The following is a 57,671-nucleotide window of genomic DNA, read 5'->3' on the forward strand; positions in this document are numbered from 1 at the left end:
ATAACTCGACCTAAAATTCTATTCAAAACAACCCCATCAATATGAATAAATATCCCCATAAAAATCATCAAAGAAAAAACATTTTTAAAGATTCTCGTATAACAACTTCTAAGCTGATAGGATTATAAAGACACTCCATTTAAAATGGAGCCCCAGGTTAATTGATGGTATAAGTTCTTCCTGGTTCAACTTTCTGAACGGTTGAATTTGAAACAGTAAACCACATAAATTCACTAAAATATGACCCAGCTTCATTGCGTTCACTGTAAGAACATCCGACCAGCCAGCCGGCATCTGTATAATAACAATCTGTAGCACTCTCCATCTGCAAGGCCTCTGGGTGCATTGAATTCTCTTTTAAATACTTCTCTACTTCCACGTATGATTTACCATCTGAGGTTCGTTCCGGCTTAGCTCCGAACTTCTCTAACTCTTTCATAAAAGCATCATATTTAGCTTTGTATAGGTCATATTTGCTCTGATAAAGCTCTTCGGAAGGATTAAGTTGCTTCAACTCCTCATACACTTCCATATTCGCTTTATAATCTTTTACAGGAAGAGTCTGGACTTTAGCATATAGTTTTCTTTCCAGTCTTTTGCGTAGCTTTTTATCGTAGTCTTTAAGCTCTTTTGAATATTTTCTATTTTGCGGTTTAAGCGCAGCAAGTTCTGCATAATATTTAGCAAGCTCAGAATAATTCCATTTAGAAGTACGTTCAATCCTGCTTAGGAGATCTTTTTCCGTTGCAAGACGAATCATTTCTTTAAGCTCATCATTCATAAGCTCTCTATTTTTGTCAGCAACAGCAAGGGCTGTTTCAGCATTACCTGTTTCAATCAGTCTTTTCATACTTTGAATTACTTTTGTGCGATTTTCATCCTGCAGCGCTTTAAGTTCCTGTTCTTGCTTAATTCGGTTCTGTTCAACAATACGTGCCTTTTCTTCAGCGATCGAATTTTGAACACTTATCACCCCATAAGCGGCAAAACATAGAAAACAAGCTCCAGCAACTGAAGCCAACAAGACTTTTCTGCTTTTAATAAATTCTTTAATTGTCGTAATATTCATGGGGGAGAAGATACGGTCAGTAGATACACCAGTCAACAGCAAGAGCGGCTTTAGTACTCTTTTTATGCAAATTAGTATTTCATAATTCAGAGGAGTCCTCAACATTTCTGTATAACAGCTTTTTTCAAAAAAAATCTAAGACTTCACTCTCAAATTTACTATTCAACTTTATTTTTTTTTGTTACTGAAATTAATCCAGTTCAATAAGCACTAAACAGAGGAGTACTGATATGAGTTTTTTCTGGTTCTTTTTAGGTCTTGCAATGACTATGGCTGCTATCGCTTTCATCAAAGCCGCAAGCAATGAAGATTAGCCATTAATCCCACGGGGAAACCCGTAAATTTTTCTGTAAAAGCCCGCTCGCAAGCGGGCTTTTACTTTTGTTGTAATTAACACTTCTTATCCTTTCATCTTTCAGGTATTTATATATCAGATTAAAGTAACTCATAATCATTATTCTGAATTACAATGGATAAACTGTGAGCAGAAAAAAAGTACTAGAACATCTTAAAACGAATAAAGACCTCTGGATCAGAGTTCCAAGTGTCATCAAAAATGAGTCCGGAAATTCTGAGTTTGAGATGCTGCTGGCCACGTCTGAATTAAAAGATGCCGGCGTAAACTCTCTTCTACACCGTGAAACCCGCACAGGAGGCTTTGAATACGCCTCTCGAGCTTTCATTCATGCCCACTTAAAACCCGGCGATCTGTTTATCGATATAGGAGCGCACTTCGGACTATATTCCATGACTGCTGCAATGAAATTTCCCGGAGAAGTGAAAGTTCTTGCAGTTGAACCACACCCCGCAAATATTAAAAGACTACAACTCTGGGCTGAATTCAATGAATGCTCAAAACAAATAACCATAGCTGAATGTGCTGCTTCAGATCATAGTGGATTCAGTCTTTTAAATCAGAACTCATCAATGGGGCATAGTCTGGTCTCCCTGAACACTAATCAAGCATACGAGACATTGAACGTAGCGCTCCACCCCATAGATAAAATTGTTGCAGACGCAAAAGACCTTTGCACAGAACAAAGGATTATCCTTAAAATTGACACAGAAGGACATGAACTCCCCACGCTGAAAGGTGCACTCAGACTCCTCAAATCAGGCCGCGTAGCGGCTATCATTTGGGAAAAAGGGCATTTCCATACTACCCCCGAAGGAATTAAAGAATTTAAAGAAATTTTATCTCTGCTGCGGGACCTGTGTTATGACTCCTACCGTTTCCCTCATGAAGATATGGGAGGCCCTTTAGTGCCTTATGCATCAAGTCATGAGCAATGCAACATCATCAGCATTAACGAAACTATCACTCCACTTCCAGTCTATAAACAACCATGGACGGCTCATACAGTCCTCCCCTCTTCTATGCGGCCCAATGTTTCAGCTGATTTTATGCGCGGATATACAGAACTGCTCATAGACAAAAAAACAACTGATTGCGGACGCTGGTCCCGTTGGGAATCACTTTGCGGTGATATTGATCAGCGTGCAGGGCTTGCTGGAGCACTTATCGCAGAGAAATCATCAGTTCTTGATGTTGGTGCAGGCCTTATGATGCTACGTGACTATATACCGGAGAGTTGTTCATACACACCGCTGGACATTGTCGCCCGCAACCGCAAATGTATTGTGGCGGACCTCAACCAGAAACAATATCCGGATCAAAAATTTGATGTAATAGCAGCTCTTTTTGTTTTTGAATTTTTACACGATGTTACTTCTTTTTTGGAATGGGCAGCAAATAATGCTGAAAAGCTTATCTTTACTTATCACCAGATGAAGCCCAATTCCAAAAGGACACAACGCCGTGCCGCAGGTTTTTTTAATGACTACCATATCTCTGAAATAGAAAAAATCATTCAAAAAACAGGCTGGAAAATCAAGACTACTATTGCTATACATTCAAATCAGACCTGCTTTGAATGTATTAAATAAGGATTCAATATGAAAATATACTCATGGAATATAAATGGCTATCGCGCAGTTATCAAAAAGAACTTCAACGAATGGTTTGAAGAAAGCGATGCAGATGTCGTTATGCTGCAGGAAACCAAAGCTCATCCAGACCAGATTGCTGAAAAAGATAAGAATTACGACGGATATGAATCATTATGGAACTGGTCAAAAGTAAAAAAAGGATACTCCGGGACTGCATGTTTCACCCGCCAGCCTGTCATATCACACTCTTTTGGCCTGCCTGATGAAAAATATCAGGGTGAAGGCCGTGTTATACTTATGGAGTATGAACACTTCTACCTATTCAACATATACTATCCAAACGGACAGATGAATGATCAACGCCTTGAGTTCAAAATGGGATTTTATGATAAGTTCTTAGAATATGCACAGGAACTTCGAAAAAATAAACCAATCGTCGTAGGAGGAGATTTTAATACCGCACATACGGAGATTGACCTTAAAAATCCTAAAGCCAATTCTGAACGGTCAGGTTTTCTGCCTATAGAACGAGAGTGGATTAATAAATTTATTGAGCATGGTTACATTGATACATTCAGAATATTTGATGAAAGCCCTGGAAAATATTCATGGTGGAGCTACAGATTTAATGCCCGTAAAAACAATGCAGGGTGGCGTATTGATTACTTTTTCGTATCTGATGAACTAAAGGACAATGTAAAAAATGCATGGATTGAAGCAGACGTTTTAGGCTCTGATCACTGCCCTATCGGTATTGAGTTGGATTTTTCCTGACTTTTCTGATTGTTACAAAACTGCATAAACAAATTAAGGCTGGGTAAAACCAGCTTTTTTTATTCAAATATATTTTAAAAAAATTAATGAAATTTCCTCAATCTTAAGTAAACCATATTCCATATTTGATGCTCTTAATACATGGCAACAATAACATATTATCACACATCTCGCTCATTATTTTTTTTATAGCATCATTCTCCAATCTATTGTAGAAATCGACAGACCTACAAGAAAATCATAAAAAATAAACATAAAAGCATGCAAATAGCTAAACTGACATAGCTATTTCTATGAAATGCTTAAAAAACGTCACAATAGGGAGTTGGAGGGGACATGTTCAAAAACCTTAAAATCGGCACTAAAATAGCTTTAAGCATCAGTATAATGATGGTTTTTATTTTTGTTGCCTTTACAACTATTACCGTACAGAAAACAAGAGAATCCTCACGGATACAAGCCTCAGAACTTGCTGAAGAAATGGCTGGTAGATACGGTAATGAGGTTAAAGGAACCATTGAAAAAGCACTTGACGCTTCCTGGGCCGGAGCGGCAGCGATAATAACCTTCTCCAATTACAAAGAAAATCTTGATCGCAAAATGGTTAACCATTTTATTCAAAATCTTACAGAAACAGATCCAATGTTCTATGGCACACAAATCGTTATTGAGCCAAATGAACTTGACGGTCAAGACAGTAAATACACCGGCGATAAAAATTATGGACCAAATGGTGAGTACGGTCAGTATGGATGGCACGAAAACGGTGAATGGAAATTAACTGAAATGTACCAACATGATCCTAATAACACTCGTGACTGGTACAAAATTCCCCGTGACACTAAAAGAGCCATCCTTACTGAACCATATACGACTCCAATAGTTGACTATGTCATGGCAACCGTCAGTGTTCCGATAATCAAGAACAATAAATTTATAGGGATCGTAGGTATTGACTTTGTTCTCGACGCATTTGAAAAAATGATTGATCAGATCCACCCGATGGAAACAGGTTACGCATTCATCTCCTCCAATAAAGGATACTGTGTGGCCCATCCTCAAAAAGATCTTGTCGGGAAAAATATTACAGAAATATTCCCTGAAAATGAACAGAATGAAGTCGCGAGCACAGTTAAAAACGGTAAAAGATTTCATAAAGTATTGACCTCTCCTATCGACGGTAAGGAATATTTTTATGTTTTGGAACCAGTCAAAATTTCCGGAACGTCGACTCCCTGGACAATCGGTTTTGCAATACCGACAGAGAAAATTTTCGTAGAGGCAAACAACTTCCTGAAACTTAGCATAGGCCTATCAATTATAGCGATTATTCTTGTTCTGGGAGTCGTTTTATTTGTGGCCCGCAGTGTTTCAAAACCCATTGGAACTATGGTTAACTTCGCGCAGGATATTGCTGACGGCAGATTTGATTCTCATCCGGATAAAGAACAGTTTGGAGGTGAACTCCTTACTCTCTATGAGGCCCTAGCTAAAATGATTGAAAGCCTTGTAGATCTGATTAAAACGGCTGAAGAAAAATCAGGTGAAGCTGAACACCAGACTGAAGCAGCAAATATTGCTCTCGAAGAAGCGCAAAAAGCTAAAAGTGCCGCAGAAAGTGCAAAAGCAGAAGGGATGCTGCATGCTGCCAGAGAACTTGAAGGAATCGTTGAGCAGGTAACCTCTGCCTCTGAACGACTCTCTATGCAAATAGATGAATCCAGCCAAGGATCTGAAATTCAGCGCGAGCGTACTACTGAATCAGCAACAGCTATGGAGCAGATGAATGCATCAGTTCTTGAAGTAGCTCAGAATGCATCACAAGCAGCAGAAAGTGCCATGAATGCAAAATCTAATGCTGAAAACGGTGGAAAAATTGTAGCCAATGTTGTTTCTTCCATTAACTCAGTCAATGAAGCTTCAGGTAGAATGGTTGCAGGACTTGGTGAGCTGGGCTCTCAGGCTGCAGGTATTTCGCAGGTTATCACTGTAATTACGGACATTGCTGACCAGACAAATCTTTTAGCCCTTAATGCGGCAATTGAAGCAGCCAGAGCTGGTGAAGCAGGACGAGGATTTGCAGTTGTGGCAGATGAAGTGCGTAAACTTGCAGAAAAAACCATGCAGGCTACACAGGAAGTTGCAACTGCAGTTCATGCAATTCAGTCTGAAACAAAAAAGAATATTGACGAAATGAATAGTGCTGCCACTATTGCTGCTAAAAGCACTGAATACGCTAATCAGGCAGGAGAAAGCCTTGAAACTATTGTAGGAATAGTCGAAGACACTGCCGATCAGGTCAGGGCCATTGCCACAGCAAGTGAAGAACAATCTGCTGCAAGTGAACAGATCAACAGAGGCACTGATGAAGTTAACAGAATAGCTACTGAAACAGCAGATGCAATGGCGCAATCCAGAAGTGCTGTAGCTGATCTTGCCAGGCTGACTGAAGAGCTCCAGAACCTTATTATTGAACTAAAAAGCGTATAGCTCTACTAAGTTCTGATGACTAATGAATAGGCAAGGATAAATTCCTTGCCTATTTTTTTGACAAAAACTCTTTTTATCTTGAAAATGATTATCAAATTCATTATAGATCTTTTAAAGATCACAACAAAACAGGAGACTCAGCTATGACCCAGACAACCACTATCTCATCATTAAACAGAAAAAATTTCCTTAAAAGTGCCTTTAAAACCCTTACGAACACTTCTAAAAAATCAGGGGGATATAATCTAGCGCACCAAGCATCTGAAGCTAAAAAAAATAACGATAAGAACTATCACGAATAACAGTTTAAAAAACTAAATGTTCCTGAATACATTCAAGCAAACCATAAAATTTAAATTGTAATGGAGATTAAAATGGCAGATGTAATTAAAGAAGCGGTGCGAATGAAACGACAATATGGCTGGAAAACATATCTCATAAAATTCCGTGATTATTATTCCTACACATTTGATCCCAGCCTTTTTCCTGAATTTGAATTATTAGGTGAAGTTGACACAGATGGAGCAATAATTCCCTCTTCATCTGTAAAATAAACTAAAGTGAACTCTCCCCGAATGCCCTAAAGAAATAGCTTCACCCTCCCGACTCTTAAATCCTCCAGCCACAAGAGTCGGGAGAAAATATTCTAGAGACTTACTTATTATCCTCGCCGGTAATATTTATTGTTTGGTCAGAAATCTTTTTTAAAACGTCCATAAGTTCATCTGGAACCTGCCCTTCACCTGTAAGCAATTCCTGTATCTGCTCATTAGAAAGCCCACTATTCTCAGCTATCTCAAGCAATTTTTCTGATATTTTTATTTCATCCATCAAATTTCTATAGATTTTATCACCAAATATTGCAAAATATCAATTTACCTTTTCATTTCAGTATATAATACCATAACAGCATGTTGCAGCCCAAATATACACTGGATAGGACTGGACAACAGATTAAGTTCTTCTTATGACCCTACACCAACAGTACAATTATACTTTTTAAATTACTATATTTCGGGAGCAAGGATGCTTAGCAACCTCAGCGTAATTCTTTTCGGTACAAAGTACCCTGAAAATGTCGGGTCCTCAGCACGAGCAATGACCAATATGGGTTGCAGCAACCTCACACTGGTCAGTCCTGCCTCATGGGATATGGAGAAAGCTATGCCTCTGGCAACTGTTAAAGCCAGAGATATTGTTGAAAAAGCTGCTGTTGCAAATACTCTCTCAGAGGCATTGATAGGCCATGCTAAAGTGTATGGAACAACCGCCCGAACCGGTGGCTGGCGCAAAGGTGTGCTTACTCCGTCAGCAGCCGCCCCGCTTATTGTAAAGCAACTGCGTGCTGGAGAAAAAGTTGCCATCGTTTTCGGTCCGGAAGACCGAGGACTGACTAATGATGAAACACAGCTTTGCTCACGGCTCATTAATATTCCTACCAGCAATGAAAACAGCTCATTAAATCTTTCACAGGCTGTACTTATTATTTTATATGAGTGTTTCAGAAAAGCTTTAGATAAACCATATGCTCCTGCAGGACCACCGGAAGAACGCTCCACCTCTTTTGAAGAACAGGAGATACTAGCCGCGAACCTACAGGAAACCCTTTTAGCTATAGACTTTTTAAAAGCAGATAATCCAGATTACTGGATGATGCCTGTCCGACGCTTTATGTCCAGATTGGATATTAAACGAAATGAATTTAATCTTCTGATGGGGATTTGCCGCCAGATTAAATGGATTGCAAGTCAGGCCGACAAAAATTAAATTCTTACTCTTCTCAATAGGGAAAAAGATAGTTATAGTAGTATCTACCAAGACATGCGGAGCCTATAAATGACTGAAACTAATATGATTAAAGACCTAAGCGGAGTTTTTTCCCGTCAAAAAATTGCCAAAGTAGGAACAGGAACAACCACTCGCCGTGTTGCCCAGATAGGGTATTACTTTGTTGAGCAAACCGATGAAAACTTATTTCAGGTTCGGCCGCTCAATAATAACTTTGTCCCCACTGGAGATCCTGAAGGAATTGACCGCGAAGAATTGCTGAAAGATTATACTCCTGAACCTGAAATGTATCACAAGCAGGTTCTTCCCAATATGAAGGATCTTCAGAAAACTTTAGCCCGCGCTGACCGTCATCGTAAGCAAGGAAATACTTTCAGTGCTGAGATGGAGTACACAAGTGCCATCAAGGTTGATGAATATAATGTTCGAGGTAATTTTGGCGTAGGGTTATGCCTTATGGAGCGCAAAGAAACAGAACGCGCCAATGACATATTCGCCAGACTTATTTCCATGGATGCACCTTTTGCATCAGAGCACAAACACATGTTCAATGATTTCGGAATAAGTCTGCGTAAATCAAAAATGATTCCGCAGGCAGTGCAATACTATTCCAAAGCCATTGAATTGAGCCCTGACGATGAACATCTACGCTATAATCTTGCCCGTGCACATTTTGAAGATAAAGCATATGACAAGGCACGTGAAGACCTCAATGTCTGCCTTGAGCTTAATCCTGATTTTGAAGAAGCCAAAAAATTTGTCGCTTATCTGGACAAAAATAAACTAGGCTGATTTAATAAAAAATATTATAGAGCTCTAATGAACTCTATAAAAGGATTTATAATTGCTGGAACCCACAGCGGATGTGGTAAGACCTCTGTCACCCTCGGTCTTATGGCAGCACTTGCACGCCGTGGACTTAAAGTTCAGCCATTCAAAACCGGCCCGGACTTCATTGATCCGGGACATCATAGCCGCGCAGCCGGCAGAACATGCCACAACCTCGATGGCTGGATGCTTACCGGAGAAACGCTGCGAGACATTTTTTCACGCTACACTCAAGACGCTGATGCCAGTATTGTAGAAGGAGTTATGGGGCTCTTTGACGGCTATTCAGCCCTTGAAGAGACCGGATCAACAGCCCATCTTTCTAAAGAGCTTAACCTGCCTGTAATTCTTGTAGTTGATGCCCGCTCAATGGCCCGCTCTGCAGCTGCTCTGGTACAAGGCTTCTGTAACTTTGATCCGGAAACGGCCGTAGCCGGAATTATTTTCAACAATGTAGGAAGTAAAAATCACGAACAAACTCTGCGTGAAGCCATTTCATTAACTGAAATACCACTGGTAGGATGTTTACCCAGACGCGCAGAAATTGCCACCCCTTCCCGTCATCTTGGACTGGTCACTCCTGAACACTTGGAAGATCTTGATACTAAATACAGCAAACTTGCTGACTGGGTTGAAGAGAATCTTGATATTGAACAAATAATCGAAGTTTTACCGGACATACCAATACCTCCGCGCTTTGATGAAGTTCCCATGATCCCACGTACCAGAATCGGAATTGCGAAAGACAAAGCATTTTCATTCTATTATGAAGAGAACCTGCGTATTTTGAAAAAAGCAGGAGCTGAACTTATTCCTTTCTCCCCTATTGAAGACAAAGAACTTCCGGAAGGTATTTCAGGGCTATACATAGGAGGAGGCTATCCTGAGCTGTCAGCCTTTGATCTCGCCCAGAACACCAAAATACGCCGGGCGATTGCTGATTTTTCAACTTCTGGTAAGCCTGTATATGCCGAATGCGGTGGATTCATGTATCTTATGGAATCCATATGCAAAGATGACCGTGTATTCCCCATGTGTGGCATTTTCCCTTTTCGCAGTTCTATGCGGTCACGCTTTCAGGCGCTTGGATATCGGGAAATTGAGTTATCTCAAAACAGTCCACTTGGACCGGCTGGAACCATTGCCCGTGGGCATGAATTTCATTATTCATCTATTGAAGGTGCTATGGACGAGATATCAAATTCATACTCGGTTACAACTAAAAAAGAGACTAACATACCTGAAGGATTCACCATAAACGGCAATACCATAGGAAGTTATATCCACCTCCACTTCGCCAGCAACCCTCAAGTTGCAGTAAATTTTGTCGAAGCTTGTTTAAACATAGATCAGGAATCTCTTTCTCAGAAAAATTAATTTTATAAAGAACATCATAAAATATCAGCACTAATATTCAGTAAAAATGTAATATTTCACAGCGTCATCTTTGCTTCTTAAATAGACATTCAATACGTTGAAATTTTGCGTAACTCCCAAACAAATGGAGATATGTCTCGATATTTTCTGTGCTCAGCACGGTGGTTAACTTGATATTTTTGTGCAAAACATAAGATAAAATGCAAAAATTTATTATGCACATAGACATGGATGCTTTTTTTGCATCAGTTGAGCAGCTTGATAATCCAGAACTGCGTGGTAAACCTGTCGGAGTAGGTTCCATGCATAAACGTTCTGTTTTAAGTGCGGCATCATATGAAGCACGAAAATATGGAGTCCGATCTGCAATGCCCGTCCAGCAAGCATTAAAACTATGCCCTCAACTGCAAATAGTTTCCGGCACAAGAGCACGCTATAAAGAAATATCAAGAAAGGTCATGACGGTACTTGGTAATTTTTCTCCGGTTGTAGAACAGGCTTCAATTGACGAAGCATATCTGGATATCAGCGGCACAGAAAAATTATTCGGTCCGCCACGCAAACTTGCAGAAACAATCAAAGAAGATATTTTAAATGCAACCGGACTGACCGCTTCAGTGGGAATCGCACCCGTTAAATTTTTAGCCAAAATAGCATCCGACCTAGATAAACCAAATGGAATATCCATTATCGAAGCCCATGAAGTTCAAAGTTTTCTGCAAAAGCTGCCCGTAGAAAAAATACCCGGCGTGGGCAAAAAAGCATTACCGAAGCTACAGTTATACGGCATTAAATATGCTGCTGACTTTCGCCGTTACACACCTGAATTCTGGAAAGATAAATTCGGCGAACGAGGACTTGTACTATATGAAAAAGGTGCCGGTATCGACCCTACTCCGGTTGAAGTCAGCGGGCAGATGAAATCTTCCAGTGCAGAAAACACCTTTGGTGAAGATGTTTCTGATATCCACAAGCTTAAGACTTTACTGCTTAAACAATCAGAACGCATTGCCGCAGATATCAGGCGTAAAAGTCTTAAAGGACGCACCATCACCTTAAAAATAAAATTCCCCGATTTCAGGCAGATTACACGCAGTAAAACCATAGAGACACGAACCTCCCACGCAGGAACAATATACAAAACAGGATGTGCACTCCTTGATGCAGAAATACCAATCGGGCCTGTTCGGCTGATAGGTATCGGCATTTCAAATTTTGACGAGCGTAGTCAGCAGCTTTCGCTTCTTGAAGATCTTGAAAACCCAGTTGAAAATAAAAAGCTGGATCAACTTGATAAAGCTGTTGATCTGGTCCGCCTGAAATTTGGCAAGAACATTCTCACCCGCGGCAGGCTTCTTGAAGATGAGTAAGCAAAACCAATCTCTCAGAGAGGGGTACACAACAGGATCAACTGCTACAGCTGCGTCAATGGCTGCTCTGAGAGTTCTACTTGGTGGTAGTGTCCCTGATCAGATTGAAATCCCCTTGCCGGTTAAAGGTACGCTAAAGGTCCCTGTAGAAAGGGTTGAAAAATCAACTACCGATGCTTGCGGAGTGGTCATAAAAGACGGAGGTGATGACCCTGATGCGACTCACGGTGAAGAAATTCATGCACGGATAGAAATTTCAGAAAGTAAAAAGCTGCATGTGGAACTTCACGGAGGCATAGGAGTAGGAAAAGTCACTTTACCGGGACTGCCTGTGCCTGTAGGTGAAGCTGCAATTAATCCTGTACCGCGAAAACAGATTATTGCTGGGATACTGAAAGAAATATCTGACTCGTTTCCTGATTTTAAAGGACATATCAAAGTCGTTATTGAAGTTCCCAGAGGAAAAGAAATAGCTGAAAAAACAATGAATTCCCGTCTTGGAATTATTGGAGGAATTTCCATACTGGGAACCCAGGGTATCGTACGCCCTTTTAGTCACGCCTCATGGAAAGCGTCAATTGCACAGGCTCTAAATGTAGCAAAGGCTTCATGCTTAAGCGAAATAGTTTTCACAACAGGTCGTAGAAGTGAACAATTCTATCTAAAACACTTCGCAGATACAAAGCCGATCATCATGATACAAGCTGCTGATTTTTTTAAATTTTCAATGCAGCAGGCCAAGCTGAAAAAAATGGATAAAGTGTGCTGGTCAATTTTCATAGGTAAACTGGTGAAACATGCTCAAGGTTTTCCCTATACTCATGCAAAAGACTGGGCTATCGATTTTCCGATGCTGGCAAACTGGTGTTCAGAACTAGGCATAGAAAAATTCTTGATAGACAAAATTCAAGCAGCAAATACTGCCAGGCAGGTTTACGACATGATCCCGGAAAATTCCAAGCAAATATTCTGCGACATGTTAAGAAGTAAAGCTCAAATAAATGCTGTTAATTTTTCAGGAAACAAAAACATGCGTGTTGATTACTTCCTATTCGACTTTGATGGAAAATTAATTCAATAAATACAAATTCACAGAAATTCTTCATCATCATCTTCACGAAGTTCTGAGAGGATGAATATCCCTGCTCCTGCAGCAAGGACTGAAACAATGTAAAATGGAACACACCTGTTTGATGTGTCATAGCTGCCAGCTTGATAATGTTCCTCAATACAAGCGGTTCCCAGCATATCATTAATTCTGGACATGGATTTCTGTTCAAGCATCGGGCCTGTAATGGCAAATCCATAAAAAGCTGTTATTAATGAACCGACTAAAAGTGCAAATGCGATCATTTTTTTCATTTTTACTAGCTCCTTTAAAAGAATAAGGGGCATTTTTACTATAGCAAAAAATAATACTTTTGGTAATAGTTGTTCGATTCTTTTTGTTACTTACATAACAGACCAAAATGAGTGGCTTTCTAAAGAGCTGCCAAACAAAACTATATAAGATTTACAATGAAATATCCCTTACAAATTATCGGCTTGCACCCGGGAAGCCTTGAGCCACCATCTTCTGCCATAAAAATTATTGATAATGCTGACGTACTCAGCGGAGGGAAAAGGCTGTTAGATCATTTTTCTGATTTCGATGGCAAAAAAATGCCTTTCATATATCCAGTACGAGACTATGCACAGGAACTATTGAAACTCCTTAAAAAAGAAAAAAAGATTGTACTCTTAGCGGATGGAGACCCTCTTTTTTTTGGTATTGCAGAATCATTAATACCACTTATTGGCAGTGAAAATGTGTTGGTAACCCCTTCACCTTGCACACTCCAAATAGGAGCAGCGCGTTTAAATAAAGGCTGGAAAGATATAAAAGCTGTTTCACTGCATGGACGAAAAGATTTCTTCCCGCTCTATTCAGCTTTGCAACACCGCAAAGATTGCGCAGTATATACAGATAAAGGCAATACCCCTTCAGCTATAGCAAGAACCCTTCTGGAAAAGGGTGTTGATAATTACAACATGAGCGTTCTTTCGGAGCTTGGAACTGAATCAGAAATCATTGCTCAAGGAAATCTCGAAAGTTTTACAGATTTCAATTGTGCTGACCTAAATATTATTATTCTTACACTCAAAAAAGAAAATACCCAGCCACAACAGTTCGGGCGTGAAGACAATGGTTTTACACGTCAAAAAGGGCTTATCACCAAACTTCCGGTACGTGCCACAGGGCTTGCTCTACTTGATTTACGTCCTGAACAAACTGTCTGGGACCTCGGCGCAGGGTGCGGTTCGGTTGCAATTGAAGGATCTTTTATTACTGGTGACTCTAAATTTTTTGCCGTTGAAAAAAATACAGAGCGGGTCGAAATGATCAAAGAAAATATCCGTAAATTTCGGGCATGGACTGTTGAAGCGGTAGCTGGAACAATGCCTGATATTTTAAAAGAGCTGCCAGATCCTGACCGCATTTTCATTGGCGGGGGTATTGGCAGAGACGCAAGTGTAATTGAAGAAGCAGCGCAAAGACTGAAACCTGCAGGACGTATTGTAGTCCACACTATTCTTATGGGCAGTGTCCAGCGAACGAGAGAGACATTTGATTCTCTAGGCTGGCCTTGGCAGGCTATGCAGTTGCAGTCCTCGACCTCAGAAAAACTGGCTGGAGATATCCGCTTTAAAGCTCAAAATCCTATTACCATAATCTGGGCAGCTAAGCCCGCAGGACAATAGATGGGAAAAGTATACTTCATTGGCGCAGGACCGGGTGATCCTGAACTGATTACTGTCAAAGGACAACGCATTATACTGGAAGCAGGACTTGTTCTATATGCAGGATCATTGGTACCCAAAGCAGTCATAGCCTCAGCATCCGAGAATGCCCGAGTTGAAAATTCGGCCTCAATGTCGCTGGAGGAAACCAATAAACTAATGGTTGAACATGCCGGAAAAGGTGAAATTGTTGCCCGAGTTCATACAGGTGATCCGGCTCTTTACGGAGCAGTTCAGGAACAGGCCCGCCTACTTAAACAGGCTGAAATTGAATATGAAATTATTCCGGGGGTAACCTCTGCCTGTGCAGCAGCAGCCGCATCAAGCTCATCATTTACAGTGCCGGGAGGGACTCAAACCCTGATTATTACCCGTATGGAAGGCCGCACTCCAGTTCCTGAAGATGAAAGTCTACAAAAGCTTGCTGCCCACAACAGTGCCATGGCAATCTACCTGTCCGCAGGCAATCCATCAGGTATTCAGGAGCAGCTTCTTGCCGGTGGAATGGCAAAAGACACTCCGGTAGTTCTCGGCTATCGCATTGGCTGGCCGGAAGAGAAATCTGTAGAGACGACTCTTGAAAATCTGGCTGAAGCAGCGCAAGAAAATGATTTTAATAGACAAACAATTTTTATGATTCTCCCCGGAAAAGGGGCTGATAGTGAATCTCTGCTTTACGATGCAGGCTTCAGCCACATGTTCAGAGATGGTGGCAAGCAATAAATATCTGACGACCGGCACATAATATTAATTAACTGCAAAAATTATGAAAATGAGTATGAAAAGGTAAAATATGGATATTTTAGAGATCAATACCGGCGAACATGAGGAAATGATCGATATTACGGTACAGATAAGGGAACATGTACATAAAAACGGATGGGAATCCGGAGCTCTATTGCTCTATTGCCCTCATACAACAGGGGCTGTCACTGTTAATGAGGGAGCTGATCATGATGTTGTCAGAGACATTATTGTCAACATGCGCAAACTTATTCCTCATCGCGGTGATTACCGTCATATGGAAGGTAACTCTGACGCACACATCAAAACAAGCATGTTCGGCCCAGAACAAATGCTTATAGTTGAAGATGGAGATGTAATGCTCGGCACATGGCAGCGCATTTTCTTCTGCGAGTTTGACGGGCCAAGAAACCGTAAATTATGGGTCAAATGGCTGGAAACTTGTGTATAAAGCCAAACTTGCTTAAGATCTTGGAATTGATTGGAGGCGTCCGTATTAAAGATTTTTTGTTTCCCTTCTTTTAATATTTCAAACGGACTTTCTACCTAGAAGAGATTTGGGATCTCAATATATGACGGGATTATTTACCTTCCTTCTGGTCGAATGACTAAGCTATTTACAAAAGTATAATCTATATTATTCGAATAAGCTTTTCATTTGGTGAATCCTTAACGGTTAACGGCGCTTTTTGGCAGGCACTAGTTTTAACATAGTATATAATTCCGTTTGATCTATCAAAATAAACTTCAGATGCTGAACTACTATTAATCTGAATTGGTATATTGAATCTAGGAATAGGAGAATTTCCAGGCAAAGAGCCTACAAATTGTGGACTATATGCATCTAAAAAAGTAATCAAATTTGTTCCAAATTGTTTGTCACCACCAGGAATTATGTAAATATAATAGCCTCCATTCATTCCTGTAAAATCTTCAAACTCACTTAACAATCTTGAAATACGCTCCATCCCAGCTGATGTTGTACTAGCTGATGTGTATACAGTAGTACTTTGTGCTGAATATGTTTCCACTGCATCTTCGGCAGATGGAGCCTGCAAATGTCCTAAAAGAGTGTTTTTTGTATTCTCATCATAAAGAATTATAGTAGCGCAAGTTGTAACTCCCCACGTCCCTATTTTAGTTATAGATGATGTAGATTTAGTTATTAAGGCATAATTCATTCCAATCATCTCAAAACCTGCATCAGTTACTGGAAACCCACTTGCAACACCAGTTTGAATTGGATATGGCATGTTCCCTCCATATTAAAAACTCCACAGCTGCATCCATCATAATAAATTTACACCAGCTTCTCCACTACAGAGAGATATCTCGAATAACACAACAACACAATATATAAAATAATACAATCACCCTCCAACACTCAAAAAAAGCATACTCGCCAGTGGTAGCCGAGATGACAAATCATAAGCCCATAAATAGGAAATAAATCCTTGTAAAAAATTAGGTTATTAGTCCTAGACTGTGTTCCCGAAGCAGTGAGGTGGAGTATTCTAATTTTCGCAGCAACACATATTAAAGACGCACACATCAAAACAAGCATGTTCGGCCCTGAACAGATGCTTATAGTTGAAGATGGTGATATAATGCTCGGCACCTGGCAGCGCATTTTCTTCTGCGAGTTTGACGGTCCAAGAAACCGTAAACTATGGGTCAAATGGCTGGGAACTAGTGCATAAAGCCAAACTTGCCTAAGATCTTGGAATTGATTGGAAGCGTCCGTATTAACGGTCTTTTGTCTCCCTCCATCTCGGATGATTCGTTTAACCGATCTGGACTTATACGCTTTTTGGCACCCTGCAACCACATCCGCAGACAAAAACGAGCCCCGTGTCCTCCTGAATCTGCCATAAAGCGCATAAGTTCATCTCCGGCACGATCAATTGCCTCTGCAGCTGATATGCCCTCATTTGTAAAATGCTCTGCCCTTCTTATTACCAGTTCTTCCAGTAATGCAGTATTCATCTGACTCCTCCCACAAGCTTGAAGATCTACTTGAGTGCCGGATATCCGGCACTTCCAGCCGCATGTACATTCTGTTGCAATAATTAATCCTTCGTTGCCGTTCTGCTGTAAAGGAGATACACTCAAAAGCAAAACAAACGGTAATAATTGCGGAAGTCTCTCAAAGTATAACACTGTTAATTGACAGATGCGACTTTTTTTGTATTTTTGTTCTTAAACATGGTAAAAAGGAGACACTCATGGATTATCAAAAAAAAGGCTGTCCCCGCCGAACTGACATATTAAAAAGATTCATTAGAACCTTGATATGCATGTTTGCTTTTGAGCTGATAAGAATGCTGACCTATGCAATAGTATTTGTACAATTCGCTATAAGCATTATTACCGGTAAACACTCGGCTCCTCTGCGTAATTTCGGCAACAAACTCAGTAGATATACATATGAAATTCTGCGATATGCCACTCTTAACAACAATAGAAAGCCGTTTCCATTTTCCAACCTGCCTGCTGAACATCAATGTGAACATCAGGCTTCAGACATAGATTACTCATAGAAAGACATGCGAAAAAAATTATTTATCCTTCTTCTTGCATTCAGCCTCATTCCTTTGCTGGTAGTTTCATACATCAGTAGACAGGGCATCCTTGAACTTGGTCAAACCCAATCTCAAATGTTGCGGACAGGAATGATCAAGATTCTGACGGCTGAGATGCACCAGTCAGCAATGGATTCAGCCAAACTGGTAATGCAGCAGGCTGTTTCACTGGAATTTGCGCTCAAAGCCCTCGGCGCAGAAGCTGAAGATGTGCTTAATGATCCTGTAAATGGAATACCTAAAGTCTTCTTTGCTAAGGATTTTAATACAAATGGAGAGCAGCCTGGTGATTTCGGACCATCACCACAATATTACGTTGTAAGCGAGCAAGGGGCCAAAATTCCATCTTCAATAAGTCTTGAAGAACCTGTTTTCTATTATCCCCCAAAAAAATCTTTTTTAAAAAAAGATCCCGATCTTGCACGACTTTACCTTTTGAAGCCGGAACTTAAATCTTTTTTCTCCGAAGCCGGCACAGCTTTGCACAGAGTATATATCTGCCTTAATTCAGGTTTACATATGGCCTATCCCGGACATGGAAACTATCCGGAAAACTTTGAACCACGAAAGAGATCATGGTTCACCAAAGCGATTAAAGCCAATACAATTGTGTGGGATAAATTCATTGATGCCAGCACTGGACAGCAGGTATATACTCTTTCCAAACCCATTAAAGACCGTAACGGAAAAATTCTTGGAGTCGTTGCAATTGATATTCAACTTGTAGAATTACTTCGAAAGCAGGACTTAAAAACCCAGTGGTCCAGTGACATTCAGGCCTTTGTAGTCGGCCCAGTTGCTGTTGACGAAGAAACTAAACTACGTATCTGGGCAGAAGCCGGACATGAACAGACAAATATTTCATGGCAGACAAAACTCCCTAACGAAATCCGCTATATGCAGTCAGATGAACAAGTCAAACTGGAAAAAATGACTGAAGCCATCACTAAAGGCAGATCAGGCGTTATCCGCATGCCATACAATGGCATTAATTCTGTATGGGCCTATGCTCCATTCAGAGGGCAAAGCAGCTACGTTTTAATTGTACCTGAAAAGGTTATTACTGAAGTTCCGGATATGGCTGCCGGCCAAACTCTTGCCCTGAGTCAGAATCTATACGTGGCTGTTGGAGCTGCTGCTTTTTTCACGCTTATTACCGTATCTCTTGTCGCTTTTCTTGGAAGCAGGAAGGTTCTCAGTCCTTTGATCCAGATGACTCATGCTGCAGAAAAAATATCTGAGGGTGATCTTTCAGTTCATGTTGAAGTGCATACAGGAGATGAGCGGGAGAAGTTGGCAGAAGCCTTTAATTCTATGATTCCTAAACTTCAAGACCACATGCGCATAACCAAAGCAATGGAGCTTGCACAGGAAGTACATATTACTCTGCTACCAGAAGCTCCCCCCAGTATCAAAGGTCTGGATATATCCGGGGCCAGTATTTCATGTGACGAAACAGGCGGTGACTATTTTGATTACTACAACCCACCGCTGCACGAGGGAACAGGTATTATTCTTGGAGATGTGACCGGGCACGGTGTTTCTGCAGCGCTGCTTATGACTACCGGACGTGCGCACCTCAAGCATGCCTCAGGGCATAAGTCTTCGCTGGCAAGCAGAATAGGAGAAGTAAACCGCCTGCTCTGTTCCGATATAGGTGAAACAGGACGATTTATGACCCTGTTCTGCATGGAGATATCTCAAGACAATAAATCTGCCACATATGTCCGGGCAGGTCATGATCCCGCAACAATTTACAATCCGGCAACGGGACAAAAACGTGATCTGATGGGCAGCCCCATGCTGGCGCTTGGTATTTTTAATGAAAGCGAATACGAAGAGGAATCAGTTGATCTTAATGAAGGTGAAATCATTTTCATTGGTACTGACGGTATCTGGGAAGCACGTAATCACAATGATGAAATGTTCGGCCGGGACCGCCTTGATGAACTTATTTTTGCCAACGCTGATAAGGATGCAGCAGAAATACAGCAATTGATTATAGCCGCTGTATATAAATTTCAAGACGGCATGGAACAGGAAGATGATATCACCTTGGTTATAATTAAGATCAACAGCTTCAATAAAGGGTAACTACAATGAAAAACAGTCACCGTTACTTTAGAAACAGTGAATGCCGCTATTTCCCATGTCATAATGTAAGTGACGATTTGACCTTCAACTGTCTGTTCTGCTTTTGTCCGCTTTACCTGCTTGAAGAATGCGGGGGACGATATGAAATGAACAATGGAATAAAAGACTGCACTAAATGCAAATTGCCGCACCGTCCGGAAGCATATGACTACATTATTAAAAAGCTCAAAGAACAGAACTCCACAAACAACCCCAAAAGGTGATCTCATGTCGGAAAATTTCAGTTTCGCACTTTCTCAAGAGGAAAAAAAATATCTTAAGGAGCTGGTAAAATTAAGTATTCTAGATAAACTAAAAAACGATAAAAACCCCATTGAAATACCAGAACCGCCAACAATTAATCTTACCGAAAATTTCGGTGCATTTGTTACTCTGAATATTCATGGGAATTTGCGGGGATGTATTGGTAATGTTCAGGGAACAGGTCCGCTATACAAAACTATCTGGAATATGGCCCGCGCCGCAGCTTTTGAAGACCCGCGTTTTCCAGTTTTAACTCTTGCCGAGTTTGAAAAAATTGAAGTTGAAATTTCGATCCTAAGCCCCATAAGTATCTGCACAGATGTTGAACAAATTGAAATCGGACGCCACGGACTTATTATGCAGAGGGGAAGACAATCTGGACTGCTGCTTCCACAAGTCGCAATAAGCTGGAAATGGGATAAGGCACAGTTTCTGGCCCAGACATGCCAGAAAGCAGGTATGGAACCAACAGCATGGCAGGACCCTGCAACTAATATTCTATGGTTCGAAGCTGAAGTTTTTTAATCCTACCCGGGCTCTGTTTTTAAAAATTTCCGTAAAATTTAATATAAAAGATTTTACTGAGATTTTTTAAATAAGAATTCCAAAGGGGATAATCCTCATTGGTTACCATCTGATAATTACCTGCAAATTGATATGCATCCCCAATCAACGGGTCTGAATAGACTCCATAGAGAGACAAATCCTCAAAGGAAACAAAATGCAAGATGCACTCGAACCATGGGGTCTTGAGACCCTTAAGCGCCATAATGACAAAACAATTCCTGGCAGCCCTGCGCGAGCCATCTCCCGTTCTGTCATTGAAGATACGGAAAACAGACTCTGGCTTATGGAGCGTATTGCCGGGACACAAGTAAAGTCGAGAACAGCTATCAGCGAGAATCTACAACAACTGAATAACTCAGGCATGAAATGGCTGCTGCCTTACCAAAAGACAACTAGTGGTGAATACATTGCTGAAATTATGGGCTTCCCGTGGCAACTGTCAGCTTTTTATGAATATGATGAACTGCCTAGACCTGATTATATTTATGATGATAAGCGTGGTAAAGCCATGGCAAGCTTCATTGCATCCTTGCGAGTCTACGCAAAAAACAAAAATTTTTCTGATTCATCCTGTTCATTTACTCTTATTGAATATTCAAAAGAGCTGTCTTCCACCATTTCACAACGTCATCCTGAAGTATTTAAAAGACTTGAACCAATATGCGAACGACTCTTCCCTGCAATGGAACAATTCCCGAAACTTCCAAAAGCATTTTGTCACGGTGATTTTCATCCGTTGAATATTTTATGGAAAGGGCAAGGTTTTGGAGCAATTATTGACTGGGAATTTTCAGGTATCCGCCCGGAAATTTATGATGTTGCAAATATGATCGGCTGTGTGGCTTTTGAAAATCCAGAAGCACTCAGTACAGGAGTAATCCCGGCCTTTATAGATGGTCTTTACAAACAGACAAACATTGCAGATGAAAGCTACGAAGCACTTCCACAATTCATTCCTGCCCTGCGCTTTGCTTGGCTCTCAGAATGGCTGCGAAAAAAAGATTATGAAATGCTGGAAATGGAACTTGATTTCATGGAGTTGCTGCTATCAATTATGGGGTAAAAACTTAAATTTACTGAAAATATAAAAAATAAATAGGTAGATACTGATAAGTTAACAGTGTCTACCCATTTCAAATCTATCTGATAAAAATTTCAATGTAATCTTAAACTTTTTTCTGCATTCTAAAAACGTCCCTCAAGTGGAGGGTTTACCAGACTCTTATTATCTAGGGCAGCAGGTTCAATATCACTTTCTTCAAGCTCAACGAAACGTCCATTCATAGTCAGCCGTTTCTGAGCCAGCCACTGAGTGGCCTGCGGCAGAATACGATGTTCCTGTTCTAAAATGCGAGCTCTTAAATCATCAGGATCTTCACCTGGATAGGCAGGCACTGCGGCCTGTATGATCACTGCCCCGTGATCCATTTTTTCATCTACGAAATGTACTGTACATCCGGCAATCTGTACTCCGTACTCTGCAGCCTCGCCTTGACCGTCTACACCGGTAAAGCAAGGTAAGAGCGCTGGATGAATGTTAATTATCTTACCTGGAAATGCATTCAGAAATACAGGAGTGATGATGCGCATAAATCCAGCCATAACAACAGCTTCAACTTCAGCCTCTTTAAGAATCCGTACCATTTCAGTATCAAAATCTTCACGGGAAGAAAAATCTTTATGACTTAAAACTGCAGTCGGGATCCCGTAAGCCTGCGCCCTCTTCAATCCGTAAGCATCAGCCCTGTTGGAAAGAACCATTTTGATATCAACATCAAGAATTTCATCTTCCATTTTATTAATCAGAGCTTGCAGATTAGAACCGCTTCCGGAAATAAGAACTGCAATAGGTAAACTCATACTTACTCCATAAAAAATATGGTTATTCCCTTCTCAATTTGGGAGTGCAGATCCACTAAGCCTGTATTACCCGCTGGAAGGCAAAATAAAGAAAGGGAGAGTACGAAAAACTCTCCCCCGAATAGGCATTATTACTCAGCTGCTTCCTTAACCAGAACATCAACCAGTGCAGGAATAGTGTAGTCATCTGGCTGAATATCGGGTTCAAAGCCAAAACCTTCAAGTGTTCTGGATGTAATAGGACCGATACAAGCTATCTTTACGATATCTTTATACCTGTGGAAAGTCTCCGGTTCAATGAGGTTGAAGAAATTTTCCACAGTACTGGAACTGGTGAAAGTCAAATAATTTATCTTTCCAGCCTTGAGGGCCTCGGCAACAGGTCCGGGGTCATTTTCTGAAAGTCCAGTCTCGTAAACAGGTAGGATTTTAACTTCAGCTCCGGCCTTCCGCAGTTCTTCGGGCAAAACCTCACGGGCAACTTTGGCTCTCGGAATAAGCACTTTTTTACCCTTAACGCCCTTTTCAAGCAGTCCGGCAACAACACCTTCAGCAATGTACTTTTCAGGGACAAAATCAGGTTTAATACCTTTAGCAATCAGGGCCTCAGCGGTTGCTGGACCTATTGCGGCAATTTCAAGACCGGCAAATGCACGGGCATCAAGACCGGATTCATCAAGCTGCTGGAAAAAGTATTTCACACCATTAACAGAAGTAAAAATCAGCCAATCCCACTTGGATAGAGCTTTGATTTCTTCCTGCACAGGTGAATAGTCAGCAACAGGCTCAATATTGATAGTAGGAAATTCAAAGACACAAGCACCCAGCTTGCTGAGTGTAGAAACAAGACCACTGGCCTGTTCACGTGCACGTGTTACGACAATACCTTTATTCAACAAAGGACGTTTTTCAAACCATGCAAGCTTGTCATGCAGGGAGCAAACTCCACCCACAACAATAATTGAAGGAGCCTTAAACTTACGCTCAGCGGCTTCCTCAGCAACATTTTCAAGGGTGGAGACAAAGCTCTGCTGGTTACAGCGAGTTCCCCAGCGGACAAGAGCTACAGGAGTTTCTGGGTCACGACCGTTTTTGATCAGATTCTCAGCAATCATCGGCAGATTTTTTACACCCATATAGAATACCAGAGTACTGGTAGACTTAGCATAAACTTCCCAGTTGTGGCCGGTTTTTTCTTTTGTAGGATCTTCGTGTCCTGTGATGAAACATACGGAAGTTGTAAAATCCCTGTGTGTTACCGGAATACCTGCGTAGGCAGGAGCAGCAACACCGGCGGTAATACCGGGAATAACTTCAAAAGCAATCCCAGCTTCAACCAGCTCTTCAGCTTCTTCGCCGCCGCGACCGAAAACATAAGGATCACCGCCTTTAAGACGAGCAATAACCTTACCTTCTTTGGCCTTCTCAACGATGAGTTCGTTGATTTTATCCTGCGGCAGAGTATGGTCACCACCCTTTTTACCTACGTAAAGGATTTCGCAATCAGCTTTGCAGTACGAAAGAAATTCAATATTAGCGAGATAATCGTAAATCAAAACATCTGCTGTTTCTAAAACTTCCTTAGCCTTAACAGTAAGCAGACCGGGATCTCCGGGCCCTGCGCCGATGAGATAAACCAAACCCATATATTCCACCCTCACAGTTTAAAAAAATTCATATTTAATGCACGAGATGCTGCTAACAGGTGATTTCTCAAAAACAAGTCCTTTTGGAATACCTATCAACTAAAAGACAAATGTATATAAATGAGGGAGACTCAAGTCTCCCTCATTTATTTCACTTATTTCATTACACTTACAAGCCTGTCTTTCAGCTCAGTAAGTTTAGATTTTTTATCATTAATTTCCGCAAGTTTTGCTTTTTCTTTTTCAACAACTGCTGCAGGAGCATTGCTGACAAAGCCTTTATTGGAAAGTTTCTTTTCTATCACATTAAGATCTTTGTCCAGCTTACCGAACTCTTTGTCCAGTCTTGCCAGTTCAGATTCAAAGTCTACTGCTCCAGCAAGAGGAACAAATATTTCATTCCCTTGCACAACAGCTGTACCGGAAGCACTAGGACCTTTCACATCAGGACCTGCTGCGACAGAATCCAGACGGGCAAGGGCTTTGATCAAATCTGTATTCGCGTCGAGGAGTTCTTTAGTCTCATCATTTGCAGTCCGCACGATAAGTTCAAGCTTCTTAGAAGGAGCAATGAGCAACTCGGTACGTATATTACGAACGGCTGAAACAATACCCTGAAACAATTCCATCTGCTCAATTGCTTTCTCATTACGGCAATTGTCACGTTTTTCAGGGAAAGCAACGGTAGCAATATCACTATTATCAATTCCGGGCAGTACAGACCAGATTTCCTGAGTAACAAACGGCATGACAGGATGCAGGAGCACCATAGTTTCGGAAAGAACAGTCCAGAGAACTTTAAGTGTAGGAGCCTTACGGGACTCATCATCACTGTACAGGTCTGGCTTGATCATTTCCAGATACCAGTCGCAGAACTCATTCCAGATGAAGCGGTACATGATCTGGGCAACTTCATTGAAGCGATACTCTTCAACGGCCTGACGCATAGAGTCCTTAACTTCTTCCAGACGATGCAGAATCCATTCGTTAGCCAGTCCTGTTGCATCATCAATAGATGCATCAAGTTTCTGATCTTCGAAATTCATAAGAGCAAAGCGTGCAGAGTTCCAAATTTTATTTACAAAATGGCGGTAGCCTTCAATACGGGCTTCTGAAAGCTTAATGTCACGACCCATAGCCGCAAAAGCTGTCAGCGTGAAGCGTAGAGCATCAGTTCCGTATTTATCACTCATTTCCAGAGGATCAATTACGTTTCCTGTGGATTTGCTCATCTTCTTGCCATGCTCATCACGCACAAGAGCGTGAATATAGACATGCTTGAAAGGAATCTGATCCTGAAAATGAATACCCATCATCATCATACGTGCTACCCAGAAGAACAGGATATCAAATCCGGTAATAAGCACAGACGTAGGATAATATTTAGCAAGTTCAGCTGTCTGATCAGGCCATCCCATAGTTGAGAAAGGCCAGAGGGCAGACGAAAACCATGTATCGAGAACATCCTCTTCCTGAACAAGTCTGGTAGAACCGCATTTACATTTATCCGGATCAGTGAGGGAGACTATCAGTTCACCGCAGTCTTCACATGTCCAAGCTGGAATACGATGTCCCCACCAGATCTGACGGGAGATACACCAGTCACGAATGTTATCAAGCCAATCGTAATATACTTTTTCCCAGTTGTTAGGGAAAATCTGTGTTTCAGAAGGAACGGCAGCACGGGCTTTTTCAGCCAGAGGCTTCATAGCTACAAACCACTGTTCAGAAACATGCGGTTCAATAACAGACTTACAGCGGTAACATTCGCCAACAGAATGTTCATGATCTTCAATAGAAACTAGTGCGCCTTCTGCTTTAAGATCATCCACAATTATTTTGCGGGCATCGTCTTTGAAAATACCTCTGTATTTTTCAGGTGCATTTTCATTGATGTTGCCATCCTCATCAAAGACGGCCAGTACTTCCAAATTATGTTTGCGACCCAGTTCCCAGTCATTCATGTCATGGGCAGGTGTTACTTTCAAAGCACCGGTTCCAAATTCCATATCAACATAAGAATCGCCGATAATAGGCAGTTCACGGCCTATCAAGGGAAGAATTGCCGTTTTGCCGATAAGATGCTTGAAGCGGTCATCTTCAGGGTTAACACAGATAGCAGTATCGCCGAGCATTGTTTCTGGGCGAGTTGTGGCAATAATAAGGTCACCGGAACCGTCAGAAAGTTTGTAGCGGACGTTATAGAAATGCCCCGGTTTTGGGGAATGCTCAACCTCATCATCAGCAAGAGCTGTATGACAGCGATTACACCAGTTTATGATGTAATTACCTTTATAAATAAGGCCTTCTTCATAAAGTTTAACGAAAACTTTACGAACAGCTTTGGCACGCTGCTCGTCAAAAGTGAAACATTCACGGGTCCAGTCAACAGATGCGCCCATGCGGCGGATCTGCTTCAGGATATGCCCGCCCTTTTCTTCTTTCCATTCCCAGACTCGCTCAATAAATTTTTCGCGTCCCAGATCATCACGGGTTTTTCCTTCTGTTTTGAGCTGACGCTCAACAACATTTTGAGTGGCAATACCGGCATGGTCGGTTCCAGGAACCCAGAGGACATTTTTGCCCTGCTGGCGCTGGTAGCGACAGAGAATATCCTGAAGAGTGAGATTCAGGGCATGTCCCATGTGCAGAACTCCGGTCACATTCGGCGGAGGAATAACAATTGAGAAAGGATCTCCGTCTGCTTCGGGATCAGGTGTAAAAGTTTTATTTTCTTCCCAGTGATCAAGCCACTTTTTTTCAACATCCCAAGGCTCATAGCCTTTGGGCAGGTTTGATTCCGCCATTTCATGACTCCTGTCTAAATATAAATTCTCAGCAAAATAGTAATAATCAGAGAATTCAAAAAGAATTAACCACGTTTTACTATTATGCTAAGTTGGTTTCATTATAATATTTTTTAAAAAGATGTGCTTTGCCTGCCTGAATTTTCCGTGTATTTATCGGTCAGGGGTTATGGCTACACATTTACCTCATCAACTCGCGTTACACACACTTATAAAGAGCCACGAACATGTCAAGTATCTATATATTATGGGACGACTCCCACATTTGGGGACTTCTAATCCAAAGAGCCCTTGAAGCATGGGACATAGACTATCAGCTAGTGCGTGGGCATCAAATAGCGCAGGGATTACTTTCAAGCAAGCCCCCGGCGGCACTTATCGTTCCAGGAGGCTGGGCAAAAGGCAAAGCGCAGCATCTTGGAGGCCCTGGAATCCTTGAAATTCAACGTTATGTCCATGAAGGCGGTAATTATCTCGGTTTCTGCGGAGGTGCAGGACTCGGCCTTTCCGGAGCAGGCGGCCTCGAACTCAGCAACTGGCAGCGCAAAGGTTTTAAAAACAGACTGCATCATTTTTTAAGCGGCCATATCAACCTGAAACTTGATCAGAACAATCCACTTGTTCCGGACTCTCTGGGTGAAGAAGCTTTGGTTCCTGTCTGGTGGCCCGGTCAATTTGCACCATCAGAAAGCGGAACGACTATAGCACTGGGAAGATATCGTAAGCCCGGCAACGATTTCTGGGTTGCTGATCTATGTGTAGGGTCATTGCCGGAAGGGACATTATCTGACTGGGAAAATATGTATGGAATAAATCTTCTGCCAGACTTCCTTCACGATCGTCCGGCGGTTGTTACAGGAGAGACAGGTAAGGGACGATTCATATTGAGTTATCCGCACCTTGAAACGCCAGCTTCACCACAAGCGAACATCTGGCTTTCTCACATTCTTGACATTCTTCTTCATAGCAAAACTCAATTACGTCCTGCAATTCCGGCATGGCAACTTGCTGAAACACCTGTGCATTGGCAGGACCCCGATCTAATTTCTGCACGTAAATCTCTTGAAAAAATTATCACAACGGGGCAGGGGCACTTCCTGCTTTTCTGGCGTAACCCATGGCTATTAGGCTGGAGACGCGGAATTCCGGGAGCAGCACTCAACAGTCTATATGCTCTGCTTTGTAAAGCAACCTCTCAAAATCCAAACTCTGAAGCCACACAAATGTGGAAAGATAATAAGGAAGAATTCATGAAATATATGAATATCTTCGAGAAAGGGGTTACGGGATACCTACTGGCAGAAAGATTTGCTATGACTATGCGCTCTCTTGAACCGGATACAATATTTCCGCGTGGCCTTCAGGAGCAACGTAACGGACTTTTCGGACCTCCCCCTGGTGCTGGCGGTATATATGCTAAACTTCTTACAGTGTTAGAAAATCTAGTTTGGCAAATGCATCAAAAACATGATAAGTATTAGTTATAAAAGTCCAATAAACTTTATTTTAATGCTTAATGGCCATCAGGTAGAATTTTTTTATAAGCATATATTTTGAAAAGACCTAAGTCTTATCCAGCAGAGACATTAATTTTAACGGGAACTTAACTCATGGCTGATCAGTCAACACCTGTCAGAGGAGCTGAACTTCGTGCGAAAGGCAGTGAAAAAATCACTGAAAGCCGCGACGCTTCACTTGAGTTTAAGATTACCCCTGATAATATGGCTGCTTTTGTTTCTTCGTACACTCCTGCACAAGGAAACGGATCTCCACTTTCCATTGAACTGATGGAATCTGAACTCAGAAGAGCAGGTTATGAGGGGCTGCTTGATACTGATGGGGCTAAATTTGCCCTGAAAAGAGCTGAAGAGGGAAAAAGTATTTTAAATGTTGCTCTAGTGCGGGCAAGCTATCCACAAAACGCAGAAGACGGACATATCAGTACTGATGCTGATCTAAATTTCCCAGTTCTTCCTGGAATGGAGTTCGGCATGCTCTCAAAGGCTGTTCCATCTGCTTCAGGAACAAATCTTGTTGGCGATAAAATTCCTGCAGAAGACACTCATACACCCAAAACACTTACTGTTGCTGCTAACGGAAACTGCATACATAATTCAAATACAGGCGCACTTATTTCAGAGCAATATGGTATAGTTGTCATAGAAGAAAATGAAATACACGTAAAACTGCTTATCAGCGTGTCCCAAAATGAAATGCAGGTTAAAGCAATGCTTTACCCTCATGACTGCTTTGGTATGAAATATGATCTCAGCAGTATTGCTCCAGCTTTGGAAGGAATGAACATAGCCAGACCTATTCAGCACCTTGCAGGTCAACAGGCTATTCAAACATCTAGAGAAACAGGAATGGTTCAAGAAGCTGTAATAGTGCAAGGGACAGAACCGGTTCCGGGCAAGGACGGATTCTTCGAATATGCAAAAGAAAATTCCGGGACCTCTATAGGAACGACCGATGAAGGCGATCGTATGGATTTCAAAAACCGCGGAGTCCATCCAATGGTCGCCCCCGGGGATATTATAGGTAAAATCCATCCACCAGTTGAAGGTCAGGCCGGTGAAGATGTATACGGTAAACTGACACCTCCCCCCGGCGGTAATCCATTTGAGGTGAAACCAGGATCGCATGTAGCTCCTATGTCTGACGGGATAACATACAAAGCCACAGCGACCGGCATTGTACACCTTAGTGAAGGAAAACTCTCGGTAAAAGATGTTCTTACAACAAAAGGTGACGTTGATTACTCCACCGGAAATATAACACTCGAAAAAGGATCTGTACACGTTACAGGGTCCATACGTGAAGGTTTCGCAGTCGAAGTGCCTGACCATATTGTTGTCCAGGACTCTATCGAAGGGGCTACTGTCACCACTGGCGGTGACATTGAAGTTAAGGGTGGACTTGTTATGGGAGGTAAAGGAGCAATAAAATCAGGAGGAACCATTACAGCTCAGTTCGCCGCTAATGCCCACATTGAGTGCGGTGATGAATTGATCATCACCAATGAAATCAATAATTGCTTTATTAATTGCAAAGGAACGGTATTGGCCCATGGAGGCAAAGGCATAATTCAAGGCGGGACAATTATATCTGAAACAGGAATTGAAGCCAAAGAGCTTGGGTCAGATATCGGAGTAAAAACCGTCGTAGGGATACGTTCCAAACAACCTGTTAATAGAAAAATGATCCATGAAAGAGATTCACTGCGCGATAGGTTATTAAAAATAAATACAACTGTAGGTGAAGCTCCTGATACGATGATACTTGAAGCAACACCGGAAGCCAAAAGGCCCCAGATGGAACAGGTACTTCTGATGCGCGGGCGCATAAAAATGAGACTGCGCGAGATTCGTAAAAAACTTTCTAATGATTTGGCTGAGTATTATAAATCTCTGGAAATGCTTTCTATAAGGGTCCATCGCAAAGTTTACCCCGGTGTAGAGATAAAGATCGGAGGCAAGACAGTACAGGTAAGTAAGCCTATCAATAGGATGAAATTCCGTTTTGATGCAGATGAGAGAACTATTGTTGCTGTTAAATTTTGATAGCCAACCTTGAATAGTCTTGATGGCAGAAGTCAGCTCTTTTTAGAGATTAAACGTCCGGTATCATTTGTGGGGTCATCCAGAGCAAAATTAAAACTGTTTTCGAAAGTGTCGACCAGTTCTCTGTTTTTATCCAGTTCAACTTCTGTCCGGGGAGACGGCTCAGGGAGCCACGGTCCGGGAAGTGATGTTTCTTGTATTAAGTAAGAACTGACTTTATTTTCTATGACCTGATCGTTTACTTTCTGCCATATAGTGAAAAGACCTTTTTCTTCATCCTCTAAAAGCCCCTGCACCTTATCCTGATCAGCAAGCAATGCATCATAAAATTTATCCGAATTAAACCATAAGATATTGTCTTCTTCAGCTTCACGTAATCCCATCCAGAACAGATTAACTTTGTTATCTTCTACTGGATCACGCCATAAATCTGCAAAACCTTCACGGAAGAGTTCCTCAGACGGCAGTATTGCTCTGCGCAAATCATTATATGCATCGGTTACAAGCACGACTCTATTTTCCATCTCTTCCACAGCATCAACAACTCTTATAGGCAGAGTGTCTCCGAAATTATCGTTCAACTCGACTTTAACCCGGCCATAATCCAACGCAAATTCGCCAGGAGCACGTACTTCGGCCTTTCCATCTATTACCATTATCGAATCCGTTCCGGGGCTAGCTGTTTTATCAAGTCCTAGCGCTTCCAGCCCTGCTTCCGGCTCTAAAGTCAGCCGTTCACCTATTTTGGGATTCACTGCAGTTATGGCAATAGCTATACCGTCTATGAGATAATAATCTTCGCCAGTATAAACAGGTGAAACAAGTCTGGAATCGACAACCTCAGCCATAATTTTTGATGAAGAACTTGCAGCTGCGTTCTGGATGTGTCCAAGAACTATTTCCCATGTATCCCCTTCGCTAACAGTAAATGTAAAATCTCCAGAGTCATCACCTATGGAAAACCCAATGGAATGTTCACCCGCAGTAAGTGTAGTTATTGCATTTAAATCAAAGCCCTTTGATACAAAGCGGGAAGGAGAACCAGACATGGTTCCGGAGAGATCATAGCGCGCCTCTTTTGCAGAACCTATTGGCTTTGCAGTAGCATCAAGCTTCAAATGCGATATTAGATGACCGCTTGTATCTGTTAAGGAAAGTTCATTTGCCGACTCAAGAGTCTGTGTACTGTCTCCCTTATTTTGCTCAGTTGTGACATAAGCCGTGTTCACTGAGAGGGCTAAGGCCGATCCAATACCTAATAAATCATCAAGATTTGCACCGGGAGCATTCTGTTTTATAATTCTGGCCTGAACAGGAAGAGAACTCTTATTAACCGCATCCTGCACGGCTTCAAGCATTGCATCGTTATCCATGCCATTAGTCAGCTCAACCGCCAAACTGACTTTGTCAGAGCCTAAGGACATATTAAATTTGTATATACCGGCACCAATTGAAGTCGATGATTCGCCTGTAAAACCGCGTGAGTAATACCTATAATAGCGCTGAATATCTTCTTTAGGAGTCAGAGAGGATGATATTTTATTATCAAGATCAGGGTCGTTTACGATAAGACGTGCATCACTAAGCCCAAAACCATCTGTCGGCCAGCGGAATGCGCTAAGAGTTTCACTCAAGGTTTTAATTTTTGACTGGACTTCAATCGCTGTGGAAGGAGCTGTCAGTTCATAACGATTTTTAAGCGCAGCACGGTCAAACCGATCTTTCCAATATGAATTTGGAAATACTGTTTTTAACGAATCAGGCTTATTGGCCGTGTCCGTTTTTATCAGGTTTGTTCCGTCCAGAATCAGGTCCGCCACGGTCAACTTCTCCGTAATAAACATGGTCAAGGCACAGCCCCCGGGCAGGGGCAGTTGCAGGCGCAAGAGTCCTATCCTTCATCTCTAATAAAGATCGGACAAAAGAGGGATCTTCTTTACCCCGTGCAATTTTTACGAGACAACCGACCATATTACGGACCATCTGCTTCAAAAAACCTGTTCCTACAACTTCAAGAATTATTTCATGCTCGCTTTCACCGGGACGACGTTTAAAATCAAGAATATTCCTGACCGTACTGCTGACTTCAGTTCCGGCATTTTGAAATGCAGCAAAATCGTGAACACCAAGAAAATATTCCATTGCCTGATCAAGAGCATCAAAATCTAAGGGACCGCATTTCCACACGTATTGCCTACGCCACGGTAAAAGAAAACTATTCTCAATCCATAACGAATATGTATAGCACTTTTCAACTGCGCTGAAACGTGAATGAAAGTCGTCATCAACGTAAGCAACATCAAGCACTGTGACGTCATCTGGAAGCAGGGAGTTAAGGGCTTTCTGCCATGGCACAGAAATACGAGTTTCCGGCAGGTCAAGATGTACCACCTGCCCACGGGCATGAACCCCGCTGTCAGTACGGCCCGAACCATGAGCACGCACAGGAACACCTGTTATAACTGCAACAGCTTTTTCAAGTTCACCCTGAACTGTGCGTAGCTTTGGTTGAAATTGCCATCCGCAAAAATCAGTGCCGTCATATGCAAGAGTGAGTTTAAGTCTTCGCACTTTTGCTTCATCATTACTGCTTGGAAACACAGACTGAGCCTTCACCCTTTTAAAAATAATTTGCCCGGCAGCAAATCTGCCTTCTGATATTTATTTATCGTCCAAAGGGACTTGCAGCTTAGTAAGTTCTTCGGAAAGTTTAGCAGCTTTCTTAGGTTCAACAAATCCAAGAATTGCACCAGCGCTACGACCACGCATTCCAGCCAAAATTTTGACTGCAAGTTTCGTATCCAGAGATTCAATAACCTGAGCTGCACTTTTAGCTTTCATGGCTGTATATACGCCAACCAAATGCTTAATCTTTTTATCCTTAAGAACATCAGCGTCAGAAATCATTTTCTTTAATCTTTTTTCAAGAGCAGTAAGATCAGCGAGCTTCTTATCAAGGTTATGCTCAAGAGTTCGCAGAGAGCGCTCTTTACGAGCCAGCTCGTCTTCCTTGGCTTTAAGAGCTTTCCAGTCAGCATCAGGCATACCTGCAGGGCGTGCTGCTGTGCTCTTTGCGGGCGCAGCCTCAGCTTTATCGCCAGCTTTTGCTTCTGCAGCAACAGCTTTGGGAGTATCCACAACATTCCTGACTACACTGGAATCAATAACAGCTTCCATAACATGCTTGGTCGGTTTTCCAAGATCAAACCCAAGCGAACCTATAAGAGTTAACTTAAATAATGCTAATAAAATCAGACAGACAAGAATCTTAGAGATCTTTAGGTTTGTAACGAATTGTTGCCATTTCGTCATACTCTTTTTGCTCTTTGAGATTTTCTTCTTCATAATATTTCTTCGCCTGATTTTCTTTAAGTTTTTCCAACAACTTTCGATCTTTTGACTTTGCTACAGCTTCTGTACGACATTTTTGCAAGTTAAGGGCCAATTGCTTCATTCTATTAACTGCTAAATTCAAATCAGCTTTAAGAGCCTCATTGTACTGCCTCCAAAGCCACATTTCATCAGCATTCAAATTATCATACTGTCTTCGCTGATGCTGTGCAATTTTTGCTTCAACAGAAAAGACCACCTTCTTCTGTTCCTGATGAAGGTGGATAGCTTGTGCTAAAGCCATACTTGCCTGCTCCTCAGCCTGCTTTCTGAACTCCAGAACCTTTTCAAGCTTAAAAACAAATGGCTTGGGCATATATGGGCAATTGTATGATGATTATTTTTTATCTTCAGGTCTGCCGGCCAGACCACAATAGCCTTTTTCGCCATCGGCAAAACGCCACATCATACACATGGTTCCCTGACAAAATTTCATTTTATCATCACTGGTCATTAGGTATGGACAGTATTTAAACTTAGCCTCATTTTCAGGTAAAAGCATGACAACCTCTCTACTGATTATTTTCCACTAGTTTTCCGTATACCAAACAATGCTTTCCCATGGCTTGTTTCACATACTCCTTGACCAGCACTCCTATCCGCTCTTCCCTTGTAAAATTATCAGCGTATTTTCCGTTAGCGTATACTTCGGGGAATTTATCAGAGAGCACAGGATGTTCGCTGGCATATTCCTCCACCCGCTTAGAATACTCAGAAATATAATTGTCTATATCCTGATCAGACAAAGACTCAAGCTCTCTAACTCGCTCTGCAAAAACCTCAGGCTTCGGGAGAGTACTTGATTCCATTAGGGCAGAAAATGCTCTTGCAAAGCGCTGACTGCCTTCAAAAATATGCTTGGGACGAACAACGTTAAGCCCAGCCCATCCCGCTTTAAGCCATTTAAAAAGATAGCTCACTGTTTTTTCAGGATTATTTTTATCCTGAATATATAAATTCACAGACATGGACTTATACATGAATGTATCCATCCATCCCATACCACCCATAGTTAAGCCGGGAATTCCGCTATAAAAATAATTCCACTGATTATCGTCAACAACCAGTCCTTTCATACCGACACTTGATTTATCAGCCTGCTGGGAAACGGACATAAAGACATTACGCCCTTCGTACTTCATGAGAACCATCAGTCTGTTAAGATCATACCTATAATATCCACCACCAAATGAATCTGGTGTATTGACTTCGAATTCTTTTCCTCGCCAGATTCTAGGAGAGTCACAATCACTTAAATATTTCCAGGGCTGAACTTTCTCAGCATAAAACTGACTGTCAGGGTACCATCCGCTAACCCTGATCACTGATGGATAAATAGCATAGTTAGGGATTTCCGGATTATATGTATACTCAAGAATTCTATCAATATCTGCATTGACAGTTATACGCATAGCTGCGCCGTTTGCCGAGTCACGCTTAGGAAGATTTATTATTTTATCTGTTGCAGGAGTTTCATCTACAAATTTTATGAGACCAATGACCTTGCTGCCGTCAAAATTTGTATCTTTATTTCCCAATGTTTCAAACAGATAATCAAGTCCGCCATCAACCTGTTTAGGGAGTTTCAGACTTTCTTTCTTATTGTTATCAGAAAAAGAAGATGTACATTGCCCATCTGTCGAAATAAAAATTGAGGTTAAAATAATTAAGAATGCGGCAAGAACACTCAATGAACCCCGACTGAATTTCGGGATATTGTTAATTTTCATATTTTTTATTCACCTTCCCACCCTATGTTGCGGCAGGTTTTTATCAATTATGTATCTTTTGTATCTATGCACTAATTATAATCTTGGCAAGCCTTACATACATAAGCACTTTAGACTCGACATGCTGATATTATTCTGTACCAGAATGATATTAGCAAAATAAATACCCATATAGTCTTTCTAAGTTATATACGATCACTAGAAGTAATTTTCATTATAAATAATAATATAGCTTCATTTCCATGACAAAATACATAATATCAATTTATATGAATAAAAAAAAGACGCCTCTAAAGACGTCTTAAAAAGAAGAACCTCATTAAAAACTATTTAATACTGATACATTCAACCGGGCATGAATCAATTGACTCTTCAACACAATCCAGTTCCACTGCATCTTCTTTGATAACTTCTGCCTTTTCTCCATCAACATCTAAAGCAAAAACTTCAGGACAGAGCTCAACGCAAGTTTCGCAGCCGATACACTCGTCCTGATCAATTACTACCTTTTTAGCCATAATTAGCCTCCAGATCTTTAGGAAAAGTATTGTTTTCTCTATACGTGTACAGACTTAAGCATAATTATCAAACTCTTTGCAAGGATTAACTTCCCCATACTTGAGCAAACAGCTTCACCTACCTGTAACAACAGGATTAAATTATTTTCTCTATTTCAACTTTGGGAATTTGATATATTTAATACTGACTGTGCACACAAAGCTAATGCCTCAGTTCAACAGTATATTCATGATATTTATATCATTATTGATTATACAGAGTTTCACGGCCGCTTTTAACGTTATTTAACGGAAATAGAATTCATTCAATTCTATGCAGTGTTACATTGCTTGGCTGCAAATTTATTTTGAGTCTAAAGTTCTTATTATGGAGTAAGGAGCATATCTTCATTTTTATGCAAAAAAGCCCTCCGCATATATTTATGTACGGAGGGCCAAAAAGACAGAATATATTTCTAGATAATTACTCGCCCAAATAAGCCTTCTGGATATCCGGGTTATTGAGCAGCTTATGAGCATCATCTTCCATGACAACATTACCAGTCTCAAGAACATAACCACGAGTCGCCATACTTAAAGCAACCTTTGCATTCTGCTCAACCAGAATAATGGTAGTTCCCAATTTATTAATTTCACGAATAATGTCGAAGATCTGTTTCACGATCAGCGGAGCAAGACCTAGAGAAGGCTCATCCAGAAGCAAAACTTTTGGCCGACTCATAAGAGCACGCCCGATTGCAAGCATCTGTTGTTCACCGCCGGACAGAGTCCCGCCTGCTTGCTTGCGTCTTTCACGCAGAATAGGAAACATGTCAAAAACTCGTTCCATATCATCGGCAATCCCCGCATCATTGCGAAAAAAAGCACCCATATCGAGATTTTCTTCAATGGTCAGACGAGGAAAAATCCTACGCCCTTCAGGGACCTGACACAGCCCCATAGACGGGAGTAAGTCAGGACTTATATTATTGATGCATTCACCTTTATAATAAATCTCTCCGCTTGTCGCTTGGACGATATTACATATTGTCATCAAAGTTGTACTTTTTCCGGCACCGTTAGCACCAATGACTGATACTATTTCCCCTTCCATTACTTTAATATTAATCCCTTTCAGGGCCTTAATACTGCCGTATCCTGAATGAACATCACGAAGTTCTAATATTGGTTCTGCCATGGATTAATCCTTTTTATCTGCCTTCATACTGCGTTTGGGGGGCAGCAAGCCCTGCGGTCTGAAAAGCATCATAAGAGTCATGACACCACCGAAGACCAGCATGCGGTAAAGTTCGAAGTCTCTAAAAATCTCCGGCAAGGCAATAAGAGCCAATGCTCCGAGTATAACGCCCGGTATAGACCCCATACCACCAAGAACAACCATAGACAAAACCATAGCCGACTCAAGAAAGGTAAAAGATTCAGGGCTGACAAACCTCATACGGGCAGCATAAAATGCCCCGGCCATACCACCGAAACATGCGCCGGTGCAATAAGCCAGCAGCTTCATGTAGAAGGTCGGAATCCCCATAACTTCTGCCGCTGTTTCATCTTCGCGAATTGCCTCCCACGCACGTCCTATACGGGAGTGGTTGAGACGGTATACCGCAATAATGGTGAAGACAACTAAGGCTAAGATTACGTAATAAATAAGAGAAAGTTTTTTAAGCCAGAGATGCTCGAAGGTCATGCCGTTTGTAAAATCAGGCCAGTAAATACCTGGAGCCTTGATACCGGTAATTCCGTTAGGACCGTTGGTAAGACTCATCCAGTTATTAAAAACCATACGAACTATTTCAGCAAAACCCAGCGTAACAATCGCCAGATAGTCACCACGCATGCGCATGGAACAATAGCCGATAATGCATGCGCCAAGTCCGGCTACGGCCGCGCTAAGCGGCAGGCAAAGCCAAAAAGAAATCTTGTAAGTTACAGACAGTAACGCATAGGTATATGCTCCCAGTCCGTAAAAAGCGATATACCCAAGATCAAGCATTCCAGCTAGACCAACGACAATATTAAGCCCTAGGCCGAGACAGATATAGACCATACAGTTGATGGCTACATCCTGCGCATAACGTCCGAATAAATGAGGGTAGGCAATTGCAAAAGCCAAAAGAAGAAAGGCCCAAACGACCATTGGTACAGTAGTACTTGCCCTCTGCATTCCTACAGCAACCGAGCCGATCGGTTTAGTAAAAAAATTAAATACACCAATACTGTTAAGCTGGCGCAGGACCAGAAGAATAGAACACCCTGCAGCTATCTTCCACCAAACTGAAAAAGTTGTAGCAACCTCGAGTCCTTCAGGCTTTACTCCCAGCAAGGGCCAGAGCAGGACGAACAGCCAGATCATCCCGACGCCTAAAGAAGTCCAGTGCTTTTTAAACTCTGGTATCGTCAACGTTCTCTCCCATGATTCCTGAAGGTCTGAAATAAAGCACCCCGATTAGAATAACAAAAGCAAAAACATCCTTGTACTCACCGGAGATGTAACCCGCTGCAAAAATTTCTACCATTCCTATAATAAAACCGCCTATCATAGCTCCAGTAATATTACCGATACCGCCTAGTACGGCTGCTGCAAAAGCTTTGATGCCGGGGACAAATCCCATATCATAACGAACTGAGCCGTAATACAGGCCAACCATAATACCAGCTGCAGCAGCGAGACCTGCACCAATTGCAAAAGTCATACTGATGATACGATTTGAATTAATCCCTACCAAAGCAGACATAATTTTATCCTGTGCAGTCGACCGCATGGCCTTTCCCATCCGGGTCTTAAAGACCAGAAAATTGAGTGCAACAAGCAAAAATGCTGTCAGGCTGATAATGAAAAGCTGCATGTAGGAGAGCATTACATTGCCAAACTCGAAACCACCCTGAGTAAGCTCAGTAGGGTAAGCCTTATCATATACGCCCTGTGTCAGCATCAATCCGTTCTGCAAAAATATAGACATACCAAGAGCAGAGAGAAGAACTGAAAGGCGCGACGAGTTTCGTAGGGGTTTGTAGGCAACCTTTTCTACAGCCATAGCAAGCATGGCACAGTACGCCATAGCAAGTATAAGTGAACCTGAAAGGCATACCCAGGCAGGTGCTCCCTGTGAAAGGAGATAGCTCATAAAAATTACGCCAACATAACCGCCAGCTGCAAAAAATTCGCCGTGAGCAAAGTTAATGAGTTGGATGATGCCGTACACCATAGTATACCCTAAAGCGATCAGTGCATAAACACTGCCTAGAGTAATACCGTTGATGAGTTGTTGAAAAAAATATTCCATGGATATCCGGGGGCTGTTCGTAATGGCCCCTGCCATAACGGCAGGGGCCGACATTGCTTGGACTTCTAGTAGAGCTTACCGGTAGCAGGGTTCCAGTAGTTAATAAACTTACCACCCTCAACTTTACGGATAATGTAGTTTGAGCCGGAATCACCATTAGCTTTAAACTTAATGTGCTTTGTTGCACCATCATAATCCAGCTTCATGAGTTCAGCTTTAACTTTTTCAGGATCAGTTGACCCGGCAGCCTTAACAGCCTTCAAATAGGCGATCGCACTGTCATATGCGTAACCGGAATATGCACCGGGATTACCGTACTTAGGCTGATATTTTGCGTAAAATTCTTTATATGCAGGAGCATTATCATCAATGAAACCAAAAGTAAGATATACATCTTCAGCTGCATCCTTAGCTATTTCAATCAACTGAGGGTGATAAACTGCATCCTGTGCAAGACGAACGGCTTTGATTCCCATACGTTTAGCCTGAATAAGCATAAGAGCACCGGTAGCAGAGTTCTGCATGGACATGTAAAATACATCTGGATTGTCTGTTTTAACTTTAGTCAAGATAGCGGAAAAGTCTTTATCTCCCTGATTAACATGCTCGTGACCGAGAACTTTTATACCAGCAGCTTTAGCCATTTTCTCAACACCGTCAGCGAGCCCCTGTGAATATGCTGTCTTATCATCAACAATATAAACAGATTTAGCTCCGAGCTTTTCCTGCATAAATTTCAGAGCAATTGCCCCCTGATCATCATCACGACCACACATGCGGAACATGTAAGGCAATCCACGTGATGTAACTTTTTCATTTGTTGATGCGGGTGTAATCATGATGATTGATTCTTCATCAAGAACTTCAGAGGCAGGAAGAGTTGCACTTGAGCAGTAGGCCCCTACAACTCCGTTTGCTCCTTCGTTAATCAGTTTGTTAGCAGTTGCAACGGCCTGACGAGGTTCACAAGCTGTATCCTGCGGAAGGACTTCAATTGAGTCAAAGCCGGGAATTCCACCATTTTCTTTTACAACTTCAACAGCTGTGAGAACACCGTTTTTGATGTCGTTACCATCAGCAGCATATGGACCAGTCAATGGTCCCATTGTACCGAGTTTGAGTGTTTTCGCGAACACCATGCCAGAACCCAGCATCAAAATTGCTGCGGCAAGCAGAACTGTCATAATCAAACGTTTCATAGAAGGAGCCTCCCTAAAGTAAATACGGTTAGTTACCCAGATATGCCTCAATTACAGCAGGATTTTTCTGAATCTCTTCAGGGTTACCCTTTGCAATCATCACTCCGTGATCAAGGACTACAAGCTTTTGGCAAATACCCATGACAACTTTCATGTCATGCTCAACCATCAGCACGTTAATTCCTCTTTTTGAGATTTTCAGTATGGTTTCCATCAACTCAGAACTCTCCGCAGGATTAAGTCCTGCAGCCGGTTCATCAAGCAAAATGGTACTTGGCTCAGAGGCAAGCGCCCTTGCTATTTCGAGTCGCCTCTGATGTCCGTAAGGTAGGTTTGAAGCAATTTCATCTGCAAAGTCATCAAGCTCTGCAAATCGTAATTCTTCCATAGCCTTCGCTTTGATACGAGCCTCTTCCTCTTTCTGGCCTGGAGTCCGGAATATAGCGCCAAAAACCCCGCATGATGAACGGGAATGCTGTGCCACCATAACATTCTCAAGAGCAGTCATATTTTGGAAAAGTCTGATATTCTGAAAAGTGCGGGCAATACCTTTTTGAAGAACCTGATAAGGTTTTAAACCTGTCATTTGTTCTTTATTGTATTCAACGTATCCCCCAGAAGCTGAATATACCCCTGTTATCACATTGAAGACGGTTGTCTTGCCAGCACCGTTTGGACCAATGAGTCCAACAATCTCCCCCGGCATGAGAGAGAAGTTAACCTCTGCCAGAGCCTGCAAACCGCCAAAGCGGACGCTCACGTCGTGTAAATGAAGTTCTGCCATATTGGACATACCTATACACATTATTCTTCTTAAAATCAAGGTATAATACGATTTTTATATCTTACTAACCCGATTTTAAAAATTAATATTCACATAACCAGTGTTCAACACCATCCGAGTAAAAACTTTTTACCACATAACAAACTAGTAGTTTATTGTATCAATGGTAAATATGATTCAGCAATCAACAATAAAAGAAGCTAAGCATAATTATATTCTGTAATCTATTGTTTACTTCTAATATTAATATACATTCTGTGTAATTCACTTTTGATAATACAGATATTTATATTCAATAAAAGTCTTTTTTTGCTTACAAAATTGTATTTGGATTTATCATTTTTTACCAATATTGGCTAATGGCTATTCTAATAAAACCTACCTCAAATTTGACCGTATTTTAATCGCCTCTTTTCGCGTTTTTATGAATTTTGATCGGTATTTATTAACCTTTCATTTATTTCCTATTTCTTAAATTCTAAATTTTATCTCATTACTGTCAAACAGATTGTTTTTTCTTTCTCATTAAACGTGAAAAAGCCCTGACCGCATAGCAGTCAGGGCTTTAAATACCTAAATTATGAAGAGGTACGACTTAAATCGGCCTACCAACCTTCATCACTGAAAGGATCGCTACCGAAGCCGAAGTCTTCAGCAGGAGCACCACCTGTTGCAGGAGCTCCAGCAGAATCTCCAGCAGGAGCAGCGCCTTCAGCTACTGCACCAGAAGCAACAGTTACTACGCCGTGTTTTTTAACATCTTCAATCATTTTGAGAAGTTCATCAACTTTACCGATGTACTCTTCAACTTTTTCCTGAGAGGTAACGATAACTTTATCGCCTTCACCCTTAGAGGATGCTTCAAAAGCTTCACATTTACCTTTATATTCAGCCATAGCTTTCTCGGTTTCACCGAGTTTGCCTTCAGCTGCAGCAAGTTTGGTTTCAAGTTCCTGAATTTTAGCAGCCTGTGCAGCACCAGTGGAACGATAGTCAGCTAGCTTTCCGAAGATAGCATCAACCTGAACCATCACGTCACCTGAAAGTGCGCCTACGGATACGTTTTCTCCAAGACCAGCAACCTGACCTGTTTTCATTTTAGCAAGTTCAGGATGCTGCTCATAAATCCAAGCTTTTGCAAGAGCTGCTGCAAAAGGTTCGAATTCGGCATCAATATCTTTCTGAGTCATGTAGCCCAGAAGTTCCTGAACAGAGTTATTGCTTTCGCCACCCTTAATGTAAGACACAAAAGTGCTCATGGGGAAAGTTTTGCGTGCTTCAGACATGGTTAGTTCCTCCTTGCTCTATTACAGAGTAAAAGTCTTTTCTTCACGGACCGGCATGGGGAGACGGCCGATGTATCTTGCATAAGTTAATGCTGCAGTCCTGTAGACAAGGTGTCCCAGCTTAGACCACGGCAGATAGACAAACATCATAAATACGGCGACAAGGTGTATGTAGTATATTGGATAAGCAAGGACAGCTACGCCGAAGAGACGCATGAGCTCACTCATGATACCAGTTACACCAATGGTCCAGATCAGGCCGAGCAGATACCAGTCATAATAACTGGAACCATGGACAGCCTGGTCCTGATTCAAACGACGTTTGGTGAGCAGAACAAGTGAATAAATCAAGAGAACTGCACCAACATTGGCAAGAATCTTAACAGGGTGCCACAAAGGCATTGGAGTATGACCAATATGACCGAGGAAAGGAATTATCTTTCCGCCCCAGTGGGTTACTGCAACAACACCGGTAACAACCATGAGGCAGATGAAAGCGGCCATAATGAATCTGTGTCCATTAAACTTCTGTTCATCAGCTTCATCTGTTTCACCGCATTCTTTCCACTTGGAATGTGTCAGCAGTTCGTTTTTACAAACGTCGATGAAACATTCAAGCAGACTTGGTTTTTCAGATTTGTCACCTACAGCAAAGACCTTCGGCTGATCCTTAAATGAAGCAATCAAGTTCTTAACTCCCTTATAGAAAGTCCAGACCATGAAACCGAAGGCAATCATGAAGATCGGGTCAATAGTAAAATCGCCGGGGAAAAGGTATCCAAAAACGATTTCGCCATCTTTAAGAGGGAAGAAGGAACCACGAACTCCAGCCATGATGAACCATATTACCATGTAGAGTACAGCCGGAATAGCTGCAAGCTTAGGCAGGTGCTTGGCTGAACTCATCCATTTACCGAAAATGGAAGGGGTAACCATCTTCTGATAGGCCATGTTACGTAGAGCTGCCAACATGTCAGCAGGACGAGCGCCACGAGGACACAGGTCAGAACATGTTCCGCAATTGTGACAAAGCCATATATCAATATCATTTACAAGTTTATCTTTGAGGCCCCACTGAGCCCAGACCATTTCCTTACGCGGATAAGGGTTGTCGGCAGGCGACAAGGGACAGGCTACAGAGCATGTTGCGCACTGATAGCATTTTTTGAGGCCTTCTCCACCGACTTCCTGAAGTTCTTTAATGAACTGCAGATCCGGTTTGATGCGAATATCTTTTTCCATATCGCTTCTACCTCCTAGTAGCCCTTGAACGGGTTGGGACCGATCTTGATCATTTCATTAACGAAAGTATCGATCATGCCTGGGACCTTATCGTACTCGTCAATGGCAAGTTCGGCCTGAACAACACGCTCGGGTTCAACGCCAAGTCTCTTGAGAGAATCAGCGACGTTTTCCATACGGCGATTACAAAGTTCAGAGCCTTTAACAAAGTGACACTGATAGTCTTCGCCGTATTTACAACCGAGCAGAAGAACTCCATCAACACCTTTTGACATTGCATCAGCAATCCAGATTGTGTTTACAGAGCCGAGGCAGCGGACAGGTACAATACGAACATAAGGAGACCAGCCTTTACCGCGCATAGCTGCCATGTCGAGTGCGGGATACGCATCGTTTTCGCAAGCCAGTACAATAAAGCGGGGACCGCCAACTTCCATATCATCAGGAACTTCGACCTGTTTGATCATGGAACCGATCATATCGATATTATAGTTGTCAAATCCGATTACGCGCTCAGGGCAGGCACCCATACAGGTACCACAGCGACGGCAGCGTGACGGATTCGGCATTGGTGTTCCTTTTTCATCATCATCAAGTGCTCCGAAAGGACATTCCTCGGTGCAACGTTTACACTGTGTGCAACGCATGAAGTTGAAAACGGGGTAGGTGGAGTCACCGGAGCGTGGGTGTACAGCAACGCCATGATTGGCAGAGTTTATACACTGAACAGCTTTAAGGACTGCACCTGCAGCATCTTCCCTTGCAAGTCCCATTGACATGGGCTGACGAACACAACCAGCGGCGTAAACACCTGTACGGCGGGTTTCGTAAGGAAAGCAAATGTAGTTAGAGTCTGCGTAACCGTCGAACTGCTTGAGATCGGGGAAAGCAGGACCCTGTCTATATACAAGGTTGATGGTCGGATCGTGAGCAGTGGTAGGAACCATGCCAGTTGGAACAACGACCAGATCAGCCTGGATTTCAATATTTTCGCCAAGAAGTGTGTTACTTGCAGCGATAACCATAGAGCTGCCCTCTTCCTTAATGGAAGTAACAGTACCCTTGGTCAGCATGATGCCCGGATCATCCTGGGCAGCACGGTAATAACGCTCATTAACACCAGGAACCATCATGTGATCGTAAATGATATAAGCTACAGCTTCATCATTCTTTTCACGTACATAGTTAGCCTGTTTTAGTGCAACAAGACTGCTGAGTTCAGAACTGTAAGGAAGATGTTTATAAGATTCCATATCTTCATAAACGAATTCATCTTTAGCACCTTCTTCAGCTTCTTTTGCATCTGCAGCATCGGAAGCAATCTGTTCATCAGAACGATTAGCATAAGCATCTTCTTCAGCTGCAAATTTTTCTTCACTAAGGCGTGTATCAAGAACAAAAGCAACAGATGAAGCATTCATCTTTCCGGCCTTGACCATTGCTTCAAATTCAGCAGCAGTTACAACCTTGGAAGAACCGTAGCCCATGGGCTCAACATACTTAGTATCCTGAGGGACCCAACCTGTAGCCAGAACAACAGCACCTACTGGCAGTTCCTCAGATCCGGAACCTACAGTGACTGTAGCTGTATACTGACCGGGCGCACCCTGAAGAGTTTCAAGTTGCGCGCTTGTGAGAACTTTGATTCTGGAATTGGACTGAACTTCAGAAATAAGTTTGTCGATTCCTGTTTCATGAGCTTCAAGGTAAGGATAGGAAAGAGGGAAGGTCTTATACATTCCGGCAGCTTTACCACCGAGATTAGCTTCCTTTTCCACGAGAATAACATCATGGTTGGTCTTTGCTGCATAAAGAGCTGCTGTAAGACCAGTGAAACCACCACCTAGGACCATTACTACTTTAGTAGTATCAAAAGCCTGAGACTCTTGTTCGTTGGTCTTGGTAATCTTGGTGATTCCCATTTTGACGTATTCATTCGCCATCATTTTGAGGAGTTCGGGAACTTCGCCATTGGGGTCAGGCATGGTGCCATCAGGATTTCTGAAAACCTTGATGCATTGTTCACGCAGGTTAACCCTTTCGACAACAATGTTGTCGAAGTCGAAAATATCCCAGTCAACGCGGGGGCTAGTGCCGCAGATACATGCTGCGTCAATATTGCCAGCGTCAATATCTTCCTGAATAAGCTTTCTTCCTTCCTCGCTGTTGAGTCTCGGGTGAACTTTAATCACCGGACACACATTTGCAAAAACTCTACCGACAAACTCGGCGAGATCTTCAGCGTTCAGGTAAGGAGAGACGCTTGCTTGGTCGAAATAAACACCGATTTTTTCGGGCATGTCGACTTACCTCCCTATCACCGTTTGAATCGCTTTGAGAGCAGCAGCAGTACCGGACTGGGCTGTCTTCATGACATCCAGAGGCTGCTTTGCACACCCGGCTGCGAAAATGCCTTGTTCCTCTCCGCCGACAATAAAGCCTTGATCGTCAACCTGTACACCGGAAGGAACCGGAGTACCTGCGAGGCTGGGCTGCATTCCGGTAGCCAAGACAACGAGATCATGCTCGTTCTGGGCCTTGATGCCGGTTACTGCATCCTCAACAGTGACGAGCACATTGCCACTTCCGGATTCTTCAATGACTTCAGCGACCTTACCTTTAACAGCATTGATCTTATCATCAGAAAGAATACGTTTGGCAAACTTGTCATAACGGCCCGGAGTACGCAGGTCGATGTAATATACTGTGACCTTTGCATCAGGATACTGATCGCGGATATATGCTGCCTGCTTAAGTGAAGCCATACAACAGATATAGGAACAGAAATTGAGGTGGTTTTCATCGCGGGAACCCGCACACTGTACGAACGCGATGTTTTTGGGCTGTGCACCGTCTGAAGGACGGACAATCTGACCATGGGTAGGACCACTTGGAGCTGCAAGTCTTTCCATCTGCATGTTGGAAATACAGTTCTTTACAGTGCCTGCACCAAGGTTGGAAAGTTTAGTTACATCGTAAGGCTTCCAACCGGTAGCGTAAACAATGGAACCGACGTTAAATGTGACGACCTTTTCCTCTTCTTTGAGATCGATTACATCGACTCCTTTAAGGACTTTAAGATCTTCATCGGTGCAGTTTTCCTTTTCAAGAACGTATCTTGCGGGAAATGCAAAAGGAACGTCCATGTAAAGAGCTTTGCGATCACAGAGTTTGAACTCAAATTCATCAGTAATGTCATTAGATAATTTCTCGATGACATCGGTGAGTTCAACACTGCCCGGACCAACATATCTGGGCTTGATCCGAACCTTGACTTCAAAATTACCTTTGGAACCATTGATAGATTCCACTTCAGCCAAGGTAAAGAACTTTACGTTCTTATTGTTTTTGATTCTCTGAAATTGAATCTCCAATCCGCAGGAAGGAGGACACAGCTTTGGAAAATATTTATTCAGCTGCATCACCCGGCCACCCAGATAAGGCGACTTCTCCACGATGAAGACTTCATGGCCTACTTCGGCGGCTTCGAGTGCAGCGGTAATTCCGCTAAACCCGCCGCCTACGACAAGTATGCTATTTGACATTCTCTATCCTCCTGAACTCTTTGAGGCCCTTAGCCATAAAATGGCCCAAACCCGGACACCGACCAGGGGTCGCAATTCGGATTCAGACCATTTCAGTGCTTGCCAGAAAAGAACGGCTGCGAGCCGTAGGACTCGCAGCCGTAAATTATCATTCCCAGCTTAGACGGGGATGATCTGGTGGTATGCTTTCTTAAAGATGTTAGTTTCACCTTTTTCAACGTCATACTTAGAGTTGACGAAGCATTTCCACTTAGAGTCATCAAGACCCATGAAGTCACCGCGGTAGTAGAATCCAGGATAACGGGATTCTTCGCGGAAATCGATGTGCTGCATGTGCAGACGGACAGTCCACAGTCTGTGGAACTGTTCCCAACAACGCATGAGTTCATGGAGGTCGCGTGCAGCCAGTTTTTTAGAATCTTCTTCAAGCATTTCAAGAAGTTTGAAACCAGTAGCAAGAAGAGACTTGGAGGTTACGTACATGGTACCAACACCACCACCGTATTCATCAGTTGCCTTAACAAGACGCATCATGAAGTTTTTAGGTGTGATGTAATTAGGGTTAACTACTGGGTCGGTAGAGATTCCTTTACCTTCTTCGTAGGTGTACCATGGCTGGTAGATTTCTTTAGCAAGATCAGCAGTACTTTCTTTCAAAGTAGGCTTGAAGTCTTTGTGATCTACAACCCAGCGTACCATCTGTTTACCAACGATACGACCTTCTGCGTGAGAACCGGAAGAGAACTTGTGACCAGATGCGCCAACACCGTCAGCACATGTGAAGAGACCGTTAACAGTAGTCATACGGTTGTAGACTTTACCGTTGTCAGCTTTCACTTTGTAGTCTTCAGGAACCCATGCTTCATCAGGACCGGAAGTCCAGATACCACAGCAACCGGAGTGGGAGCCGAGGAGGTAAGGTTCGGTAGGCATGATTTCAGAACCGGAGTTTTCAGGCTCAATGTTCTGACAAGCCCAGAGGTTAGCCTGGCCAACACACATATCGAGGAAATCTTCCCATGCTTCAGACTCGAGGTGCTTCTGCTCAGCGGGAGTAAGATCTTTGAATGTGTTCTGCAGTGCGGTAGCGGTGTCCATGTAGATAGGACCGCGACCTTCACGCATTTCACGAAGCATCATGTGGTTACGCAGACAAGTAGGAATAACGTGTCCTTTAGCGTATCCGCGATCTTCGTAAGGCTTGAGCATTGCGCGGTTAGTTTCGCAGTAGTCTTCGCCTTTGTAGTTGGTTGCTTTAGCTTTGAAGAGCAGGAACCATGCGCCAACAGGACCGTAACCATCTTTAAAACGAGCTGGTACGAAACGGTTTTCCATCATGGTCATTTCAGCGCCAACCTGTGCACACATGGTGTATGTGGAACCTGCGTTCCATACTGGATACCATGCACGACCCATACCTTCACCGGTAGAGCGAGGACGGTAAACGTTTACAGCACCACCACAAGCTACAACAGCTGTATTACATTTGAAAACATATACTTTGTTTTCGCGTGTAGAGAAACCAACTGCACCAGCGATGCGGTTAGGCTCATTAGCGTCGAGGAGCATTTTAACGATGAAGATACGTTCCATGTAGTTATCTTCGCCAAGAGCCATTTTAGCAGCTTCAGCAACGATACATTTGTAGGATTCACCGTTAATCATCATCTGCCAGCGACCGGAACGAACGCAAGCGTCGCCGTTACGCAGGGAGAGACCAGCTGCTTTAGCAGCTGCACCGTCGAGGTTTTTACCGTCTTTTTTGATCCAGCAAGGAAGGCCCCACTCTTCAAAAAGGTGAACGGAATCATCAACGTGACGGCCGAGGTCAAAAATAAGGTCTTCACGAACGAGGCCCATGAGGTCAGTACGAACCATACGTACGTAGTCATCAGCGTCATTTTCGCCAAGGTATGTGTTAATAGCGGACAGACCCTGTGCAACAGCACCGGAACGTTCCATAGCAGCTTTATCAAGCAGCATAATGGAGATGTCGCCACCTACTTTTTCAATCCAGCGGACTGCTTCATAAGCAACACCGCAGTTACCCATACCACCACCAACGAGGAGCAGGTCCACGTCTTTTTCTATAAGCTCAGGTTCTGCGAGAGCAACACCCTTAGAAGCTTCTTTACTAGGGAGAAGAGGCATGTTTCCTCCTTAATTAGGTTTTAGATTACGTGAATTAATTCATCTAATCCGCAGATTAGCTAATGATTAATCCAGATCCTTCCAAGCAGTCTTTTTGTCTGCATCAGCAACGTCAACCTTCAGACCGAGAGCTTCTTTAGGAGTCGCAAGTTCGGTCTCAGTGAAGAGAAGTTCGCTGTCGAGATCAGCTGGCTCGGGTTTACCTTCATAAGGTTTGATAGAACCTTCAGGTGTAGTACGGATAGGGAATTTGAAGCGCTTAACGTTTCCGTTACGGAACTTAACAGTCCACATGATGTCTTCAGCTGAACGCATGGGGATAGAAGTACCGCCCATAGGTGCGAAGTCACCGTAAGGACGAGCTTCGATAGCGCCCTGGGGACAAATTTTTACGCAGGAGTAACACTCCCAGCATGCTTCTGGTTCCTGGTTGTAAGCCCGCATTTCTTCGGGATCCAGGATCATAAGATCGTTAGGGCAGATGTACATACAGGCAGTTTTTTCTCCGCCTTTACAGCCATCACACTTTTCCGGATTGACAAAGGTCGGCATACCTAGTCCTCCTAAAAGGGTTTAATGTTATCAATCACCGACATCCATAACCATTTATAATCTTGCCTAAATTTTCAGGCTCGTGAAAATAGTAACTATCAAGCCCTCAACAGAGTGTCAAGACGAAAGTGAAATTTAGAACAAGCTAATTCCATTCTTTCATATAAACAGCCACGGAACACCACTGTTATATCAAGATGCAAAGGCCAAAATTGAGCTTCTGCAAGAACAGCTGGATATGAATGTGTTCCATCATGAAGAGCTTTTAGTTCATTCTACCCTTTGTTTGCAAGCCTTTTTTTCAGAATATGACACATTCTTCACAATTTTTTTAAAGGACTGATTTTATAGTAATTTTATAGAGATATATAATATTTTTTCTATAGAAACTTCATAGCTTATCTATATAAATAAAGCTTTTATTTCAAAGAATTATGAAAACCGGTTTTTCCAAAAAATAAGTTTCTCAGCATTATTACGGTTTTAAAGAGGATACATATTTTTTGTATACATGCATTCAACTTCTCCACAATCATATTTAAAAGATAAACTACTCAAATAACATACTAATATTTTATGTAAAGCGTAACAAAAACAACCCAACCCAACTCTCAGAAATGAAAATCTTCATCGGTAATAAAATTTACCCTTGACATTTCTTTCACAATCAATTCATAAACCCTTTAAGCGTTATGGAGTACTTAAGACTTTTAGCTGAGTTATCAGTTGTCTTCTCCATAATATTATTTGGTATAGATATTTTCATTCTGTAAACCATGCTGCTACTTTGATTTTTTAATTCAAACTGGTTTGCTTAAGAGTATATTTTTTATTCTGAAGGTTTACGGATGGGCCATGGTGTTGAAAATAATAATTACTACTTAGGAGACGTAAACATGTCTAATCTCGTAGCACCTCACGGTGGTAAAGGTCTCGTCTGCTGCCTTCTCGAAGGCGCAGAACTCGCAGCAGAACAGAAAAAAGCTGCTGATCTTCCTAAAATCGAAATTTCCGCCCGTGCTAAGGGTGACCTGATCATGATGGGTTGTGGTGGGTTCTCTCCCCTGAATGGTTTCATGGGCAAAGCAGACTGGAAAGGCGTTTGCGAAAAATTCCTGATGGAAGATGGCACTTTCTGGCCTGTTCCTGTTACTCTTGATACTGACGATGATTCAGTTAAAGTCGGCGATGAGATCGCTCTCGTGAGAAATGGCGAAGTATACGCTACCATGAAGATCGAAGAAAAATACGAAATGACCGAAGAAGACAAGAAGTGGGAATGCTATCAGGTCTTCAAAGGTGAAGGCGAAGAATCCGCTGACGACATTTTCTGGAAAACAGCTCTTGAAGATCACCCAGGTGTTCAGATGGTAATGGCTCAGAAAAAGTACAACCTTGCCGGTCCTGTTAAAGTTCTTTCTGAAGGCGAATACCCTGAGCAGTACAAAGGTGTTTACCTGCGTCCCGCAGAAACACGTGCAGCTTTTGAAGAAAAAGGCTGGTCCACAGTTTCCGCTCTTCAGCTTCGTAACCCAATGCACCGCTCTCACGAATTCCTCGCAAAGATCTCCATCGAAGTTTGTGACGGTTGTCTGATCCACTCCCTGATCGGTAACCTGAAACCAGGTGACATTCCTGCTGACGTTCGCGTTAAAGCAATTGACACTCTTGTTGAACACTACTTTGTTAAAGAAAACGTTATTCAGGCTGGTTACCCACTTGATATGCGTTACGCTGGTCCTCGTGAAGGTCTGCTCCACGCAACTTTCCGCCAGAACTACGGTGTTAACAGAATGCTGATCGGTCGTGACCACGCTGGAGTTGGTGACTTCTACGGTTTGTTTGAAGCACAGGAAATTTTTGACAAAATTCCTTATGCAAAAGAAGCATGTCCAGAACCAGGTAAAGCTCTGCTTTGCGAACCAATGAAAATTGACTGGACTTTCTACTGCTACAAATGTGACGGTATGGCTTCCCTTAGAACCTGTCCTCACGAAAAAGACCAGCGTGTTATCCTTTCCGGTACCAAGCTGCGTAAAGCTCTTTCTGACGGTGCTGAAGTTGTTGACCATTTCGGTCGTGACGAAGTTATCGCTCAGCTCCGTGAATACTACGAAGGCCTCACTGAAAAAGTTGAAGTCAAAATGCAGGGCGCAGCTTCCGGCGACGCAATGTAATTAGTAGTATTACTACTTGCTTATTCAGGGAGGAGGCGGCTATCGCTTTCTCCCTTTTTTATTTTCAATATTTACGGGCTGTTATAAGTATTACTTCCTTACCAATACTTGAGGGTTGCTCATCGTAAAATTTCAAGCTATACAGATGAACTTCCCTATATCACATTTCAGGATACAAAAAATGCCCAATTATAAAAAATTTGAACGTAACGGTGCTGATGCACCGCGCAGGATGTCTTTGCTCGATGAAATTAAAGAGCTGGACGCACGTATACTTTCCATGGTCTCTCGCAGAAACTTCCTTATGGGGAAGGCTGCAGCGGCAAGAAAACAGAAAGGTCTTCCGCTTGGTGATCCAGACATGGAAAGACGTATATTTGAAACATGGACAGCTGAAGCCGGAAATAAAAAATTCGACATTAAAACAGCGCGCAGAGTATTTGAACAACTCAACAATCTTGCATATGCAACCATTGCTAAGCCCGAAAACCGTAAGCTTTCCTCTTATGTTCTTTCGCCTCCTCATAGAGCAATTGATGTAAATTTTGATGGTCCATGCTCACTTTTCCAGTCCAAACTCTGGATTGCCCTTGCTGCGGCATGTGGTGTTGACGCAACTCTTGCTCCGCTTTGTATAAACGATCAAATCACTGAGCTAGTAAAAGCATTCAACCAGTCAGGAGCACATCTGGCATGGGACGGTGAAGCTGTTGAATCCCGGAGCGGTGACGGAGTTGAGTTTGAAGATAAGCTGATTTTTGCTGGCGATGACCCAATGACTCTTTTCTTGATTATCGCTTTTGGCCTAAAAACCACAGGCAAATTCAAAATAGCAGGTGGTCCTCTACTCAAACAATATGACTCCCGCCCTCTTTCAACAATTTTAGCTCCACTCGGCGCCAGACTTAATACTCTTGACCTCCAGAGCCATGGATTGCCGGCCCGACTTGAGTGCGGTGGACGTATGGCTTCCTCTGTTGAGATAAATGAAGAAACTCCAGCCGGTTTTGTTGCGGCTCTTGTTTTGGCTGCATGGACTTACCCACAGGGACTCACTGTAAAATTTGAAGAAGGCTGGCATGGTTATGCTAAGCTGAAAGAGGTTGTGACTGTCCTTAAAGAATGCGGAGTCAAAGCGAAGCTGACAGAAACTGAATGTTCTGTTCCTTCATCTGCAGCAATTAAATTCCCTGAGTTGCCTAAAATTGGTCTTGAGCCAGAACTTTGTGCAGCACTGCTTTCCATGCCTGCCTTTTCTGGAGGCACAATGACCATCAATGGAGTATGGCCTACGGGTCTTCCTGCTGCAGATGATGCTCTGAGTGCTCTTGAAGCCGGCGGATTAAAAGTTGATGTATCTAAGAACAGCATCACAACAACAAAAGGTGATCGCCCTGTGGATCTGACTATGGATGTTGGGTCTGCAACAGCTCTCTTTCCTGTAGGACTTGCTCTTGCCCTTAATTCTCGTACTGAGTGCAAAATTAAAAACATTGAAGACTCAGCAATGTTCGAACAGGGAATTGAACTTCTCGAACGCCTCGGTATCAGATATGAGCGTGGAGACAATGATCTCTCTATCACTCCCGGAAGACTTAAATGGGACGAAACATGGTCTGCTCCAAACTCTTTTTTTGGAATTGCACTTGGCCTTCTGGCTTGGATGCGCCCAGGTATTTCGATTGAAAACCCAGGGGACCTGACTGATCTTTGGCCTCGTTACTGGACTCTTTACAACAGTCTCCCTGAGATCAATGGACTTAAAGACCCCGAGGTAAAAAAAGAAGATGACTCAAAATCCAACAGAAAAAGAATCAAAATTAATTAGCATCCCAGAGATCGAAATTGAAATTGAGAACTTCAAGAAAGAACTTGAACTTTGTGTAGAGCGTAAAAAAATGCTGATGCAAAGTGAAGATCTGTCTGAAGGAATCTTTTATGCAAAAGAAATTTTCGAATCTCAACAAGATAAATTACGGCTGGAAGCAGAAATTGACATTCGTCAACGGAAAATCAACCGAATCAGACTCGGAATGGAAGGATAAATAGAGTTTCCACGTCTTCATAATAGCTTTAGCGGGCAACTTTTATGAAATACGCGGAGCATCTTCGTACAACAGGACACTTTGTTTTAAATTCGCTACTACAAGCATAAGCTATTAGGAGGTATCATGGGTTTTAATATTACTGAAAAGATTATTTCTCGACATCTGGTGGACGGCAAAATGGAGCCGGGAACAGAAGTCGGTCTAAGAATTGATCAGACACTTACTCAGGATGCCACTGGAACTATGGCCTATCTGCAATTTGAAGCAATGGGTATCGATAAGGTTCAGACAGAACTATCTGTTAGTTATGTTGATCATAACACATTACAGATGGGCTTTCGTAACCCCGATGACCACCAGTACCTGCGCACAGTAGCTGCAAAGCACGGGGTTGTATTCTCACCTGCCGGTACAGGCATCTGTCACCAGCTTCATCTGGAAAACTTTGCTAAACCCGGTAAAACTCTGATCGGTTCTGACAGCCATACACCCACTGCCGGTGGACTTGGTTCACTGGCAATGGGCGCCGGCGGATTATCTGTTGCTCTGGCTATGGCCGGGCAGCCATACTCAATTCCAATGCCTAAAGTTGTTAAAGTTGAGCTTTCCGGTCAACTCAGCGGCTGGGCTTCTGCAAAAGACATTATTCTCCATCTGTTAGGAGAAATGACTGTAAAAGGCGGAGTGGGAAAAGTATTTGAATTCGGTGGAGAAGGAGTCAAAACTCTTACAGTTCCTGAACGCGCTGTTATTACAAACATGGGCGCTGAGCTGGGTGCTACGACTTCAATCTTCCCAAGTGATGAAAACACTCGAGCTTTCTTAAAGGCCATGGGCCGCGAAGAAGATTTTTCAGAACTGATTGCTGATGATGACGCTACTTATGCAGAAGTCGTAAAAATTAATCTTTCTGAACTTGAACCACTTGTCGCGCAGCCGCATATGCCGGATCGTGTGGTTACTGTTAAGTCTCTTGCAGGTCTTAAAGTCAACCAGTCTGCTATAGGTTCCTGTACAAACTCTTCTTACTCAGACCTGAAAACAACAGCTCTTATTTTAAAAGATCAGCAGCTTCCTGAAGGCGTAGATCTTATGATCTCTCCAGGTTCAAAGCAAGTTCTTAAAATGCTTGCTTCAGAAGGTTTCATTGCTCCTCTCCTTGACTCCGGAGCAAGGCTTCTCGAATGTACATGCGGTCCATGCATCGGCATGGGCGGTTCCCCTACATCCGCAGGAGTCAGCGTAAGAACTTTCAACCGCAACTTTGAAGGTCGCAGTGGAACTCAGGATGCAAAAGTCTATCTTGCAAGTCCGCAAACAGCAGCAAAGCTCGCTCTTGCAGGGGAATTTACTGATCCCGCAAGCTGGGGAACACCTCCTGAGAAGATTGACTTTCCTGCTGACATTCCTTCCATTCGCCACCTTTTCATTTTTCCCAATGAAAAGAGTGCTGAAGTTGAAATTGTTCGCGGCCCTAATATCATTCCGCTTGAATCGTTCTCTGCACTTTCAGATGTAATATCATCTGTAGTCCGTCTTAAAGTAGGAGATGATATTACCACTGATCACATTTTGCCGGCAGGAGCACAGATTACTGCTTTGCGTTCTAACATCCCGGCTATCAGTGAATATATTTTCAGCCGCGTTGATGAAGAATTTGTAAGTCGCATGAAAAATTCTGAAAACGGAATTATCCTCGGCGGAGAAAACTACGGACAGGGCTCAAGCCGCGAACATGCGGCCCTGGGACCCCGTCATCTGGGTGTTGTTGCAGTAATTGTCAAGTCACTTGCACGTATTCATCGTGCAAATCTTGTCAATTTTGGCATTCTACCCCTTGTACTATCTGACAAGAGCGATTACGACAAACTTTCCGAGGGAAGTTCTCTTACCATCGATACTACTTCAATCGTTGCTGGTGGCGAAACCGCAGCTACAACTGGTGAAGGAAGTACGATAATGGTTAAAAACGATCTTTCGGAAAAAGAGCTGGCAATAATTAAAGCAGGCGGACTGCTTAATTATGTTGGCAATCAATAAGTAAATGAGTAAGGCAGAGTATCCGTCTAACGGATACTCTGCTGAAAAAAATAGAATAAACATTGAACGCAGCCAAGCTGCAAACGGAGAATGAAGAAGCCATGATGGACATTCTGCGCCAAAATGCCCAGAATTGGGGTATTAAGATCCTTTTCGCAATCATCATCATTGTCTTTGTATTCGCTTTCGGAGTTAGCGGATTCAACGGCAACACTGATCCGGTTATCGCATATGTTAATGATGAGCCAATTCCTACTCAGGAGTTTATCAAAGTATACCGCGAAACAGCCGACTCCATGAGGGCACAGAACCCTGGACTTGCTTCTGAACAGCTTCAATCTCCTGAATTTAAAAAAGCAGTTCTTGGGCAAATGGTCAGCCAGCAGCTTCTAGAAGCTGAGGCAGCTAAACTTGGTATTTCAGTTTCTAATACTGAACTTTCTTACAGCATCAGTAAGATCCCGGCATTCACTAATGCAGAGGGCAAATTTGATGTTAAGATTTACCAGAATTTTCTGAAATCCAGACAGATGTCTGCTGCGACATTTGAAAATGATATCCGCAACAGCCACTTGATTCAGAAGCTTCAGGAATATGTGACTCTGCCGGTTAAGCCAACAATAGCTGAAGCTCGTGAATTGTTTAATACTGCTTCTGAAAAGATTCAGATTGACTACTATTATGTTTCAGGTGCTGATTTTTTAAAGCAGGTGAAAGTCGATGATAAGTCTGTTGAAGAGTATTACAAAGCCAACCCAGATAAATTTACAATACCTGCTCGTGCAGTTGTAAACTACATTGCTTTTACTCCAGAAGAACTGTCTATTTACGAAGTAGTTACTCCTGAAGAAATTGAAAGTTACTACGAAGCACATAAAGACAGCTACGCACAGGAACCACAGGTTAAAGCCCGTCACATCCTGATTATGGTAGATGAAAATGCTTCTGATGCTGATGTAAACAAAGCGGAAAAGAAAATTAAAAAGATTCTTGCCAAAGCTGAGGCTGGGCAGGACTTCGCCAAACTTGCTAAAAAATATTCTGAAGGCCCCAGTGCCGGTAAGGGCGGTGAACTCGGCTGGTTTGGCAAGGGTTCAATGGTTAAACCTTTTGAAGATGCAGCTTTTAATCT

52 protein-coding genes and 1 pseudogene (2 of these 53 running past the window's edge) are annotated in these 57,671 nt (G+C 42.5%); 26 read left to right on the plus strand and 27 right to left on the minus strand.

Annotated elements, in window-relative coordinates:
• Together H589_RS18965 and H589_RS0101425 are read right to left on the minus strand one after the other, a co-directional pair.
• On the minus strand, positions 1-26 hold the beginning of the coding sequence (locus H589_RS18965; RefSeq protein ID WP_169433095.1) for a transporter substrate-binding domain-containing protein. Its footprint begins 877 nt before the window's first position; 26 of the gene's 903 nt are visible here — the first part of the coding sequence; the start codon lies at positions 24-26; the stop codon falls past the left edge of the window.
• A 131-nt stretch (positions 27-157) separates the two neighbouring features.
• Positions 158-1,105, minus strand: a complete 948-nt coding sequence (locus H589_RS0101425) for a hypothetical protein (RefSeq protein WP_245577014.1) — start codon at positions 1,103-1,105, stop codon at positions 158-160.
• A 444-nt stretch (positions 1,106-1,549) separates the two neighbouring features.
• On the opposite strand from H589_RS0101425, the gene H589_RS0101435 reads away from it, so the two are divergent.
• From H589_RS0101435 to H589_RS0101460, 5 genes are all read left to right on the plus strand, one after another.
• Entirely contained in the window at positions 1,550-3,016 is a 1,467-nt protein-coding gene (locus H589_RS0101435) for an FkbM family methyltransferase (protein ID WP_027720368.1), read from the plus strand.
• Between the two features lie 9 nt (positions 3,017-3,025).
• Positions 3,026-3,793, plus strand: a complete 768-nt coding sequence (locus H589_RS0101440; protein ID WP_027720369.1) for an exodeoxyribonuclease III — start codon at positions 3,026-3,028, stop codon at positions 3,791-3,793.
• 336 nt (positions 3,794-4,129) lie between these two features.
• A complete protein-coding gene (locus H589_RS0101445) occupies positions 4,130-6,283 on the plus strand; it encodes a methyl-accepting chemotaxis protein (protein ID WP_027720370.1) in 2,154 nt (717 codons plus the stop codon).
• A gap of 143 nt (positions 6,284-6,426) precedes the next feature.
• Positions 6,427-6,585 (plus strand): hypothetical protein, encoded by a 159-nt coding sequence (locus H589_RS20735; protein WP_156891603.1) that lies wholly within the window; start codon positions 6,427-6,429, stop codon positions 6,583-6,585.
• Between the two features lie 72 nt (positions 6,586-6,657).
• The gene (locus H589_RS0101460) at positions 6,658-6,837 is read left to right on the plus strand and encodes a hypothetical protein (RefSeq protein WP_027720371.1); all 180 of its coding nucleotides are present in this window, start codon (positions 6,658-6,660) and stop codon (positions 6,835-6,837) included.
• A gap of 100 nt (positions 6,838-6,937) precedes the next feature.
• On the opposite strand, the gene H589_RS20740 is transcribed toward H589_RS0101460, so the two are convergent.
• Complete coding sequence (locus H589_RS20740) at positions 6,938-7,114, minus strand: hypothetical protein (protein ID WP_156891606.1); 177 nt, start codon at positions 7,112-7,114, stop codon at positions 6,938-6,940.
• A gap of 195 nt (positions 7,115-7,309) precedes the next feature.
• Between H589_RS20740 and H589_RS0101470 the strand changes: the two genes are divergently transcribed.
• The 5 genes from H589_RS0101470 to cbiD all read left to right on the plus strand — a co-directional run bounded on the left by H589_RS0101470 (position 7,310) and on the right by cbiD (position 12,727).
• Positions 7,310-8,050: an RNA methyltransferase gene (locus H589_RS0101470; RefSeq protein ID WP_027720372.1), complete on the plus strand. Its 741-nt coding sequence runs from the start codon at positions 7,310-7,312 to the stop codon at positions 8,048-8,050.
• A gap of 69 nt (positions 8,051-8,119) precedes the next feature.
• Complete coding sequence (locus H589_RS0101475; protein ID WP_027720373.1) at positions 8,120-8,863, plus strand: tetratricopeptide repeat protein; 744 nt, start codon at positions 8,120-8,122, stop codon at positions 8,861-8,863.
• Between the two features lie 27 nt (positions 8,864-8,890).
• Positions 8,891-10,276, plus strand: coding sequence for a cobyrinic acid a,c-diamide synthase CobB (locus H589_RS0101480; protein ID WP_027720374.1), 1,386 nt, complete (start codon positions 8,891-8,893; stop codon positions 10,274-10,276).
• Between the two features lie 200 nt (positions 10,277-10,476).
• Positions 10,477-11,646, plus strand: coding sequence for a DNA polymerase IV (dinB, locus tag H589_RS0101485; RefSeq protein ID WP_027720375.1), 1,170 nt, complete (start codon positions 10,477-10,479; stop codon positions 11,644-11,646).
• The gene (cbiD, locus tag H589_RS0101490) at positions 11,639-12,727 is read left to right on the plus strand and encodes a cobalt-precorrin-5B (C(1))-methyltransferase CbiD (RefSeq protein WP_027720376.1); all 1,089 of its coding nucleotides are present in this window, start codon (positions 11,639-11,641) and stop codon (positions 12,725-12,727) included. Before dinB ends, cbiD begins: the two co-directional genes overlap by 8 nt.
• Positions 12,728-12,735: 8 nt before the next feature.
• Here the strand turns inward: cbiD and H589_RS0101495 are convergent, their stop codons facing one another.
• Entirely contained in the window at positions 12,736-13,008 is a 273-nt protein-coding gene (locus H589_RS0101495) for a hypothetical protein (protein WP_027720377.1), read from the minus strand.
• A gap of 156 nt (positions 13,009-13,164) precedes the next feature.
• On the opposite strand from H589_RS0101495, the gene H589_RS0101500 reads away from it, so the two are divergent.
• The 3 genes from H589_RS0101500 to H589_RS0101510 all read left to right on the plus strand — a co-directional run bounded on the left by H589_RS0101500 (position 13,165) and on the right by H589_RS0101510 (position 15,622).
• Positions 13,165-14,388, plus strand: a complete 1,224-nt coding sequence (locus H589_RS0101500; protein WP_035074668.1) for a bifunctional cobalt-precorrin-7 (C(5))-methyltransferase/cobalt-precorrin-6B (C(15))-methyltransferase — start codon at positions 13,165-13,167, stop codon at positions 14,386-14,388.
• A complete protein-coding gene (gene cobM / locus H589_RS0101505) occupies positions 14,389-15,150 on the plus strand; it encodes a precorrin-4 C(11)-methyltransferase (protein WP_027720379.1) in 762 nt (253 codons plus the stop codon).
• Between the two features lie 70 nt (positions 15,151-15,220).
• Positions 15,221-15,622, plus strand: coding sequence for a secondary thiamine-phosphate synthase enzyme YjbQ (locus tag H589_RS0101510; protein ID WP_027720380.1), 402 nt, complete (start codon positions 15,221-15,223; stop codon positions 15,620-15,622).
• 181 nt (positions 15,623-15,803) lie between these two features.
• Here H589_RS0101510 and H589_RS0101515 read toward each other — a convergent pair whose 3' ends face one another.
• Positions 15,804-16,424, minus strand: a complete 621-nt coding sequence (locus H589_RS0101515; RefSeq protein ID WP_027720381.1) for a hypothetical protein — start codon at positions 16,422-16,424, stop codon at positions 15,804-15,806.
• A 288-nt stretch (positions 16,425-16,712) separates the two neighbouring features.
• Here H589_RS0101515 and H589_RS18970 point away from each other — a divergent pair.
• Positions 16,713-16,871 (plus strand): annotated as a pseudogene (locus H589_RS18970) (YjbQ family protein); the annotation flags it as partial.
• Here the strand turns inward: H589_RS18970 and H589_RS0101525 are convergent.
• A complete protein-coding gene (locus tag H589_RS0101525; protein ID WP_027720382.1) occupies positions 16,861-17,157 on the minus strand; it encodes a hypothetical protein in 297 nt (98 codons plus the stop codon). The pseudogene H589_RS18970 and the gene H589_RS0101525 sit on opposite strands and share 11 nt — an antisense overlap.
• Before the next feature lie 239 nt (positions 17,158-17,396).
• Here H589_RS0101525 and H589_RS0101530 point away from each other — a divergent pair, with 239 nt between their 5' ends.
• The 5 genes from H589_RS0101530 (at position 17,397) to H589_RS0101555 (ending at position 21,780) form a co-directional block, all read left to right on the plus strand.
• Entirely contained in the window at positions 17,397-17,711 is a 315-nt protein-coding gene (locus tag H589_RS0101530; protein ID WP_027720383.1) for a DUF4389 domain-containing protein, read from the plus strand.
• A 6-nt stretch (positions 17,712-17,717) separates the two neighbouring features.
• Positions 17,718-19,847 (plus strand): SpoIIE family protein phosphatase, encoded by a 2,130-nt coding sequence (locus H589_RS0101535; RefSeq protein ID WP_027720384.1) that lies wholly within the window; start codon positions 17,718-17,720, stop codon positions 19,845-19,847.
• Positions 19,848-19,852: 5 nt separating this feature from the next.
• A complete protein-coding gene (locus H589_RS0101540) occupies positions 19,853-20,110 on the plus strand; it encodes a cysteine-rich small domain-containing protein (RefSeq protein WP_027720385.1) in 258 nt (85 codons plus the stop codon).
• A gap of 4 nt (positions 20,111-20,114) precedes the next feature.
• Positions 20,115-20,675, plus strand: a complete 561-nt coding sequence (gene amrA, locus H589_RS0101545) for an AmmeMemoRadiSam system protein A (protein WP_027720386.1) — start codon at positions 20,115-20,117, stop codon at positions 20,673-20,675.
• A 196-nt stretch (positions 20,676-20,871) separates the two neighbouring features.
• A complete protein-coding gene (locus H589_RS0101555) occupies positions 20,872-21,780 on the plus strand; it encodes a phosphotransferase enzyme family protein (RefSeq protein ID WP_027720388.1) in 909 nt (302 codons plus the stop codon).
• Between the two features lie 122 nt (positions 21,781-21,902).
• On the opposite strand, the gene purN is transcribed toward H589_RS0101555, so the two are convergent.
• The 3 genes from purN to H589_RS0101570 form a co-directional block, all read right to left on the minus strand.
• Positions 21,903-22,577, minus strand: coding sequence for a phosphoribosylglycinamide formyltransferase (gene purN / locus H589_RS0101560; protein WP_027720389.1), 675 nt, complete (start codon positions 22,575-22,577; stop codon positions 21,903-21,905).
• Positions 22,578-22,708: 131 nt separating this feature from the next.
• Positions 22,709-24,223, minus strand: a complete 1,515-nt coding sequence (cobA, locus tag H589_RS0101565) for a uroporphyrinogen-III C-methyltransferase (RefSeq protein WP_027720390.1) — start codon at positions 24,221-24,223, stop codon at positions 22,709-22,711.
• 155 nt (positions 24,224-24,378) lie between these two features.
• On the minus strand, positions 24,379-27,030 hold the full coding sequence (locus H589_RS0101570; protein WP_027720391.1) for a valine--tRNA ligase: 2,652 nt from the start codon (positions 27,028-27,030) through the stop codon (positions 24,379-24,381).
• A gap of 227 nt (positions 27,031-27,257) precedes the next feature.
• On the opposite strand from H589_RS0101570, the gene H589_RS0101575 reads away from it, so the two are divergent.
• Positions 27,258-28,511, plus strand: coding sequence for a BPL-N domain-containing protein (locus H589_RS0101575; protein ID WP_027720392.1), 1,254 nt, complete (start codon positions 27,258-27,260; stop codon positions 28,509-28,511).
• Positions 28,512-28,640: 129 nt separating this feature from the next.
• The gene (locus tag H589_RS0101580) at positions 28,641-30,593 is read left to right on the plus strand and encodes a flagellar assembly protein A (RefSeq protein WP_027720393.1); all 1,953 of its coding nucleotides are present in this window, start codon (positions 28,641-28,643) and stop codon (positions 30,591-30,593) included.
• A 32-nt stretch (positions 30,594-30,625) separates the two neighbouring features.
• Here H589_RS0101580 and H589_RS0101585 read toward each other — a convergent pair whose 3' ends face one another.
• The 18 genes from H589_RS0101585 to aprB form a co-directional block, all read right to left on the minus strand.
• The gene (locus H589_RS0101585; protein ID WP_245577015.1) at positions 30,626-32,413 is read right to left on the minus strand and encodes a hypothetical protein; all 1,788 of its coding nucleotides are present in this window, start codon (positions 32,411-32,413) and stop codon (positions 30,626-30,628) included.
• Complete coding sequence (truA, locus tag H589_RS0101590; protein WP_027720395.1) at positions 32,358-33,164, minus strand: tRNA pseudouridine(38-40) synthase TruA; 807 nt, start codon at positions 33,162-33,164, stop codon at positions 32,358-32,360. The genes H589_RS0101585 and truA overlap by 56 nt, the downstream gene beginning before the upstream one ends.
• 90 nt (positions 33,165-33,254) lie before the next feature.
• Complete coding sequence (locus tag H589_RS0101595; protein WP_027720396.1) at positions 33,255-33,905, minus strand: MotE family protein; 651 nt, start codon at positions 33,903-33,905, stop codon at positions 33,255-33,257.
• Positions 33,862-34,227 carry a flagellar FliJ family protein gene (locus H589_RS0101600; protein ID WP_245577016.1) on the minus strand — a complete coding sequence of 122 codons (366 nt, stop codon included), beginning with the start codon at positions 34,225-34,227 and terminating at the stop codon, positions 33,862-33,864. The genes H589_RS0101595 and H589_RS0101600 overlap by 44 nt, the downstream gene beginning before the upstream one ends.
• Before the next feature lie 93 nt (positions 34,228-34,320).
• The gene (locus H589_RS20865; RefSeq protein ID WP_169433096.1) at positions 34,321-34,485 is read right to left on the minus strand and encodes a hypothetical protein; all 165 of its coding nucleotides are present in this window, start codon (positions 34,483-34,485) and stop codon (positions 34,321-34,323) included.
• Between the two features lie 10 nt (positions 34,486-34,495).
• Positions 34,496-35,713 carry a hypothetical protein gene (locus tag H589_RS0101610; RefSeq protein WP_027720398.1) on the minus strand — a complete coding sequence of 406 codons (1,218 nt, stop codon included), beginning with the start codon at positions 35,711-35,713 and terminating at the stop codon, positions 34,496-34,498.
• A 326-nt stretch (positions 35,714-36,039) separates the two neighbouring features.
• Complete coding sequence (locus H589_RS0101615) at positions 36,040-36,231, minus strand: ferredoxin (RefSeq protein WP_027720399.1); 192 nt, start codon at positions 36,229-36,231, stop codon at positions 36,040-36,042.
• Between the two features lie 463 nt (positions 36,232-36,694).
• Positions 36,695-37,408 carry an ABC transporter ATP-binding protein gene (locus H589_RS0101620; RefSeq protein WP_027720400.1) on the minus strand — a complete coding sequence of 238 codons (714 nt, stop codon included), beginning with the start codon at positions 37,406-37,408 and terminating at the stop codon, positions 36,695-36,697.
• Positions 37,409-37,411: 3 nt separating this feature from the next.
• Positions 37,412-38,584 (minus strand): ABC transporter permease subunit, encoded by a 1,173-nt coding sequence (locus tag H589_RS0101625; protein WP_051249582.1) that lies wholly within the window; start codon positions 38,582-38,584, stop codon positions 37,412-37,414.
• A 28-nt stretch (positions 38,585-38,612) separates the two neighbouring features.
• Positions 38,613-39,515 carry a branched-chain amino acid ABC transporter permease gene (locus H589_RS0101630; protein WP_027720402.1) on the minus strand — a complete coding sequence of 301 codons (903 nt, stop codon included), beginning with the start codon at positions 39,513-39,515 and terminating at the stop codon, positions 38,613-38,615.
• A gap of 65 nt (positions 39,516-39,580) precedes the next feature.
• Entirely contained in the window at positions 39,581-40,714 is a 1,134-nt protein-coding gene (locus H589_RS0101635; RefSeq protein ID WP_027720403.1) for a branched-chain amino acid ABC transporter substrate-binding protein, read from the minus strand.
• A 28-nt stretch (positions 40,715-40,742) separates the two neighbouring features.
• Positions 40,743-41,498 (minus strand): ABC transporter ATP-binding protein, encoded by a 756-nt coding sequence (locus H589_RS0101640; RefSeq protein ID WP_027720404.1) that lies wholly within the window; start codon positions 41,496-41,498, stop codon positions 40,743-40,745.
• Between the two features lie 605 nt (positions 41,499-42,103).
• Positions 42,104-42,784, minus strand: coding sequence for a hypothetical protein (locus H589_RS0101645; protein WP_027720405.1), 681 nt, complete (start codon positions 42,782-42,784; stop codon positions 42,104-42,106).
• Positions 42,785-42,805: 21 nt separating this feature from the next.
• The gene (gene qmoC / locus H589_RS0101650) at positions 42,806-44,026 is read right to left on the minus strand and encodes a quinone-interacting membrane-bound oxidoreductase complex subunit QmoC (RefSeq protein WP_027720406.1); all 1,221 of its coding nucleotides are present in this window, start codon (positions 44,024-44,026) and stop codon (positions 42,806-42,808) included.
• 14 nt (positions 44,027-44,040) lie between these two features.
• On the minus strand, positions 44,041-46,326 hold the full coding sequence (locus H589_RS0101655; RefSeq protein ID WP_027720407.1) for an FAD-dependent oxidoreductase: 2,286 nt from the start codon (positions 46,324-46,326) through the stop codon (positions 44,041-44,043).
• A gap of 6 nt (positions 46,327-46,332) precedes the next feature.
• Positions 46,333-47,571, minus strand: coding sequence for a CoB--CoM heterodisulfide reductase iron-sulfur subunit A family protein (locus tag H589_RS0101660; RefSeq protein WP_027720408.1), 1,239 nt, complete (start codon positions 47,569-47,571; stop codon positions 46,333-46,335).
• Between the two features lie 159 nt (positions 47,572-47,730).
• Positions 47,731-49,722 (minus strand): adenylyl-sulfate reductase subunit alpha, encoded by a 1,992-nt coding sequence (aprA, locus tag H589_RS0101665; protein ID WP_027720409.1) that lies wholly within the window; start codon positions 49,720-49,722, stop codon positions 47,731-47,733.
• Between the two features lie 66 nt (positions 49,723-49,788).
• Positions 49,789-50,274 carry an adenylyl-sulfate reductase subunit beta gene (aprB, locus tag H589_RS0101670; protein ID WP_027720410.1) on the minus strand — a complete coding sequence of 162 codons (486 nt, stop codon included), beginning with the start codon at positions 50,272-50,274 and terminating at the stop codon, positions 49,789-49,791.
• An 896-nt stretch (positions 50,275-51,170) separates the two neighbouring features.
• On the opposite strand from aprB, the gene sat reads away from it, so the two are divergent.
• The 5 genes from sat to H589_RS0101695 form a co-directional block, all read left to right on the plus strand.
• Complete coding sequence (gene sat, locus H589_RS0101675) at positions 51,171-52,451, plus strand: sulfate adenylyltransferase (protein WP_027720411.1); 1,281 nt, start codon at positions 51,171-51,173, stop codon at positions 52,449-52,451.
• 181 nt (positions 52,452-52,632) lie between these two features.
• The gene (locus H589_RS0101680) at positions 52,633-54,279 is read left to right on the plus strand and encodes a chorismate mutase (RefSeq protein WP_027720412.1); all 1,647 of its coding nucleotides are present in this window, start codon (positions 52,633-52,635) and stop codon (positions 54,277-54,279) included.
• Positions 54,239-54,496, plus strand: coding sequence for a hypothetical protein (locus H589_RS0101685; protein WP_027720413.1), 258 nt, complete (start codon positions 54,239-54,241; stop codon positions 54,494-54,496). The genes H589_RS0101680 and H589_RS0101685 overlap by 41 nt, the downstream gene beginning before the upstream one ends.
• A gap of 126 nt (positions 54,497-54,622) precedes the next feature.
• Complete coding sequence (locus H589_RS0101690; protein ID WP_027720414.1) at positions 54,623-56,539, plus strand: aconitate hydratase; 1,917 nt, start codon at positions 54,623-54,625, stop codon at positions 56,537-56,539.
• Between the two features lie 62 nt (positions 56,540-56,601).
• Positions 56,602-57,671 carry the 5' portion of a peptidylprolyl isomerase gene (locus H589_RS0101695; protein ID WP_245577017.1) on the plus strand. The gene runs 874 nt beyond the window's last position, so only the first 1,070 of its 1,944 coding nucleotides appear in the window; the start codon lies at positions 56,602-56,604; its stop codon lies beyond the right edge, outside the window.

This window comes from Maridesulfovibrio zosterae DSM 11974, from assembly GCF_000425265.1.
GTDB lineage: Bacteria > Desulfobacterota > Desulfovibrionia > Desulfovibrionales > Desulfovibrionaceae > Maridesulfovibrio > Maridesulfovibrio zosterae.

Bases quoted from the DNA above. Each gene is read 5' to 3' on its own strand.
- H589_RS0101635 (WP_027720403.1), bottom strand. From the start codon at position 40,714: ATGAAACGTTTGATTATGACAGTTCTGCTTGCCGCAGCAATTTTGATG.
- H589_RS0101575 (WP_027720392.1), top strand. From the start codon at position 27,258: ATGTCAAGTATCTATATATTATGGGACGACTCCCACATTTGGGGACTT.
- H589_RS0101530 (WP_027720383.1), top strand. From the start codon at position 17,397: ATGGATTATCAAAAAAAAGGCTGTCCCCGCCGAACTGACATATTAAAA.
- H589_RS20740 (WP_156891606.1), bottom strand. From the start codon at position 7,114: ATGGATGAAATAAAAATATCAGAAAAATTGCTTGAGATAGCTGAGAAT.
- H589_RS0101625 (WP_051249582.1), bottom strand. From the start codon at position 38,584: ATGATCTGGCTGTTCGTCCTGCTCTGGCCCTTGCTGGGAGTAAAGCCT.
- H589_RS0101570 (WP_027720391.1), bottom strand. From the start codon at position 27,030: ATGGCGGAATCAAACCTGCCCAAAGGCTATGAGCCTTGGGATGTTGAA.
- H589_RS0101680 (WP_027720412.1), top strand. From the start codon at position 52,633: ATGCCCAATTATAAAAAATTTGAACGTAACGGTGCTGATGCACCGCGC.
- H589_RS0101515 (WP_027720381.1), bottom strand. From the start codon at position 16,424: ATGCCATATCCAATTCAAACTGGTGTTGCAAGTGGGTTTCCAGTAACT.
- H589_RS0101555 (WP_027720388.1), top strand. From the start codon at position 20,872: ATGCAAGATGCACTCGAACCATGGGGTCTTGAGACCCTTAAGCGCCAT.
- aprA (WP_027720409.1), bottom strand. From the start codon at position 49,722: ATGCCTCTTCTCCCTAGTAAAGAAGCTTCTAAGGGTGTTGCTCTCGCA.
- amrA (WP_027720386.1), top strand. From the start codon at position 20,115: ATGTCGGAAAATTTCAGTTTCGCACTTTCTCAAGAGGAAAAAAAATAT.
- cbiD (WP_027720376.1), top strand. From the start codon at position 11,639: ATGAGTAAGCAAAACCAATCTCTCAGAGAGGGGTACACAACAGGATCA.
- H589_RS0101475 (WP_027720373.1), top strand. From the start codon at position 8,120: ATGACTGAAACTAATATGATTAAAGACCTAAGCGGAGTTTTTTCCCGT.
- H589_RS0101595 (WP_027720396.1), bottom strand. From the start codon at position 33,905: ATGACGAAATGGCAACAATTCGTTACAAACCTAAAGATCTCTAAGATT.
- H589_RS0101510 (WP_027720380.1), top strand. From the start codon at position 15,221: ATGGATATTTTAGAGATCAATACCGGCGAACATGAGGAAATGATCGAT.
- H589_RS20735 (WP_156891603.1), top strand. From the start codon at position 6,427: ATGACCCAGACAACCACTATCTCATCATTAAACAGAAAAAATTTCCTT.
- cobM (WP_027720379.1), top strand. From the start codon at position 14,389: ATGGGAAAAGTATACTTCATTGGCGCAGGACCGGGTGATCCTGAACTG.
- H589_RS0101610 (WP_027720398.1), bottom strand. From the start codon at position 35,713: ATGAAAATTAACAATATCCCGAAATTCAGTCGGGGTTCATTGAGTGTT.
- H589_RS0101685 (WP_027720413.1), top strand. From the start codon at position 54,239: ATGACTCAAAATCCAACAGAAAAAGAATCAAAATTAATTAGCATCCCA.
- H589_RS0101445 (WP_027720370.1), top strand. From the start codon at position 4,130: ATGTTCAAAAACCTTAAAATCGGCACTAAAATAGCTTTAAGCATCAGT.
- H589_RS0101580 (WP_027720393.1), top strand. From the start codon at position 28,641: ATGGCTGATCAGTCAACACCTGTCAGAGGAGCTGAACTTCGTGCGAAA.
- dinB (WP_027720375.1), top strand. From the start codon at position 10,477: ATGCAAAAATTTATTATGCACATAGACATGGATGCTTTTTTTGCATCA.
- H589_RS0101480 (WP_027720374.1), top strand. From the start codon at position 8,891: ATGAACTCTATAAAAGGATTTATAATTGCTGGAACCCACAGCGGATGT.
- sat (WP_027720411.1), top strand. From the start codon at position 51,171: ATGTCTAATCTCGTAGCACCTCACGGTGGTAAAGGTCTCGTCTGCTGC.
- H589_RS20865 (WP_169433096.1), bottom strand. From the start codon at position 34,485: ATGCTTTTACCTGAAAATGAGGCTAAGTTTAAATACTGTCCATACCTA.
- H589_RS0101495 (WP_027720377.1), bottom strand. From the start codon at position 13,008: ATGAAAAAAATGATCGCATTTGCACTTTTAGTCGGTTCATTAATAACA.
- H589_RS0101535 (WP_027720384.1), top strand. From the start codon at position 17,718: ATGCGAAAAAAATTATTTATCCTTCTTCTTGCATTCAGCCTCATTCCT.
- H589_RS0101640 (WP_027720404.1), bottom strand. From the start codon at position 41,498: ATGGCAGAACTTCATTTACACGACGTGAGCGTCCGCTTTGGCGGTTTG.
- H589_RS0101620 (WP_027720400.1), bottom strand. From the start codon at position 37,408: ATGGCAGAACCAATATTAGAACTTCGTGATGTTCATTCAGGATACGGC.
- H589_RS0101440 (WP_027720369.1), top strand. From the start codon at position 3,026: ATGAAAATATACTCATGGAATATAAATGGCTATCGCGCAGTTATCAAA.
- aprB (WP_027720410.1), bottom strand. From the start codon at position 50,274: ATGCCGACCTTTGTCAATCCGGAAAAGTGTGATGGCTGTAAAGGCGGA.
- H589_RS0101600 (WP_245577016.1), bottom strand. From the start codon at position 34,227: ATGGCTTTAGCACAAGCTATCCACCTTCATCAGGAACAGAAGAAGGTG.
- H589_RS0101615 (WP_027720399.1), bottom strand. From the start codon at position 36,231: ATGGCTAAAAAGGTAGTAATTGATCAGGACGAGTGTATCGGCTGCGAA.
- purN (WP_027720389.1), bottom strand. From the start codon at position 22,577: ATGAGTTTACCTATTGCAGTTCTTATTTCCGGAAGCGGTTCTAATCTG.
- qmoC (WP_027720406.1), bottom strand. From the start codon at position 44,026: ATGGAAAAAGATATTCGCATCAAACCGGATCTGCAGTTCATTAAAGAA.
- H589_RS0101525 (WP_027720382.1), bottom strand. From the start codon at position 17,157: ATGAATACTGCATTACTGGAAGAACTGGTAATAAGAAGGGCAGAGCAT.
- H589_RS0101645 (WP_027720405.1), bottom strand. From the start codon at position 42,784: ATGTCTGAAGCACGCAAAACTTTCCCCATGAGCACTTTTGTGTCTTAC.
- H589_RS0101690 (WP_027720414.1), top strand. From the start codon at position 54,623: ATGGGTTTTAATATTACTGAAAAGATTATTTCTCGACATCTGGTGGAC.
- H589_RS0101470 (WP_027720372.1), top strand. From the start codon at position 7,310: ATGCTTAGCAACCTCAGCGTAATTCTTTTCGGTACAAAGTACCCTGAA.
- cobA (WP_027720390.1), bottom strand. From the start codon at position 24,223: ATGGGTTTGGTTTATCTCATCGGCGCAGGGCCCGGAGATCCCGGTCTG.
- H589_RS0101630 (WP_027720402.1), bottom strand. From the start codon at position 39,515: ATGGAATATTTTTTTCAACAACTCATCAACGGTATTACTCTAGGCAGT.
- H589_RS0101660 (WP_027720408.1), bottom strand. From the start codon at position 47,571: ATGTCAAATAGCATACTTGTCGTAGGCGGCGGGTTTAGCGGAATTACC.
- H589_RS0101500 (WP_035074668.1), top strand. From the start codon at position 13,165: ATGAAATATCCCTTACAAATTATCGGCTTGCACCCGGGAAGCCTTGAG.
- H589_RS0101655 (WP_027720407.1), bottom strand. From the start codon at position 46,326: ATGCCCGAAAAAATCGGTGTTTATTTCGACCAAGCAAGCGTCTCTCCT.
- H589_RS0101460 (WP_027720371.1), top strand. From the start codon at position 6,658: ATGGCAGATGTAATTAAAGAAGCGGTGCGAATGAAACGACAATATGGC.
- H589_RS0101540 (WP_027720385.1), top strand. From the start codon at position 19,853: ATGAAAAACAGTCACCGTTACTTTAGAAACAGTGAATGCCGCTATTTC.